Consider the following 57,363-nt stretch of genomic DNA (forward strand, 5'->3'; position numbering starts at 1 on the left):
TGGGCAAATTATCAATATTCCATTTATCTGCTGGTAATGACCTTTGTTTGTTGGCATCAGCTTGAATAAGACTGGCATCAACCGCAAAGCTTTCACCGCCAACCAAACCTTCATCTAAACAACGTTGAACAGTGCTTTCAAACAGATGTCGAAGAAGGTCGCTGTCTCTAAATCTGCCGTGGCGGTTCAATGAAAATGTAGAATGATCTGGAACTTTGCCATCCAAACCCAAACGGCAAAACCAACGATAGGCCAAGTTCAGATGTACTTCTTCGCATAGACGACGCTCTGAGCGAATACCAAAACAATAGCCAACAATGAGCATTCGTATCATCAAGGCTGGATCAATTGAGGGACGGCCCATTGAACTGTAAAATGGCCTCAATTTCTCGCGCAGATCATCCAAATGAAGAAACTGATCAATCTTCCGCAGTGAATGATCCTCGGGAACATGATCGTCTAAACAGAAATCATAGAACAACTGATCCGGTTCAGCTTGTAATCCCATCATCAACTCATTCTCCATATGAAAATCAATGAGCAAATTGAATCAGACCATCAAGGCAAACAAATGGCAGACTTTATCAACAATATCGGCCACAAGCAGACTTTCTCCATAATTAGCGAAATGGATACTATCCGGACGCACGTCCATAGTCGTCAATTAAATACCGAAAAATGTGTAATTTATATAACCGATAATGAAAACAATGCCCATAGCGAGTAATAGTAGGATTAAGGGCGCAATCAAACCGCCGAGTAATCCGAACTTCTCCAAGTACAGGATAAGTTTCTTTGCTATATGCTCAGAATTAACAGTTAGATCTGGAAGCTCCCGGTCTGGATTCTTAGCCACCGGATTCATAATATGAGCCAACAATGGAATACCAGTTATACAAACCAACGCCAGAACGGCGGCTATGTATATTGATGTTCCAATGATGTCGGTATCTGATGATCTAGCAAATAATATGTACCACCAAAATGCTAGGACTAGTAGACCTACTGTAATCAAAACTCCAATGCTGGCGAGCGGTTGGATTTCGATTTTGGCTTCGCAAGTCTCGCACTTATAACGAATGGATGAACTATAAATTTGGATATCACGCGAAACTGGGATCAGAGTTGGCTGGTCGCAATCCATACAGATTCGAACTTCTGGTTGTTTCATTTTTGCTCCAATAGAGATTGCGCCAAGGACTACTCCAGCCCGATTTTGCAAAATTTTCGGATATGCGCGACACCCGCAGCCGTACCTTTGGTTGGAAAACTGTACACCAATTCGCCATCTGTATTAAGTATGTCCAGTTTCAAAGCGCCTGCTAGCGCATCTATTTCAGATTTCCCGGCATGAATTGAACCCACCCAAACTTGATCTCGGGCTCCCCCATCTCGATATTGAGGTTCCCACAATTCACGTACAAGAACGCCTCCTCTTAAGGTGAAAAGAAACGATAATTTTGCAGTTGCGCCGTCAAGACCATTTAATCGAGGCAACGGCGGGCCATAAAATTTTGCACCCAATCTGTAATCTTGCCAATCATGTTCGTCGCAATAAAACTCCATTGCAAATTCATGTACTCGTACGCTCATGGAAGCAAACTCGGCTCCGTTTTCCTCGTAACCGGTATGCATTTGCCATTCTTGCGCATGCGCTCCAAATGAGCCGCCAACTATTGCCAACACAACTAATGAGACTTTAATTAGATTATGCATATTCATTAAACTCCAGTTTGTTCATACACAATCTGCTAAAATCCAAAGTCGGCACTTAGGAAACTAAGACATGTATCTTCATATTTTTGCCCAGGATACACTTCTAAAATGGTGATCAGAATACCATATGGGCTAACTTCACTTCCAAGAAGAATTTCTTGCACACCTGTTTCATCACGCAATGTTCTTACCCAGGTTTGCCCACCAAACGCGTCGTGTGATTTAATCTCAATTTTCTTAACACGTGAGTTTTCTGTGAACGTCTTGGACGTTCTATCATAGCCATTGGAGATGAGCAGTCGGTCAAAAGCTGGCGTCTGACCTTCGCCAGCATAGGACTGAAACGACAATTCTACACTCGCACCAATACCCTGACCGGGGTCTCCTTCACACCACGCCCCATCGGCCTGAGCCAGGTTTTCCGGACCATAAGTATACTCTTTTTGAGAAGAAAGCTGACTGTTCAAACAATATGTTGCGGACTTAGGTCCTTCAGCACGATTTTCATGGACATGGCAGATAATATCGCGGCTATCGTTGGGTTGCTGATTATCCGAAGCATCTGATGTTGAGTTAGTATCTGAATTGGATTTATCCGCTTTGATATTTTGCGAGTTATTTGTGTCTGTTGCCATCTCTGGCGCAAGTTCTGCGGCATCGGAGCCATCTAAACATAAAGTATTTGATGTTTTACCCTCAGCGGCAACTTCACCAGCGGCATCATATATAACTTGGCCGCTTGTGAGCGTCATCGCCTCCAATTCTAAACTATGACTTTCGCGAATAACCACTGAACCCTTATCCCAAAACTCAAGATCAAATTGCAGTAATCCACCCTCTCGATCAACAGTTCCAAGAGTGAAATTGACACCATAATTTCCTTCATGATGTTCATGAAGTAAGATAGTATTTCTCTTTGGATCATAACTGAAGTCAAGCAACCCGCCGTAATCGCATACGTAGTTCTGCGTTAATTTATCTATGGACTTTGATGCGGTACCAGCTTGGTCTTCCCTCACTTGTGAATTATTAACAAGTACACAATTTGCTCTAATCGTTGGACCATTGACAAAAATCTCCCCACCGTCACTATAGAAGTCTCGATTTGAATCTAGGCTCATTCCCGTGAGATCAAGACTATGTTCGTCTCGCATTACCACGACACCGTTTTTCCAAAATTCTAAACTAAAGTTTAAATGGTCATTCTCTTGGATGACATCACCAAGCGTGAAATTTGGTCGGTACCCCCCATTGTTGTGCTCTTGCAGCAAGACGGTATTTCTTTTCACATCATAATCAAAACTAATCCGTTCCCCCAGATCACTTTCACCATTATAATTGCAAAAATAACTCCTCTTTGAAGCAGTTTCAGTTTTTGTGGCTTTTTTAGCTAAATTAGTTTTCTTGACCTGCGACGGATCGATGGTCGATTTTGGCTTCTTCTGAGCTATCACTTTTTCTTCTGGCATCGACTTCAACCAATGCCTAGCCAATGCACGTTCCAAATTTATGCCGCCTGAGTTACTTGATTGCTCTAGCCTATCTTTGGCTTCAGATTTATCATCACTTAACAATGCCAACTGACCTAAATAAAAGTATGCAGCCGTAAAGTTCAAAACATGCTCTTCCTGATTTTTCCCTAGCTGTTTCGCTCTATTTAATAATTTGTTCGGCTCCCACCTGTTTAAAAACATAGCAAGGCTTTGAGCATGTATATCGCGTTCCTTTGAAAGCGTATTTAGATCGTTTCCAAGGTCATTCGCAACTTCCTGAAGAGACCGCTCATCCAAATTCCCGTTGGCAATTAATTTCGAGAGGGAGCAGCTGTATAACTCCTCGCTATCCTCTGCATCCAGACAGGAATTAAAATCTGCGCTTGCACCAAGTTTATCGCCTGATACGAACTTTGCCCAACCCCGAATTAAAAGAAATTTGGATTGGTTAAATCCGGCTCTAATTGCACTGTCAGATGCCTCCAACAATTTCGCCATATCGTCCAAAGCAATGTATGAATCCATTAGGGTCTGATAAGCATTAACCCTATGATTGCCGGTAACTTCACTGGCCACAAGTGCGCGTTTGCTCAATTCAACCGCTTCCCGATAAGCGCCTTTTCCCAAAGCTTCCTTTGCGGTTTCTAACGCTTTTATGCCAACAATAACTGCTGGCATTGGTTCCGATGGGGGCAATATTATTGTATAATCTGGTCGCAATTTGGCTTGCAGCGACAAAGGTTCCCACTGTGCCCTGGTAGAGATTTTAAAGACAGGGGTTAGGGATTTTTCTCTGGTGGTACGCGCAAAATATTTTAATGGCACTTCAACTGTAATGGGTTCATCGATTACATCAACACTTTCACTCTTCTTTGCCACCCACCCTTTTACGGGCACTACTTTTTCGTTGATTCTCGTGGTGACGTTCTCAACGGATACAACCTTGCTGGTAAGATGTTTTTCACCCTTGAACTCCACATGTAACCAATAGTCCAGCTTTTCCATACAATTACGAGAAAAATCGAAATTGAGTTTGAGAATTTCACCATGAATTTCATAGCTAAGGTTTTCAATTTTCTCGGAACCGGAACAGCGATTATCAAACAATTTGCCAAATTGCGGCGTTCCCCATCTGCCTTTTTCAGCCGCGACAAGACCATCTTGATAAAATTCATGACCGCTTGTTGCCTCAATGACGTTTTTTATGTTTTGAGTTGCATAATTTGCGTAAAGCGCGGCGATGTAAGGTGTGGAAAACGATGTCCCATCCAAAGTCTCTCCATCAAGATTGACTTGACCAGGGCCAAGGATGTGAGGCGAAATTTCCCCCAAATATGTACTTCCAATACTGGAAAAAACAGATGGTTCAATTCTACCGTTTTGGTTTAGCCCAAAAGACCCCACACTAATCAAAAATGGTGATTCATACTGAGTTTCTGTGCTAAGGCTCTGCCGGCCATTAAAGACACCTTTCCAAGTACCAATATTGTCTGCAAATAATGCAAAACTCAAATCGTCCGCGCCATAAACTCGAGTTGCTTTTACGCGCAGATGATAAAGACCGGTTTCGTCGGATTTATAATTCAGCACAATTGACGGTCGCTGATCAATCGCCGACTTCTGACTTGTAACAACTTTGCCATCTTTAAGTAATTGCAATTCAATATCTGATTTATTTTTTGGCCACTGTGTCCATGAAAGTTTGAAACGCGCAAAAAAGCCTTTCGGTAACAAAACCGGATTTTCTTCAAGCATTTCCTCGTTATCTGTAAATTCAATAAACCCGTTTTTATTTCTGTCATTAAATCGAAAGGAGTGGCTCTTGCCGCGATGATTTGCGGCGGCGAGGAACATTGTTATTTGATGCTTTTCTAGCTCTTTAAGCCATTTTTGATATTTGCTTGGGTCGTATGTACCCATGGCATTGAGCGTTCCTGAGCTCTTAGATGCGAAATAGCTTCCCTTTTTCCGCATAATATCTATAGCTTTGGCGGTTTCTTCTTCATTACGTGCTCTTAACAGCAAAAACTTTGCTTGCGGCATAATGGCATGGGCTACTTTGAAAACACTAAAACCGTGCGAGCTTTTAGCTTCCGATTCTTTTTCAAAATACTCAACGCGGCCTTTCATTTCCGGATGAGCCTCCATCCATTTATGTATGCCTTTGAACCCATTATCCATGATAGTGAAGTAAAATTCTTTGCCCGTGCTCATGGGTATTTTTGCAAGCTTTTCAGGAAACCCCAGAGCTAGTTTCCCTTCAAATGGACTAAGTGCTTTTGGTTCGTTATCGCGCTCATTGGTGGGAGGAGCCTGAGTTTCAGCCATCGCGGATGTGAGAAACCAGATCACCAGCGCGAACAATGTAACCACAGAAAAAGATGCTCTTATCAACGTCATAAAAAACTCGCTTACAAAATTATAAATATATTTTGTATTCTAAAACCAGCCCGATTCAGCATGCTATTCTGTTAGCAGGCAGAAACAAAAGCCACCACATTAGGCAGGGTCCAAGCAATAAGAAAGCCCCGATAAAGCGGCATTTGAACCCTTAAGAGAAAATGATCCAACATCAATGATCTCTAACTGATTTCCTCGCTGCAGCGCTGTAATGACTTCCCTTGAAGGAAATCCAAAGCTGCCGCATTTCTTACCGTCTGCAAAGCATTGGAAAGCCACATCATGATTTTTCCCATCAATTTTAAATATGATAATTGGCATCTCCCCAAGTGATAATTTGATTTCACTGGAAAGCGCAATTGATGGACCTCCGCCATTTCCACATTCTACTTCTAATCGAACAGTGTCATTTTCAATCGCGGCTTGGCCCTCAAACCCGATGCCAGCATCATATGTCCATTTTTTATCGACCTCTGCTCCGCTAGCGAGAGCGATGGTGCAAATGACTAGCACACCCAGTATAGTTAGTACGACCCGCTCCACAAACCAACGCATGATTTACTCCCCATTTTGTGCCAATTTGAAATGCTGTAAAAGTTTATCGGCAGATATCGCCCTGAAATTTTGTTCTTATGGCAGCAGATTTGTACTTAATTCCCTGCTGTGTGTGGAGATATATGTTCATATGTCGATTTGTTTCAAAATCATAACCTGCAAATGTCAGACACTGACCGCTTGACGTTGGCCGGTGAGAGACACCTTGGCAATTGCGATCATTAAGGCAAACTTGAGCACATTCGGCCAGACTACTTACTGTTACAGCTTGATTGGCCGTTAACTTTTTCCCGGTCTCCATATCTGTTTGAACGATCAAGCCTCTATAGAATGTGAAGCCGCCATACTCACCGAGCACGGTACCGTTGGACCAGCTGCAAGCAAATGATGCGTTTGCCGTCAGTAACGTCAACGCGAATACTGCAAAAAATTTTAACAAACTAATTCCTCTTTAATTTAGGGGCCGTTTCATCTTAACTTAACTCAGGAGCTAACATCGAGCAGGGCTTTGATCGATATTGGTCGTCGGTGAAATGTTTTGAATATGCATCGCAATATTAATTTGGCCAGGCAACGTAGCACGCGCTACCACCGCGACTTTTACAATAATGCATCGCTGAACGGTTTGCTTCTGCTTGTGAACTGGCGCTTTGAATTGTCCAACCACAGTGAGCGCCGCCTGGAACCATAGCAAAAGCTTGATAGCCAGCTCTACTTTGCGCTTCACGAAGACCTTTAACGCATTTTGGATTGCTGATCGAGGCTGCTTCAGTTGTAGTGACATTAGAGAAAGTGACAACATTGATTGCAAGTGCGAAAAAAGCAGTGAATAAGAGAAGTTTCTTCATGAATGTAACCTTTTTTGAAGTACTTGATTGATCTGAACATTATGAGCAGTGCTTATCTCTCAGTCCATTAGTACAGATGTACTAAGTGCAAGTGATTTGACTATGGACTATTCTTGACGATCATTCAGGATCATACGACATGAAATTATCCAAATTGATGACCACTGACTTTGCTATGGACCGTGCAAAATTGTTTGCCCGTGCGCCCGCTAAAATATTCTTCGGCCATATAGCCTCGGCATGTGTACTGATATATTTGGCGTGGGATGTTCTGCCCCTTTGGGTATTGATCTGTTGGGGTATTTGGGAAATATTTGGAACACCAATTCTTCTATATAAATTGGGTAAACAGATAGATGATTCCGATCGGGACGGTCTCGATCTGGATCGCTGGCAGAGCAACCTACATATTCTGTTTGCAATGGTCGGCATCAGTTGGGGGTTATTCGTATCGATCGGTTTGGATGTAGAAAACCCTGCACATCTCGCGATGCAAATGTCGATAGTCGCTGGCGCTTCCGCTGCCGCTGCGCGTTCACTTGGAATATTTAAATATTCGTTTTATTTTTATGAAATCCCATTTACTGGGTTTCTCGCGATCCGCATCTTTTTAATCGGCGGTGATTATATTTTGCTTGGCATGTTGGTTATTATCTTCATGGGTATGTTGTGCCGTTTGGCCAATGATACAAGTGAAGAATTGTCGGACTATTTGGCGACAAAGTCCGAAAATCTTGACCTTGCAAAAAAATACCAGCAAGCAGCAGCAGAAGCAGAAGAAGCAAACACTGCCAAGACTCAATTCCTTGCGCAGGCAAACCACGACCTTAGACAACCTATCCACGCTATTGGTCTGCTAACGGAATGTTTGAGAGATCAGTCTTTGGACAAGGAAGGCAATCGAATATTGGACACAATTGATACCTCGGTCGATAACCTGTCAAAACTCTTCAAGTCTCTTCTAAATATTACATCACTGGAATCGGGTGCTCTAGAACCAGAGATAAGTGTCTTCTCATTGGATGACGTGATCAAACAAACTGTCCGTCAAGCACAGCCCGAAGCTATGGAATATGGTTCTATCCTCAATTCCGTTCCCACCTCAGCATGGGTTAAAACGGATAAAGCACTCCTGACATCAATATTACAAAACCTTGTCTTCAACTCCGTAAAGTATGCGCGGGGCTCTAAGATACTAGTGGGTGCACGTGTAAATGATGGGCATGTGAGTATCCACGTTCTGGATCAGGGTGTTGGAATACCTGAAAGTCTGCAACCCAAAATATTCAATGAGTTTGTTCGTGCAAATCCATTAGGTCCCCAGCGCGTTGAAGGCCTGGGCCTTGGTCTGGCGATTGTTGCAAGAACGGCTGATCTACTCGGTTTGAATGTTCAACTAAAATCGGTTGAAGGCAAAGGGACCCACGTCGTAATTGACGGATTGGAATTAATTTTGAAAAAAATAGAAGTCGTTGCTGCGATAAAAAAATCCACTATACCGCCAGTAAATGACCAAACTGCATTGATTATCGATGATAATAAACAGGTTCTGGAAGGGTTGACGACACTTCTTCGCAAGTGGGGTTATGACGCAAAATCCCAAACACCTGATGAGAAAATTACACCTATCACCGCACCGGACATACTGTTGATAGATTTTCATCTTAATGAAGAGATTGACGGGATTGAATTTGCACAGAAAATATCTGCTGAATCTAACAAGGCTATTCCAACCGTCGTGATAAGCGGCACAATGACACCGGAAATTGAAGAACGAGCAAAACAACTTGGTTATTGGACTTTACTCAAGCCGGCCTCACCAATCAAACTAAGATCAACGCTTCTAGCTATGGTCGCGAAAACCGCCTAACTTGGCCATAAATGCATATCAAATTAGCCCGTTTTGCGCAGCTATCGCAACTGCGGCAGTTCGGGTTGAGACACCTAAATTTCTAAATAGCGCTGATACGTGTGCCCGGACCGTAAAAGGAGAAATATCCAAATCCCTTGCTATTTCTTTATTGGTTTTCCCCTGTCCCAATCCTACCAAAACATCCATGTGGCGCGGTGCGAGTTTGTCAATTGCCGAGTCAATATCTAGGTCATTCAACTGATCTTGAGAATCAATACAAATGACCAAATCACCCTCGATAATCTGATTGATAGCGTTTACCATTTCATCGGGAGAAACCGATTTTGAAATAAACCCATTTGCACCGGCATCCATAATTTCTTCCGCAGTCAATTTTTCATCGTTCATAGATATAACAATGATAGCTGTATTGGGGTACTTCTTTCGCAGTGCTGATACCGATTTAGCCCCTTCAAAACCGGGGAAAATTAAATCCAGTATTAATATCGTGGGAACTGGCGTTTGCTGGACTTCCGTCCACAAAGCGGCCGCATCTGCTACTTCTACGATGTTGCCCGGAACAATCCGCCGAATAATTCTGCTGATACCTTCTCGAAATAACGGATGATCGTCCGCCACAATTATTTTATCAGCCACTAAATTCCGCCCCCCACTGCAGATTGATAATCTGTAGTACCTCACCACGAAGCCAGAATAGAATTCGAAATGCGATTGTGCAAGCCCTAGGTTAGTACACATGTCCTAATGGCTAATGGGTGTCTTTTTGCTATATATAGAAGCAGAAAACAAATATCATTGGTCTATGAAAAACGAGCGACGGTGCGACATGGCGAAAACAGGGCAAGTAGAATAATAAATTATGCTTCAAATAATATGCAATTTAATTCTCCCAGGACTTGGGACTCTATTCATGAGGAAACCAATTATTGGGACCATCCAACTTCTGCTAATGTGTTTTGCAATTATCTTGGTACTAACCGTATTTCTCACATCTTTTGGTATCGCAATTTGGTTCATTGATTTGATGTGGGCGCTAGCCGTTGGCATCCTCTGGTACAAAGAAAGAGCCATTATTCCTCAGATAATATGCAATTTAATACTTCCCGGATTTGGTACTTTGTACATGGGGAAGCCAATTACTGGAATAATTCAACTTCTATTGATGGGTGTATCTATTATTATGGTATTAAATTTATCTCTCAATATTTTCAGTATTACGATTTGGGTCATTGATTTAGTTTGGGCGTTAATCATCGGTATTTCTCAATATAGAAGGAATAACTTGGGCGATGGATAAAACAGTATACGAAGCGCGAAAATGCACTTGCAGCGAACAAGCACAATTACTGCCAATCGAGCGGAAACTTGAGAGATATAACTCCGTGATTTGTTATGAATGTGACAGCTGCGCTAAGAAGGTTGAAATCACCCCGCTTGGTAGTATCGGTGTACTTATCACCGTTGGAACTTTCGCTATCGGTATCATTGCGTATTTGCAATTATCTGGTGTCGGGCAGCCGGATTTTATTGATTATATGATAGTATTGTTTTGCATAATTTGTATTGCGGGCGTCACTGTTCCTCAATTGCTAAAACACAATCGCTATCCCCTTATGCCTTCTAAAGACGCAATCGAGTTGCCTCCTGAAGAAAACAGCTCCAGACATATTCTGGCAAAACCTATTTCTTTCATAGAGGGGTTTGGATTTTTATTGGGACTAATTGCTCCCATCATATTTATAGCTTGTTTTCTCGGCTTAGCCGCATTGATCGGTTATATAAATTTCACCTATTTTCAGTAGATAGGACGCTAGAATTAAAAATAAGATTCGGATTTTCGAATGAAATTCATACTCCCAATTATTATTTTCATTTTATCCGGTTGTTCACCAACCTGGCAATCTTCTGATGTCGTTTCAACGCAAAATAGCGCCGCCAAGAGACAGATTATCTCTGCAAGTTCAACGAACACCAAAAGCCTAAACGGTGACGAGGTGTTTTTACTGGTTTATCGCGAAGGCGGCTTTGTGGGGTCTGCGACTGCTTGGCCTATTCAGTATAATGGAACAAAGGTGGGTTCACTAAAAAACGGGTCGTTTATAGCCATTAAGACCAATGCTGGCACCAAGAATTTTACACCTGAGTCCCACCTTGGAATTTATTCAGAAGGTGTTGAAGACTTCTCGATTAATACTCAAGCTGGCCGCACGTACTATCTTATGCATGGACCTGATTCAATCTACACATCTAAAGTCAAAATCAGGGAAGTTAATGCAGGCCAAGCAAGCGCTAAAGTCGCCAAATACAAGCTGGTAACGGTTATTAATGATTACAGCAAAACTTCTTCTAAATTTTCGAGCAAAGTACTTTCAATAAGCGGGAGGGCGTTTGTTGAAAGAGGAATTAAAACTTATCCTGCGACGCAGGGATTTCCTTTGCTTGTGGGAGATAAAATTAACGTAGAAGAGGGGTCCCAGGCAACTCTTGAGTTGGCCGGATCGGGCGTGATCAAAATAACAGAAAAAACTTCATTTCAAATCCCTGAAACAACCAAATCTACCGCCCCTCCCGGCATGGCGACAAAAGCTTGGGAGAAGATTAAAGAAATGATCCGTGGTGAAAGTTTCGAACTTAAAAAACCTACAGGCGGAGGTGGAGTACGAGGATAATAGGATTTCTATCCACCTCACGTTTTCTGAGAATATTCAATGTTAATTTGAGTTTATGTTCTCCTTTGGGCCACTTTCAACGATGCTTGTCATATAGTTTTAGCTCGGCTTTCGGCTCTTGAGCAGAACTCTCTTTTGGCGTTCGTGACTTCAATCTCGTACACAAATTCGGATATTTGCTTGCAAATTGAAACTCCGTTTTGGGGCAATTACTGCCCCAAAATGCGATTATGCGACCTTATGAACAGAGCTCTATTTAGCCGAGTTGCTAAACCTGATACGAAATACTTCTTTCTCTGCTGAAGAGGACGTCAGTAATGCTTCGTCAGCATCACCCCAGGGCCGAAGGATAAGGGATTTTTCCGCATAGGTTTGCTCCGGACTATCGCTAGCGAGAGGAAGTGCGAATATCGGATCAGATATCGAATTGCTATCTTCTGTGATTATGATGGCATAGTCGCTATCAGTGTTCAGTGTAATCACTTCATCCATCGATTCAAAAAGATGTCCTCCTGTAAGGAAATCCATAGCCGCGTCTCTTGCAGGTTGAATTGCCAGAAATTTGGGGTCGTTGTGAAGTGCTTTGCGCTTATCCGCTGATGGCCAACTGGCCAAACTACCTGTCTGCGGGTTGCCGCCTGCAAAATTTGTCGCAATCACACCAAAGCCAGCAAGAATCGAAAGCCCGTGTTTGGCCATAGTTGGTGCCATATATGGAAAATATTCGCCATACATCCATTCTTGTTTCTCGGGTTTCACAGTACCAAAGCCAAACTCAATGAGACTGTCGGCCGTCAGATTAAGCTCTTTTGTCATATTTGTTCTCCTTATTTTTTTAGGGCAATACCTAGTTGGGCGGCAGTTGGTTCAAAATTGCCGGTTCCTAGTGTTTATGGAGTTAGATCGGCCATCGTCAGCATCATAAAACGATGGTCGAAATCAGAATTTACGGGTAGTTTTTGCGAACTTCTGTGTAATTGTCCTTGTTCACAATCTTACCTGTTTCTGCGAAATATTTCAGACCAAACAAGTGTTTGAGCAGCGATTTGGCCATTTGCCCCTTCATCAGGTACTTCATGAAATCAGGAGAAAACGAATTGAATGAGATCATCTTGATCTCGGTTTTTTCATCTGCAATGGCTGTCAATTCGTAAATCGCTGACATCTCCTTCACAAAAGGGAGGTTATGCTCGGTAACGACTATTTTGAAGCTATCAGTACCATTCACTTCAGTAATTTTTTCATCCAGGAACAGTTTTTCACTAAACTCACAATGCCTTACGGCGTTTAATTCGCCTTTAGAACCCTCATTCAAATAGTTCGATTTAATCATTGTTGGATTGTGGATATGGATGTCTCCATACTGGTTAAAGAGCACATCCCAGGTTCTCTCCTTTGATGTATTTATGATCTCTTTAAATTCTGTGCGGTTCATTTTGCTCGCCATGCTTAGTGTCCAGTTCTTGTGTTGTGTTGAACTTAGTCCATTTAAAATGAATTGGAATTGCGGTATTTGGAGGTTTATGGTGCAATAATCGACCACCCCTATGGAGGACCTGCATGGCCGAACTGGATTGGAACGACATCAAGGTATTTCTGGCGCTGTTTCGAGGCCGTTCTGTTCGCGCAGCAGCGGGAGAGTTGTTGATGAGCCATTCAACGGTTTCAAGACACCTAACCGATTTGGAAACAAGTTTAGGCGCAGTGTTGTTCACCCGCTCGCGCGACGGCTTGCTGGCAACCGCAGTTGCCGAACAGGTTTTTACAAAGGCAGAACAGGTCGAAAGTGAGGTTCTTGACTTTCAACGTGAGGCAGAGAGCTTGGATACGGAACTTGCAGGCCAGGTTCGTGTGACATCGCCACCGTTGTTGTCCCAGTACATGTTGATGCCACACCTTGCCTCATTCACGCGAAAATATCCTGGAATTGAGATTTCGCTTAACACAAGTTATTCAATTGACGATCTGATGAGGGGCGCGGCTGACGTTGCGTTCCGGTTCCAGTTTAATCCAGATGATAGTTTGGTAGGTCGGCGGCTTCCTGATTTTGTGGAACGCGCATATGCATCACCGCAATATATCGCCAATCATTGGTTTGAAGACAATAAGACAAATGCAAACTGGATTGGGCGGGGTACAATCGATCCCGGCCACAGGTGGATCACGGAGGGGCCGTTCCCGGATGCGGAAGTGAAACACCAAATTTCTGATTTGCTGGATCAGGCAGAAGCGGCGAAAGAAGGTTTGGGGATGATCGTTTCTCCATGCTTTTTTGCCGACTCGTTAGATGGCTTGGTTCGTATTCCCGGAACTGGACCTGTCTCTACGCGGCCAGGATGGGTTTTGACCCATCCCGATTTGCGTTCTTCAGTTCGAGTGATGACCTTTGTTAGGTTTCTTGTAGCAGAAATGACCAAACAAGAAGCCCTAATTAAAGGTGATACGGTATAGGCAAGTTTTATTGCTTTGGGGCCAATAGCAGTCATTGAGACTAATGAGGTGTTTTATAATAGCTGGCAGTAAAACGTTCTGATCACACATCATTCTCAGGATCAGAAACGGGGTCAAGAACCAGAAGTAAACGTGTTTCGCCCGTGCCGTCAATCGGGGGAGATCGATGCAACAGGCCGGATGTTGGTGTTTCAGGCTTTGGCTTTCTATCTATGCACTCATCTGTAAATCTTGGTGACGGATCACCCGTGTACGCCCATAATTATGCAATCCGTCATAGATCGCATTAATAACTACGCGCATATTCTCAGTCACAGCATGCCGATGGGGATAGACCAGATAGATATTCTTCGGCTCGACTACATAGTCAGGTAACATCACTTCTAATGTTCCTTTCTGAATATAGTCGTTGGCTAAAACCCGCGGTAAACGGGCAAATCCAAGTCCATCAATTAAAGCATTCATCAGGTGCGAGGGGGTATCGACAACCAGTTTGGTTGCCAATTCAATCTCTGCGTCTTCACCGTCCTTCTGTACAGTGTGAAAACCATGTGCACGGTGATCAGCATATTGTACAAAAGCATGCTGCCCCATTTCTGAATGATCGGTTGGTCGACCGTTTCGATCTAGATATGACGGCGCTGCGACAAGCACGGTTTCGAACTGGCCGATTTTGCGCACGATAGCATCAGAATTGCCAATCTCGCCTGTGCGTAGTGCAAGATCATACCCCTCATCGACGATATCCACGAGCCGATCTTCAACTTTAACCATCAGCTGCAAATTTGGATAAGCTCCATGCAGTTTTTGCAACGCAATCCCAACAGGGTTTTCGGCCATGACCCTGCTGATACTAATGCGTATCTCACCTCCTGGTGTCGTTGACAGGGCAGAGATGTCTGCTCGCATTCGTCTGTGTGTGGTCACAAGTTCCGCCGCATGCCGCGAGATAATCCGGCCTGCCCGTGTCGCAGTGGTGCCAGTAGCGCTTCTCTGGAGCAAAGGAGTTCCAAAATCAGCCTCCAATGCAGCCATTTGTTGACTAATTGCCGGTTGGCTAATACCCCGAACTCGGGCAGCGGCACTAAGGGAGCCTTGATCCAGTACTTCTAGAAAACTCTCAAAATATCCAAGGCGATCCATATAATCCTCTAAGTATTACTTATGGGAGACATAAGATGAAACCTCCTATGCCGAGCTGATTTATTGGATATAGTATGAATCAACTAATTATTCCAGAAAAATCCATAGGAGATGCTTATGAACATTAATCGAAGAAACTTTCTTGGCATGGGGGGGACTGCTGCCCTTGCTGCGCCTTTTATCGTGCGTCCCAATCTGCTTTCTGCCCATGAGGTTGGTCTAGATGCAGGGGCGATACCCTCCTATGCTAAGCGTCGCGTTGGATCGGCAGAGATAACTGTTCTATTGGATGGCACCATTGATGTCGGGCAAGATTTAATTGTTGGGTTTGATCAAGATAAAGCGAATAAAACGCTAAAACAGCAGCATCTGCCTGCTTTTGAGAGTACACGACCACTACCGGTTCTTGGTCATGTCATTGACACCGGTGAGCGGAAGATTGCCATAGACACAGGCACGCTGCCTGGATTTTCACCCAAGACAGGAGGATACCATGCGGCACTAAAACAAGCAGGCATCGATGTGACTGAGATTGATACTGTTCTTTTAACCCACCTTCATCCTGATCATATTGGCGGGCTTAGTGCGGATAAAAAACGGTTGTTCCCAAATGCGGAAATTGTTGTCAATTCTACCGAATGGGATTTTTGGCATGGCTCAGCTGCAGATGGTCTGCCTAGTCAGGTTCAACCCTTCGTGCAGATCGCGCGTGATTTGACAGAGCCTTATAAAGACAGATTAAGAACTTTCGATAATGATGCAGAGGTATTGCCAGGCATTCAGGCCAAGTTCATGCCAGGACATACGCCTGGGCATGTTGGTTTCCATTTACATGATGCTGGTGAGGACCTGTTATTTTGGGGAGATCTGATTCATCTGCCGCGATTACAATTCAATAATCCCGAATGGCTGATTGCCTTTGATATGGACCCCGCGCAGACAGCTAAAACACGCGCCAGAATGTTAGATATGGCAGCAGCGGATAGAGTGCCGGTAACGGGTGCACATTTGGAGTTTCCTGGCTTTGGTTATGTGGATCAAACTGCAAATGGGTATGATTTTGTACCAGCAGCCTATGATTATTCACTATAATAAAATTGGTCACCCGATATTAAACGGGTGACCATAACCTAACAAGCGATTTTGTTTCTGAACCTTCTGCCTTTGAAGCCTTCCATTTCCAAGCGGTGTTAACATGCAATTCGTTCTCGAGAAGACCAATAGCAGTCATCGACACCAGTGAGATATTTTAATAGCTGGCAGTAAAACGTTCCAATCACACATCATTCTCAGGATCAGAAACGGGGTCGAGAACCAGAAGTAAACGTGTTTCGCCCGTGCCTTCAATCGGGGGAGATCGATGCAGCAGGCCGGATTCTGGTGTTTCAGGCCAAAGGGTTCCACGCAGCAGGATTGGTGCACCAGTGGGCACGTTGAAAATCTGCTGCGGCTCATCACCTTCTAACGAGGTTCCATATTGCGTTCCCTGGCCGCGATAGGTGCAGACCAGGCGGGCTGTGATCGCGTCTTTATGAAACTTTCTGCAGGCGTTGTCTGTCACCTTTTCCAGCCGCAAGCGCAAATATTCTGTCCCCATGAGCGCGGAGAAAAGTTGCGCCAAGGCATCGATGTCGTTGACCAGCATATCACACGTCGAACCTTCCGGGGTTCCGGCAATTTCGCACAATTGATGCACAGCATCGGCAATGCGGTTCTGCGGCAGTATCAGCCGGCCCTCCGGCAGGTTTTCTGGCGGAAGTTGGTCGATCCAGGTTTGGAAATCGGACTGAAACTTCCGTTTCCACAGGGTTGCCGCACAATTGTGCTCGCGAATAGCGATCAGGTCTTGCGGCTCCCTGGCAATGACCACGCCTTTGGCGTGTTCAATGATTTCTTCGCAAATAAAATTCATAGCGTTTGAGACCTATGCCGCTTGATCCGCGCGCCGCCAGGCGGGGAAGGGATCGGGATAGTTTTTAAGATCATCCAGTGAGGTCGCTTCCGAAACAGGCACCAGACAATCATCCAGACGGGCCTTGAGCGCTGGCCAATCAATGCCGGCACCAATGAAGACAATTTCCTGACGTCGATCGCCCCATGGCTCCTGCCAATGGGCTTTCATGTAAGCGACAGCGGTTTCATGGGTTGGCCTGTTGGCCTCTGGTACGGTTGCCCACCATTGGCCCAAAGGCGATACTGATGAAAGTGCGCCTGCGAGTGAAAACTCGGCAACCCATTCGTGGCGTGAAGCAATCCAGAAATGCCCCTTGGCGCGAATAACACCGGGCAATGAACCGTTTAGTAAGTTTCCGATCTTTTCTGGCACGAAAGGCTGCCGGGCACGATATACATAGGAGGCAACGCCATATTCTTCGGTTTCCGGCACGTGATCGGCAAAACCATAAAGCTCTTTCGCCCACATTGGATGTTCATGCGCCTTGTCAAAGTCAAACATTCCGGTATCGAGAATGGCCTTCGCATCCACATCGGAATGGTTGGTCTCAATAATCTTGGCATCGGCGTTCAAACTACGGATGATTTTGCGGGCCGCGTCCACGCGTTCCGGTCCAGCGTCGCTAATTTTGTTCAAAATAACAATATCCGCAAATTCGATCTGGTCAGTCAGCAAGTGTACCAGCGTGCGGTCATCTTCTTCACCAAGCGACTCGCCATGGTCTTTTAAGAAATCATGAGATGAGAAACCCTTGAGCAGATTAACCGCATCAACCACGGTCACCATCGTATCAAGGCGCGAAACATCCGAGAGGCTTTGGCCATTTTCATCGCGGAATTCAAATGTAGCCGCAACGGGCAGGGGCTCTGATATGCCGGTTGATTCAATGAGCAGATAGTCAAAACGACCCTCGGACGCTAATTTACGAACTTCATCCAACAGGTCATCTCGGAGTGTGCAGCAGATGCAGCCATTGGACATTTCCACAAGCGTTTCATCGGTCCGGCTTAGTTCTGTATCAGCACGGACAAGGTCGGCATCGATGTTCACTTCTGACATGTCATTGACAATAACCGCCACGCGGCGACCATCGCGATTGTTTAAAACGCGGTTGAGAAGCGTGGTTTTTCCAGCGCCGAGAAAACCAGACAAAACTGTGACGGGAAGGCGAGCATCAGACAAGGGGTATCTCCAATAAAACTATGTAATGTTATTACATAACTATGATGATTACCGGATAAATGCAACTGCCTTTGTTGTATGAACTAAAATTTCTGTTCATTGTTTTACGGGTTAACGGTTTTGATGCTTTAATTCGACAAATTTAAGTCAGATCTGAGTAGCTGCGGCGATCAGGCTTATCTGATATTGTCGCTAGTTTGCACAAAGCAGATAAAGATAACACTATCGGGTGGTGGCAGCCCTGCCTTGATCGATCAATCCAGTTTTAACCGTAAAGCAATGATTGCGACAATGAATATGACTATCCCGCCAACAATGAAAGGAACACCTACCGAAAACGTATCCACTAAAACTGCACCTAAAAATGGTGCCGATAGCAAAGCCGTCGTGTTTGCCGCCTCGCTCAACGCAGTGACCGATCCCATTCGTTCTTCTGGCACTGTGTTTTGTAGCACTATGCGCACCGGTACGACTGACATTGCAGTTGCAAAGCCCAACGTTAGAAAAAGACTGATTAAAAGTACAGTACTCATATCCGCATTGCTTGAATCAAATGTTCCAAGAATCAAGAGAATAATAGCAGACAAAGTTGCGCCAGCGGCAACCCAGTATTGCGGGTATTTCACATTAGGAAGTAAAGAAAAAAGCATTGATCCGCATACACCACCTATCCCAACCGCAGCAAGTGCATAACCCAAATGCTGCTGCTCAAAGTTCAAGTTACGGGTTAGAGGTGCAATGAAAGTGTCATAGATGAAGATGGCGAAATAGCTTATAGCCATCATGAAGAGGGCCGTTTTTATCACAGGGCTTTGCCGGACAATAGCCATTCCATTCTTGACACCCGTTAACACACTGTCTGAACTATTCTCATCTTGAAAAGACTTGCGTTCAATCTTGTTGAGGCGTAGCGCAAAAGCTGCGGCGGATGCTGAAATTATTGAATTGAGAATAAAGATCACATCGGGTGCGAACCATATCAAAAATGCACCTCCAGCACTTGGTGCAACAATTTTGGAGGCTTGATTAATGCCGTGGCTCAGGCCATTCGCGGAGGTTCTGTTTTCTTTTGTAGTCAGTGCCTGAATCGCGGCCTGTTTGGCGGGGGTAAAGAAACAGTCTACGGAGCTGCGCACTGTCACCAGCACGATCAGTGTAGTCCAATCTCCCGCAAAGAAAAATGTACCGGTGACGATCGCTCTGCCAAGATTGCTGTAAATCAGAACTGACTTGATAGACCAGCGATCTACAAACACACCCGCGAAAGGCCCTATTACCAAATATGGAGCACCTAGACCGACTGCCAAAGCTGCATAGGCAAAGCTAGGTGCATCCCATACGAACGCCAACAATGCTCCAATCGCCACAAAATCCAGCCAGTCAGAAAAATCTGCAGGTAGCTGTGCGATAAAGAGTTTTCTGAGTTCAATATTTTTAAGGGCTTGTGGATACATACCGAGAAACTGCCTTGAAATCGATCGAACTGCAATATTGATCTTAGTTGCAAAACGGCCGTTCAACATTTAAACTGTCAGGGATGGACGCGCTGTATCATAACACTGACATTGTTGAAGTCTATGATGCAATAAATACATCGCGCGAAGATTTTGATTTTTATATTGGGGAATTGCCAATTGCTCCAGCTACTGTCTTAGACGTCGGTTGCGGTACGGGTACATTTGCGCTTGATCTAGCACAGCGTGGATATATGGTCACTGCTATCGACCCCGCGCCTCAGATGGTCGCCAGAGCCGCGCAGAAAGATACTCATGGCTCAGTAGAGTGGGTTACGGGTCTCGTTTCTGATTTGGTTAGCAACAGTAAATTTGATGTTGCAATTATGACTGGTCATGCCTTTCAATGTCTTCTAGATGATACCCAGGTTTTTACGCTTTTTAATGCAGTCGAGAAACGCCTACGCATTGGTGGGGCATTCTGGTTAGAAACGCGCAATCCTGCGGCCAAAAGCTGGCTTCGTTGGACACCCGAACATGCCACTCGACCGATTGCTCTAGGAGGAGACCGATCGGTTCAAGTGGTTCACGAGCTTCTGGAGGTTAAAGACGATTTAGTGACTTTTAAGGAAAGATATAGTTTTAATGATCAGCTCGGAACATTGACCTCTCAAAGCACTTTACGTTTTATGGAATTTGATGAACTAAAATGCATAGCGACTAAGTACGGGTTAAAATTATTGGAGGTCTTCGGGAATTGGCAACGAGAACCGTTGGTAGCTGACAGTCCCGAAATAATCATTCGATTGATGAAAGATGCATAGCAGATATTTAAGTGCATTGTAGCGCTTTGCGCTTGAATGAATGATCTATTTTAGATCAAACCGAAAACTAACTTAGAGTATGCCCAGACAATTCCCAGCAAAATTGGTTGATGTAGTAGATATGTGATGAGGCTGTGTCGCCCTAGGAATGCGAGTAACCGTATGGCAAAATTATTGTTATTCCACTGCTTGACCGTACTAAAAAAATCACGATCAACAATGTATTTTGCAAATGCCATTCCAAGCAGAAATGGCGCAAACTATGGCAATATTGGTACATAATCATTGGATATTGGGATGTTGGCATTTAAACCTACCCACCAGAGCAAAGGGGCATCGAAAAACTCTGATCTCAAGTAAAACGGTGCGATAATGACCGCAATTGCCGTTAAAACCAAGATAATCGCGGGTAAACGCAGAAAAAACAGGCCAATAACGCTTGCGGTTGCAATAGAATGCAATATGCCAAAAAATATCGGTGCCTGTGGCATGGCTTGATAGGTTGCAATTGAGATAATCGCAGCAGCGCCTGCGACCATTGCGAAGCGTTTTATAAATGACCGAATACGAATGGCTTTCCCATGTCCCAGGACAAGGCTAAATCCTGCCAGAAACAAAAAGCTTGTTGCAATGGAGCGCGCGAAGCTTTTCCATTCGATTGTAAGCGTAAGACCACGTTCTACGAAGCCAAAAAACTCCAAATCCCATGTGAAATGAAAGACCGCCATTGCGATAATGGCGATGCCACGCGCAAAATCAAGCGCCAATATGCGGGATCTTATTTTGCCAGATTCCACAGGTTGGTGCGCTTGCATATCACTCACGCTCAGCTTTCCAGCCATAAAGCCAGTCTAAATCGCGGCATAGGCTTTCAGGTGATTTTAATGATAATACCATATTGCGAGCTGCACGAATTGGCCCTCTCGCATGATAGGCGATGCGGTTGGTCATGGCCCGGGTTCGAACTTTGTCCACGCGTGCCTTACGTCGCATTTCATATTGTTGAAGACCCTGAGAGACCGCCTGTCCTGAATTGCAGATAAGATTTGCCAACACATAGGCATCTTCAATTGCCATAGCAGCTCCTTGCGCCATAAAAGGCGACATAGCGTGAGCGGCATCGCCGATAAGGGCTATATTCGCGCCATTTGTCCAGGCGCCCTCGGCAACATGATTAATTGTCCAACAGCCGAGATGATCGGAAGATTTAAGCATTCTTACCGTTGCAGGGTTAAGTGACATGGACAAAAGCATAGCATCAAAATCGGGTGTAACATGCGGGTCGCCCAGATGCTCGGTAACAAAGACAATGTTACTTTGTTCATATTGGTCCGATGGATAAAGCGCGATATGCCCGTCACCATTCATCATTAGCATAATGTTGCTGCTGTTATTGATGTTGGTTGGCATGTGCGTGCGCGCTTTGGTATCGGTCATGAACCGCCATGCAACATAGCCAGTATAATCTACACCAGCCCCATTGGGTAGAATGCTGCGGGTATCAGACCAAACGCCATCAGCACCAATAACCAAATCAGGCTTTTGTTCTAGACGTTGCTCAATATCTGTCTGAAGTGACTCGATGTTTGCAAAATTTAGCTCAGATGACAGTCGCAATTCGCAATTCGGCATATCTCGTACGGCATTTAGCAGTTCACGTTGCAAATCAGTGCGTCGCATGAGTGCATAAGGTGCATGCCATTCATCTCGACTCAGTCTTGCTATTGGCAATGTTTTTATTGGTTTAAGCGATACACCATCTGTCATGCAGATTGATTGCGGTTCAATCCAGTGTTTTTGCAACGCTGGCAATAGGCCAAGATCAGTAAGAATATGCGTTGCATTGGGGGAAAGCTGAAGGCTTGCGCCAACTTCGCCTAGTTCATCCGCCTTTTCAAAGATGACGACTTTTGCGCCAAATTTAGCAAAGGCGATAGCTGTACATAGTCCTGCAATACCCGCACCAATTATAGCCACTAAAGGCGTGTTTGGACGGGGTGGAATATTGTCAGTTGATGACATTTTTCAAGGCTTTGTGTTGTGCCGCAGCGGGTTAGGCGTTTTCTCGGTCTTCCCATAAGCAGCCAAAAGGTGCTGTGTCTTCATGGCCCAAGTTTGAGCGGTATCTGTATAAAGTTGAGCAGTATGGACACACAATTTCAGTATCATCACCCATTTCTAAATATTCATGGGGGTGATCAAAAGGTGGCTTTGCGCCCACGCACATAAATTTTTTCGTACCGATATCGATAGACGGGTAACCTGCACTGTTGTGGAAATAAGGCATTTTATGGCCAGCCATGCTATCAAGCTCCTGCTTTTATCTATATTTCGAGTCATCTTTAACGCTTTAAACAGTAAATGTGTAGAACTTTCAGCCATGCTGCGACAGTTTTGTTGCTAAATAAACAGATCAGGTGATGTGAAGATGGTTTATAAACCCCAAGAGATGTTAAATTTTGCAAGTAGCAATCCGGAAGGTCCAGAGAGTAAGGACATCCAAATCGCCTATTTTGATGTTGGCCCGCGTGAAGGTGTACCTGTATTTCTCATTCATGGCTTTGCGTCATCGGCTCATGTCAATTGGGTGTTCACAGGCTGGGTGAAAACACTGACTGACGCGGGTTATCGGGTCATTGCTCTTGATCATAGAGGGCACGGTGCCAGCGAAAAGCCACATGAGCCAGAGTTTTATACGCCCAGTCTTATGGCGAGAGATGCAACAAATCTGCTTGATCATTTGAATATCGCAGATGCGCATTTTATTGGCTATTCAATGGGCGCGCGCGTATCTGCGTTCGTTGCAAAAAGTGAGCCGCAATATGTTCGTTCGCTGACTTTTGGCGGATTAGGTATCGGCTTGGTAGAAGGTGTGGGCGATTGGGACCCGATAGCCGATGCCTTACTTGCACCTTCGCTTGATGAGGTGACCCATGAGCGTGGGCGCATGTTTCGCGCATTTGCCGATCAAACTAAGAGCGATCGTTATGCACTTGCAGCATGTATCGCATCCAATCGGGTGTTGGTGACGGAGGCTGAAGCTTCGCAGATGGCGATGCCAACGCTTATTGTGGTCGGAACCGAGGATGATATTGCCGGTTCACCAGAAGAGTTGGAAGCACTTATGCCGAATGCGACTGCGATTGATGTGCCGGGCAGGGATCATATGTTGACGGTAGGTGATAAAGTATTCAAAGCGGCTGTTTTGGATCAACTATCGCAGTTTTGATGCACATTTCCTTAATTGAAAATAAAACAAAATCAGATCAAATGTTTGCAAAATCCAGTTTCTGACATATTTATAGGACTAGTGAATATTTAGTTCGCGATGCAAATAGGCAAAGATGCCATTGGTAAGGACGAAAAAATGACCAATCAAGTTGGCAAGCTTCATCAGGGTAAAGTCGACTCTATGGACCCGATTTGGGACACAATTCGCAAAGAAGCGGAAGAAGTTGTCGCAAATGATCCTGTTTTGACGACATTTATCTATACAAATATTCTTAATCAGCCTTCATTGGAAGCTGCTGTTATCCATCGCATTTGCGAACGACTTGATCACCAGGATTTGAATTCAAGCATTTTGCAGCAGAATTTTCATGAAATGCGCAAGGCAGATCCAGATTGGGCGACGACTTTGCGTGTCGATATTCAGGCTGTTTATGACCGCGACCCGGCATGCAGCCGCTTTTTACAGCCGCTGTTATATTTCAAAGGCTTTCACGCTGTACAAACGCATCGTTTGGCAAGCTGGATGTGGAATAACGGACGAGAAGATTTTGCTCTCTATTTGCAATCGCGTTCTTCAGCAATATTCCAAACGGATATCGATCCTGCTGCGAAAATGGGCAAGGGGATATTCTTCGATCATGCAACCGGAATTGTCATTGGTCGCACAGCAACAATAGGCGATAATGTGTCTATTCTGCAAAATGTGACGCTTGGCGGAACTGGTAAAGAAGAAGGCGACCGTCACCCTAAAATTGGTTGCGGTGTTTTGATCGGTTCTGGTGCAAAAGTACTTGGCAATATAAAGGTTGGTGATTGCTCACGCATTGCCGCAGGTTCTGTTGTGCTTAAGGAGGTACCGCCAAAAACAACTGTCGCTGGTGTGCCAGCGCGTATTGTGGGTGAGGCGGGTTGCCAGGAGCCTTCTCGCGCCATGGATCAAATTATTAATCCTGCAACGCAAGCTGAAGTTGGCGACAGTGATAAAAATGATTAATCACGGGCTCTGTTTCTAAATAACGTTGATGTAGGTCAATTTAGACTTTGAATGTAGCTCATCTCGTGGCAATAAGCTGCCACGAATCTTAAATGGAGAATACTCGTGAATCCTGACGAAATTAAAAAGCTCGACGATTACTTAAAACGCGTTCTAAACCCCACCATCGAAGTGCGTGCTCGCCCTAAGAAAGACGATTCTGCTGAGGTATATGTAGGGGACGAATTTATTGGCGTGATCTATCTCGATGATGAAGATGGCGATCGTTCATTTAACTTCTCAATGGCGATTCTCGACGTTGATCTTTAGATCATGTTTAAAAGTCGGGGCGAAACGCCCCGATTCTTAGGCACAAGAATGACTATTTCCCTTAGTTTTCCACACCATTAAACATAATTAAATTTTTTAAATAGTTTAATCGATTTAGTGCTGGCGCCATCTTAAAATATATGGATAGAAGACGGCAAGCTCGGATCTTCATCGTAAATCTGTATATGTAACAGTCAGTAAGATCTTGTAAAACTGCACAAATGTGCTCACGAGATGGAGAATAAATATCATGGCGGATACCGATTTGGATCTTGACCGCGTTTTATCAATTGAGATTGCACGCGTGACAGAGCGCGCTGCGGTAGCTGCTGCAAAGCTTCGTGGCCGTGGTGACGAAAAAGCTGCTGACCAAGTGGCAGTCGATGCCATGCGTACAGAATTGAACAAGCTGGATATCAACGGCACAATCGTTATCGGAGAAGGCGAACGCGACGAAGCGCCAATGCTTTATATCGGCGAAGAGGTTGGCACTAAAAATGGCCCACATCTGGATATTGCACTTGACCCGCTTGAAGGCACAACGATCTGCGCTAAAAATATGCCTAATTCATTGGCTGTGATTGCGTTTGCCAACAAAGGCAACCTTTTATATGCACCCGATGTTTATATGGATAAGATTGCGATTGGTCCGGGTTATCCTGAGGGCACAGTTTCAATTGATGCAACACCAGCAGAAAATCTTGCAGCTGTCGCAAAAGCCAAAGGCGTTGAAATTGGTCAGGTTTGCGCGTGTATTTTGGATCGTCCACGGCATGCAAAACTCATTGCCGAAGTTCGCGAATGTGGTGCTGCGGTTCGTCTGATTGGTGATGGTGATGTTGCAGGCGTGATTTACACAACAGATTCAGACGAAACAGGCATTGATATTTATATGGGTACTGGCGGCGCACCAGAAGGTGTGCTGGCGGCAGCTGCACTTCGTTGTACTGGTGGTCAGATGCAGGGGCGCTTGCTGTTTAAAAACCAAGATCAAATTGATCGTGCAGCAACCATGGGTGTTAAAGATCCAAACAAAGTCTACCAGCTTGAAGAACTTGCCAGTGGTGATGTCATGTTTGCCGCAACGGGCGTGACTGATGGCGATATGCTTGATGGCGTTCGCTTTAGGGGTGAATCTATTTCAACCCATACATTTGTAATGCGCTCTTCAACAGGCACAGTTCGCGAAATTAAAGCGACACACCGCCTGGGTGGAGATAAGTTCGCCTAAAGAACAGCAAATCAATTTGTTGCATTTACCAACAGGCCTCATTATCAATGAGGCCTGTTTTGTTTCGAAAATTGATATGCAATGTCCGATGATGCTTTCCTAAATGTAGAACAATCGCTTCTGGGCCAGAAATGGGTCGCACGGCTTGATGCGCGTGGGCAAAATACGGCACTTAATATCGCACAAACTACTGATATCCCGGAAATTATTGCGCGAATTATGGCCGCTCGCAATGTTGCAGCAGAAGAGGCGAGTAATTTTCTGTCGCCATCCATCCGTGATTTGATGCCAGATCCATCTACCATGACTGATTGTGATACTGGTGCTGAGCGATTGGTACAGGCGATTGGTTTGGGCGAGCGAGTTGCTATTTTCGGGGATTATGATGTGGATGGGGCCTGTTCATCGGCACTTTTATCCAAGTTTCTCACACACTTTAATGTGCCAAACGAGATTTATATACCTGATCGGATCTTTGAGGGTTATGGTCCAAACCCAAATGCCATTGAGGAACTTATTAACAAGGGTGCGCAGCTCATAGTCACTGTTGATTGCGGTTCCACAAGCTTTGAAGCTTTAGAGAAGGCCAAAGAACTCAATTGCGATGTGGTGATTATCGATCATCATCAAGTCAATGACGAGCTGCCGCCATCCGTAGCGCTGGTTAATCCCAATCGACAGGATGATTTATCTGGTCTTGGGCATTTATGTGCAGCAGGTGTCGTATTTATGGTGCTTGTTGCCACGCAAAGGCTACTGCGCCAAAGAAAACATGATAAGGCGGCGTCATTTGATCTTCTGGCACAACTTGATATCGTAGCATTGGCAACTGTTTGCGATGTTGTGCCGCTCAAAACTCTAAACCGCGCATATGTGGTTAAAGGACTGATTGCAGCGCGCAAAATGCATAATCCCGGCATTGCTGCGCTTATGCGTATTGTTGGCATAGATGGTCCGCTCACGCCTTATCATTTAGGTTTTTTAATCGGCCCGCGCATTAATGCAGGCGGGCGGATCGGTGATGCAGCGCTTGGTAGCCGCTTACTCACGCTTGATGATCCTGAAGAAGCAGACGAAATTGCCCAACACTTGGATAGTCTTAACAAAGAGCGCCAAGCCATGGAAGCTAAAATGCTAGAACAGGCGGAAGCCGAAGTGATGGCGGAAATGGCATCGGGCGAGGGGCCATCGATAATCATCTCGGCAAATGATGGCTGGCACCCCGGCATTGTGGGCCTTGTGGCGGCGAGGCTTAAAGAACGCGAACATCGCCCTGCTTTTGCCATCGCATTTGATGCAAATGGCAAAGGATCTGGTTCAGGCCGCTCAATTCCGGGTTTTGATGTAGGCAAAATGGTGCGTCAGGCTGTTGATGATGGCCTGCTTGAAAAAGGTGGTGGCCACGCTATGGCTGCGGGCCTGACTGTTCAAAAAGAAAAACTTGGTGAATTGCGCACGTATTTTGAGGAATATGCCGCCAAAAATTCTGGTGATGTTGAAGAGGTTCGTTCGCTCAAGATCGACGGTGCGTTGGCTGCCTCAGGGATGACACCCGATCTGGTCGATCTTATCGAGCGAGCGGGACCATATGGTTCAGGTCATTCACAACCCATATTTGTCTTGCCCGCTCATCAACTGAGCGAGGTTCGAATTGTCGGCGCAAACCATGTGAAACTAACATTTCGTGGTGTAGATGGTGGTAAAATAGACGGCATTGCCTTCCGCGCTGCAGATAATGATATGGGTAAATTCTTACTCAATAATCGCGGCCAAAACTTCCATGTTGCAGGCTCAATTTCTGTAGACTATTGGCGCGGCGTAAAGCGGGTGCAAATTCGTGTTCTTGATGCAGCTTTGGCGAGTTAGTTTCAAAGTCTTGAGAATTGAACGCTTATTTAGAACAGGCATCCTTAAATAACACATTGAAGCTCTATTATCGAAATGTCTGATACAAAATGACCATTGAACAACTCCTAGCCTTTTCCCTTTTTGCCTTCGTTTCCTCCATCACACCGGGGCCAAACAATTTAATGTTGCTGACATCAGGCGTTAACTATGGTGTAAAGCGCACGATACCGCATGCTCTGGGCATAGGCTCCGGTTTTTTTGTGCTTTTGTTCTGTACGGGGCTTGGTTTGATCAAATTGTTTGATCTCTATCCAGTGTCATACACAGTTTTAAAAGTTTTATGTGTGATCTATATGTTTTGGTTGGCTTGGAAAATTTTGCAATCTGGCAGACCTCAGACGGGAGATGAAGCTGCAAAACCTATCACCTTTATGGAAGCTGCGCTATTTCAATGGGTAAATCCCAAAGCATGGGCAATGGCAATCACGGCATTCAGCGTATATGCACCAAGTCTGGATTTTTGGATTGTTATTCTTGTTTCTGTGGTTTTCGTTATCGTCAACGTACCATCTGTTGGCACCTGGGTTATCCTTGGCGTTAACTTCCGCCGTTTTCTATCTACCGATCAACGATTAAAAATATTCAATATTATTATGGCGCTGTTATTGATTGCATCACTCTGGCCAATTTTGGCGTAAGGTGATGGCATGATTGGAGATGGTAATGAGATACCTCTGTCCGGCGGCAATGTGAATTCATCTGTTGTAAGGGTTGGCGATACAGTACGGCGTAAGACCAGTTGGCATAGTCCAATCGTGCATCGATTTTTAAAACACCTTGAAGTTCAAGGTTTTGAGTACTCTCCGCGGTTTTTGGGTATTGATGAAAAGAAACGGGAAATTCTGTCGTTCATGCCAGGTTCGTCGGAATTTCCAAAAGACATGTGGAAGAATGATAAGATTCTTATTGCATCGGCCAAGATGTTGCGAAAATTTCACGACGCATCTGAATCTTTTGGCGAACTGGAATCAGCAGATTGGGCATTTACTCCTCAAGGCGACACGCCAAATGAAGTTATCTGTCATAATGATTTTGCGCCGTATAACTTGATTTTTGATGGTAATGGCACACCGACAGCAATTATCGATTTTGACCTAAGCGGACCCGCGCCCCGATTGCGTGACCTGGCCTATCTAACATATTGGATGGTGCCACTCTCATTTCAGTCCAATGATATGGGTAGTTTAAGCACAAGCGATCTTGCTATGGGCAGTCAACGCTTGAAAATCATTTGTGCAGCATATGGGACAGATGATTACCTTGGTTTGTTGGATATGCTTGCAAATGTGCTTATTCATATGGGTGATTATAAAGCTACGGTTAAAATACTCGGTGAAAAGGCTGCTAACAATTTAAAAAACGGCGGCCATATGGTCCATTGGCAAAAAGAAGCGGAAGCCTTCAAACAAATGCTTCCTAAATTGCGCGCAAACTTCTAAAAGCGCACAAAAGGTCTTCGTTGGCCGCGCGCTTACAGATTAAATAAAGGTGTCATTATGCAATTCGCAACTATCAACGGTGTTTCACTTCATTATCAGGTTATCGGTGCTCCTGAAGACAAGCCGACAATGGTGTTCGTAAATTCGCTTGGTTCTGATTTCCGTATATGGCGTGATGTGATTGTTCGTTTGGTTGGTGAAGTTGCAATCATCACGTATGATAAACGTGGGCATGGTCTTTCTGACTTGGGGGAAAGTCAAACAATGGATGACCATGTGGCAGATCTGGAAGGTCTGCTCGATCATTTGGGTGTACAACATCCAATCATCTGCGGTCTTTCTGTAGGTGGGCTAATTGCGCAAAGCCTTTACCACAAGCGCAAAGATCTTGCTGGCGCATTGATACTTTGTAATACCGGTACGCACATAGGTTCCGATGAGATTTGGAACATGCGTATTGAAACGGTTCAAACCAAAGGTCTGTCGCACATTGCCAATGAAGTAATGTCAAAATGGTTTACTCGCGAATTTCGTGAGGAGAACCCGGCTGAAACTAATGGATATATCAATATGCTGACCCGCACACCGGTTCAGGGCTACATCGGCACTTGTGCTGCAATTCGTGATTCTGACTTATCCACTCTTGCAGAAGATATTTCCATCCCAACAATTTGCATTGCAGGTGATCAGGATGAGTCCACACCACCAGAATTGATGAAGCAGATGGCAAAAACCATTCCTGATGCATTTTATGAAGAGATCAAAGATTGCGGACATATCCCTACTGTGCAGCAACCGGAGTATCTGACAGAAGTCATCAAGTCTTTCATGGGTAAATTATCGAGAACGGAAGACTAGGTCAAGAAATGTTCAAAAGGCCAGTTACCGAGATTAAAAGTCTCATTAATTGTTTCAAGTCATATTTTTGAATTAAAATGCCAATTCTGTGTGTTCATACAGTCTTGCAGCAATTGACATTGCGTATTTTGGGTCTATGAGAGTGGTATTGCACCCTAAAATATGATTGGAATGTGGAATGGCCAAGTCGCTCCACGGAAAAGAGACCCAAGCGGTCCTTCGCGAGATACGATTACTTTTTGGCATACCTGATTGGGTATCGACAGTAACGTGGTCCACCGTGCGCGATGATATATTTGCTGCTATCACGGGTGCAACAATTGTTTTGCCGCAAGGTATCGCTTTTGCGGCCATTGCGGGCCTTCCGCCAGAGTATGGATTCTATACGGCAATGATCACGCCGATCATCGCTGCATTGTTTGGCTCTTCCTGGCATACCGTATCTGGTCCAACAACAGCGATTTCAGCGCTAGTGTTTGCGGCTCTTGCTGGCGGACATACACCGGGCAGTCCTGAATTTATTCAAGCCGTGATATTACTGACATTTCTGGTGGGTATATTCCAGCTCATATTAGGTATAGCTCATTTGGGAGCCTTGGTCGACTTTGTCTCTCACTCGGTTATGACCGGCTTCATCACGGGCGCTGCGCTGTTAATTGGGCTTAGTCAGGTTAGGCATGCTATCGGCCTTGATTTACCGCGGCCTGAAGAACTCGGCGAGTTTATGATACAACTCTGGGAGCGATGGCCGGAAGCCGATCTTAATAGCCTTATTATAGCATTTTCCGCGCTGTCTGTCGGAATAATATCTAAGAAGCTCATGCCGAAGATGCCAAACTATCTCGTGGCGTTAGGCGCTGGCACAGGTGTATACTACCTTCTCGGTTGGACCGATTTGGATGTAAAAACTGTAGGTGTTATTCCTTCCGTTGTTCCAAGCTTTTCGATGCCTGCATTCAGCTTTGGTGAAATGCGAGATCTTGCCTCGCCTGCCTTTGCGGTAGCTGTTGTTGGCTTGCTTGAAGCTATGTCCATTTCTCGCGCAATAGGTCTGCGTTCGGGGCAAGATATCGATGCGAACCGAGAATTCACGGGGCAGGGCTTATCAAATATAACAGGTAGCTTTTTCAACTGTTATCCGGGGTCTGCATCACTTACCCGTAGTGGGATAAATTATGAAGCAGGTGCGAAAACACCTCTATCAGCTGTCTTTGCAGCGATTTTCCTGCTTATCATCTTGTTGTTTGTTGCAAAGTGGTTTGCCTTTGTTCCCATTCCTGCGATGGCTGGCGTTATCATCCTTGTGGCGTGGAAGCTTGTTGATGTCAAAGAGATTAGGCACCTTTTCGCAACCAGTAAAACAGAAGTCTGGATTGCTGGTGTTACATTCGCAGCTTCATTGATGTTCGATCTTGAGTTTGCGATTTATGCTGGTGTTCTTCTTTCTTTGGCTCTTTTCCTAAATAAGTCATCTCGCCCGCGGATCGCTGTTGGTGCTCCTGACCCAACAACCAAAACACGTAAGTTTACAAATGCAGAACGTGCAAACCTTCCTGAGTGTCCACAATTGGTGATGGCACGGGTCGATGGTCCATTATATTTCGGTTCCGTCGAATTTGTTCGCCGTAAATTTCGCCATATCGAGCATGAAAGACCTGAACAAAAGCATATGATGCTTATTGTGAAGGGGATTGGTGAAGTTGATCTACCAGGTGGCGAATTGCTTATCGAAGAAGCACAACGCCGCCACAAGCGCGGCGGTTCGTTCCACCTTCAAACAACAACGCCACGCACAATCAGCAAACTTGGACGATTTAAGGTTATGGAAGCGCTCACCAAGCACCATATCCATCTGAGTAAGGGGGAAGCGATCGCGGAGATCGTTCCGATGTTGGATGACGATATTTGTGCGAACTGTACAGCGCGGATTTTCCATGAATGTGCAGGTCGCCCGAATAATAATCGCGATAAGAAGCCTGATCATGTGCAAGCGATGGATATGCTTTCATCTACCGGAGATAATATTGGCGACTCAACGCTCGTTGTAAATGCCAAGATGCAATCTCAATCTGAAAAAGATGATCTCTAAATCGTATCTTTGTAGTCTTTTTGTGTTCTGAATCGAACTAGTTTCAATTCTGCTGATTTTTCAGTTAATTATTTTCAGTAAATCCTTTGAAAAATATGTGGTTTTTCCGCATTCGCAATTGATTTGGCGTATGCTCAAAAATAGTTTCATATAAATGTCACTTTTTTTTCAAAAAATGCAAAAAACACCTTGCTTGAATCAATTCCTCTTACTATAAGGCGCGTGTGTGCTCCCATCGTCTAGCGGTCTAGGACGCTGCCCTTTCACGGCGGAAACACGGGTTCGAGTCCCGTTGGGAGTACCAATTTTTTCTCAAGTAAATCATCTTGTTGTAGGCGTTACTTAAAGTAACGCTATAGGGTATTGCGCGCATTATTTTAGTCGGTACGGATATAGGGGCGTATTGCTAAAATGTAACCTGATAGAGCTTTTATGGAGATGCGCTTCGCGCGACCAGCTATAGCGATCTTGAGATCATATAGATGGTAATGGCAACTAGAACAACGATAGCGGTCTTTATGATGCCGCTGAGGAACATTGTAGGGTTTTTGATGACCTTGAGCACCAGCCATATAACAGCGCTTGCTATAAGTATTCCGCCAGCTAATTGTAACATGAAATGCTCCCACACTTATATATCCTCACATCAAATGGTGTGAGGACCAAGTATTGTCAAGTTAGAATATTACTTACGACGCTTGCGGCAGCGCCAATTCCAGTCGCGTGCCGAGCCAATATCGATATGGACAGATTGGGTATGGCAATAGGTTCCTACACCACCACGCTCGGGGAGCGCACGCACATATTTAGCAAGATCCCACTTGGAAACGCCTTTGACCTGCACGTCTGCCGCTTCGCATGTTGTATGTTTAGAGCCAGATGCTCCACCTATACGCTTATTACTCTTGGGAGAGCGATAGCCTGATGTCACAACGACGGGACGTTTGTAGTAACGTTCCACTTTTTTCAAAAGTCGGACGAGTTCAGGCTTTAGGCAGGCGACGTCAACACGTTCAGTTTGGCGCTGTAATGCTAAGGGCGACAATCTCGCAAGACCACCAATGGCTGCAGAAGCCAGTTTAACGGTTTTTTCAGGTACACCATCTTCGTCGGTTCCTGATTTTAGACCAAAGAGAGATGCAAAGACGTTTGATTTCTTCTTAGTTTTTGTTTTTGTAGGGAGCGGGGTAGCTGCTGCACTTGCAACCTCTTTCGCTTCGGTAATTTGTTTCTTTGCAGGTTCTTCAGGTGTTAAAGATGCAACTTCTTGACCCTGCGCAGGCTGAATTTGTGCATTATCTACCGGAACCGCCTTATTGGGTTCTTTGGTTTTAAAAAGACGAGAGAAGAATGAGCTTTGTTTCTGTATATTTTTATTTGAAGCAACCACAGATGTCTGACTTCCAGCCGGCTTTGCACCTGCAGTTACGTTGTTTGATGCTGTGCTTGTTTGCTGAATTAGTGATGTACGCGATCCGCTAGCGCTTCCCACAATTCCGCCTGCCAATATTTGAGCAGGTGTATTCGTTTGGTCTTGAGAAGTTGCCGGGTTGCCATTGGCAGCCGGACCACTATAGGCCGCTACAATATTCTCATTCCTATCGTAAGGAACTGGAACACCGCCTTCTTGAATGTCACTAGAAGCTAGTTCTGAACCTGTTTGATCATCAATAGAGTCAGAAGAACTTTGTTGCGCAAGTTGAAGGTCCGCATCCGTAGGCAGAAAGCTTGTTTCTGTCGACACGCAACCAGATACAAAAAGTCCCACTGCAACAGGCACAGCTAGCTTTGTCATAAAAGACAAAGTCTGACGAGTTGTATGCTTTTTTATGCGCAATTGTTTCCCCTCAACATCAGCGTAATACGTTTTTAACCGAGAAGGCACGTGATATAAAGTCTAGTTTTAAGAATTATTACCCACTCCACCTCGTTTGTGACTTAAATATGGCAATAAATTGTCGAATTCATAAACAGTCCCTATTTTCAGCCAAATCATAAAGAAAAATGCTTTTCCAAGGTGATCTTATACAAATTATCACCTTAAGCTTTCGCGAAAGTTGACCGATATTTGCAGATATATGCGATTCTGATTTCTCTATTAGTTCTAAATGCTAGGTTTTGGTATTAATTGACCCATGACACAAAAATGAAATATTGATGGTTCATGTTTATAGGATTTAGGTTTCAAAACTGGGGAACTTTGAGATAAAATCGCCTAAAAGACTTGCCTAATAACCCTTCATCGATGCTAATGTATCAATAGAATCAATTTTAACGATTTGAATGTACAGTGTGGGGCACCTAAATATGGTGGAGAAATCGTCAACTGGCAATGATGTTGAGGTAAATGCAGTTACCGGCGATCCTGTTGATTTAATTGAGATTACCGGTGTTGTAAAATGGTTTGACGTAGCTAAGGGATTTGGCTTTATTGTGCCAGATAACGGCATGGGGGATGTTTTGCTTCATGTGAGCTGCTTGCGTCGAGACGGGTACCAAACAATTATGGAAGGTACCCGGATTGTTTGCGAGGTCCATAAGCGAGACCGTGGTTATCAGACATTTCGCATTATCTCCATGGATACGTCTACTGCTGTTCATCCATCTCAACTTCCTCCTGTCAAAACACATGTTCAAGTCACCCCAACAAGTGGTTTGGAACGCGCGTTGGTCAAGTGGTTTAACCGTACAAAAGGTTTTGGTTTTTTAACCAGAGGTGAGGGCACAGAGGATATTTTCATACATATGGAAACGCTCCGCAGGTATGGATTGACTGAGCTTCGTCCGGGGCAGACTGTACTTGTGCGCTTTGGGGAAGGTGACAAAGGACTTATGGTTGCTGAAATTCATCCAGATATCGGCGCACCAATTAGTCAGTCACATTAGAGACAAAAATATGGTTGATCTTTATTTTGCAAGGGGCATGAAATATCGTGCCCCTTTTATTTTATTGCTTGTTCTTTTTTTCACCTCACCGATTTCTTTTGCACAAGAGTACGATGATGAGCTGCTAAAAATTATAGGTGGCACTCATGAGCATTCATTTCGAGTCGAAGTTGTGGATACACCCGAGAAACGAGCGACGGGTCTCATGCATCGCGAGGTAATGCCGATAGATGCAGGGATGCTTTTTTGCTTTGATCAAACACAACCAGTGTTTATGTGGATGAAAAATACGATACTTTCGTTGGACATGATTTTCATTCGCGAAGATGGAACCATCGCAAAAATAACCGAAAATACAGTGCCGTTTTCTGAAGCGATTATTTCTTCCGAAGAGGATGTTCGCTTTGTTTTAGAGCTTAATGCGGGGGCTGTATCCACATTTGGCATAAAAAGTGAAAATAGAGTCGTCCATTCGACGATTTTGAGTTGCACATCGTGATTTAACGTTGTAGAGGCATCTCCGTCGAGTAAATTGGCAGAGTGATTTGTCAAGTGTCGGAGCGTAGCGCAGCCTGGTAGCGCATCTGGTTTGGGACCAGAGGGTCGGAGGTTCGAATCCTCTCGCTCCGACCATTCGATGAATTCCTCAATTTGCTTAGAACTAATTTTACCACTTCTAATCAAATGGATTTGGGTATCTCAAATTGTGGTTCTATTATAAATCTGGCTTGATCTTTTCTTAAGAATCCCGCATTAAGTTCAAGCGAAATTGCAACGCATATTTCGATGTTTAAGTTAGACGAAGGAATTGGTAAATGGCAACTGGTCAGCATTCTGCCGTACGGTCAGCAAAGATTTACAAGCCAGCAAAAAATGCCATGCAATCTGGTAAAGCTCGCACGTTTAAATGGGTGTTGGAGTTTGATACGATCCGCCCTCGTACAATCGATCCGATTATGGGTTATACATCGGTGTCGGATACGCAAACGCAAGTTCGTCTTACTTTTGAGAGTGCAGACGAAGCTATTGCCTATGCTGAACGCAACAATATTGAATATAGATTGCTAAAGCCAAAAATGGCGAAGCGAAGAACCATGTCATATACTGATAATTTCAAGCATGACCGTTCGCAGCCTTGGACGCATTAATCGCCCATGTTTAAAAATGGTCCCATAGCTCAACTGGATAGAGCACCTGCCTTCTAAGCAGGGGGTTGCAGGTTCGAGTCCTGCTGGGATCGCCATTTCTCCAAAGGACTATGATTTTATTTAGAAAATCACGCCTAAAAAGGTGAATTGTCATATTATTTGGATCTTATATTTGCGAATCGTAGTATGCATGTAAACTGTACTATGGGGTGAGCAATGCAAAATTCGGTTCCAACATTTTTGCCGGACTTAGATTTAGCCATCAATCGTTTGGATTTTTACCGGCTATTTAAGGCGTTATGCGTTCAATTTGATTTCGAATTGCTAATGCTTGTTGATATGAATAACTGGCCAGATGAGCGACACATAGAGGCGCTTATGGTCGTTATAAACTCAGATGAGCGCTCGGAACTTGATCTGGATACTATTTCGATCGATCAAGACAATGCAATTTTCAACAGCTTGAGAAATTCAATGTTAAGTTCAAAGTGGGTAGGTGAGCAACTTGTATCCGATTTTGATTTTTGCGGTAATTTAGATGAGATGACGGCTTTTTCAGCGCCGATGCACACCCCACATGGACGACATTTTGGATTTTGTGTTCTGTCAAAAACCGATAAGATGCAAAATTATGCAATTGAGACCATAAAACACAGCCTAGATTTGGTGTTTGATCGATTTTTTCAGAAGATTATTTTGCCAGTAACATTGCCTGTTATTTCCTCCAGAGAATTAGAGGTGATAAGGTGGAGCTCTGAGGGCAAAACATCCGTTGAAATTGCTATAATTTTAGGTTTATCAGAACACACTATAAACTCTTACACGACCAAGATTTTACAGAAACTACACGTGGTAAATAGAGCTCAAATGGTTGCAAAGGCAATTCGAATGGGTTTGATTCAGTAGTTTTGTAATTCATATCTTCTGAGGAAGAGATTATATGGCGAAGGAAGTTTTGGATATGAGGGAAAATAGAGAAATTGAAATTCTGTTTGTCGATGATAATCCAGATGAATTTGTTCTGATGGAGTGGCTATGCTCACGTGCATCCTCGTATAAAACAAACCTGATATGTGTTTCTAGTATCGAGGAAGCATGTGATGTTATTGAGAAGCGGAAAATAGATATGATCCTGCTTGATAACAAATTGCACAAGAATGATGATTTCCGAACGAGTGTACCAGTTCTAAGATCGAAGAGTTTTATTGGTCCAATTGGTATCGTGTCTTCAAGTATAGAGCCAGAGTATTTTCAGGAATTTGAGCAGTATGGCGCTGATTTTCGTATAGGAAAAAGTGAATTAGACCGCAATGCTCTTGGCTTTATTATAGACGAATTTGCTGGCAAGAAGTATCAATTGCCTGACGATTGATACTTCTCGGGTCGCTTATGCTTACGCTGTCAAAATAGGCAATTATTATGAAATCATCGTTCAGTGGTCTTGGCGATTCTCTTTTTGACATCTCTCCCAGCATGATTTTTATCATTGAAGATAATGCGGTTATAGCTTCTGCCAATCCGTTTGCGCTCAAAGAACTCGGGTTTCAGAAGAAAAGTTTGGTGGGTAAAGAGCTAACTGTTTTATTTGATATCCCAGATGCTGAAGAGATTAAGTCAGCTACAGAAATTTTGAATTGGCTGGTATCCCAATATAAAGCCAACAATTTTGTAGAAGTCAAAATGAACGACGGGCGCTCTTTTAGGTCGCGTGTAAGCATTGGTGAGCTGAGTGAATGTGCGGATGGATGCTTCCGTCGGATAATTTGCATCCACGATAGCGGTGAACTGGATAGCGCAATAACAGAGCAGGGTCGGTATAAACATTTACTAGATACGGCTCTTGGCGCAATTCCTGATGGGTTTGCTGTTTACGACGAAGATGACCGTCTTCAGATTTTCAACAAAGCTTATGCAGAAGTTTACAGTCGTTCGGAACCTGTTCTCAAACTGGGTGAAAAGTTTGAAAACATATTGCGTTATGGGCTTAATGCCGGGCAGTATTTGGAAGCGGGAAACACCAAAGAATCTCGCGATGCATGGCTCAAAGACCGCTTAAAAATGCATAATAATCCGACAGGACCAGTTATCCAAAATGTTGGTGATCGTTGGCTTCGCGTTGAGGAGCGGAAACTAGAAGACGGCCGCATCGTAGGTATTCGTGCTGATATCACTCAGTTAGTTGAAGCTAAAACGGCTGCTGAAATGCTTGGTAATGTTTTAGATGAAATGGCTGCGCCTGTGGTTTTCATCAACTTGGAAACTATGAAATTTGAGTATGCCAATAAAGCCGCGCTCAATAAGTTGCTCTATACAATAGAGGAATTTGTTAATTTGGGCCCCAACGATATCAACACATCTTTATCTCGAGACGCGATAGACGAATACATTCTGCGAGCAGTAGATAATCCTGGCACTGTGGTATCCTTACGCTCTTTACATCTCCGAAAAGATGGGAGCACATATCCGTGTGTTGTTAGCACAGTCTTTGAAACATCTGGCCACTCAAAGCGCTTAATTTCATTTATACGAGATGAGACAGAAGAAGCCAGAATGCGAGATGAGCTGGAGGTTCAACGCGCAGAACTTGAAACGGTTGTTTACAACTTACCATGTTTTATAACGCACTCCAAACCCGACACGACGCTTTTATTTGCGAACGAAGAATATGCCCGGTTTTATGGTCACGAGTTGAGTCAGATGATCGGTAAGAAGTTTGTTGACTTTGATCAGGGAACCAATCGATCGGAGCTTTACAACGGAATTAATGCGCTAACGGTTGAATCTCCGGTTTTTACCAGAGAAGAGCAAGGCAAGCATGAAGATGGAGGTAGATATACGATACTTTGGACAAACAGGATGCTTTTTAAAGGAGGGTCTCCTTACGCCATTGTGTCGGTTGGGCGAGATATAACCGAAATCAAAAAAACAGAACTTAAAATCGAAAAACAAGCTCATCAGTTAGAGTTACGCAACAAGGCACTCGAACAGTTCGCTGGAATTGTTTCCCATGATTTAAGGTCACCTCTCCGGCATATTCGAATGTTTGGAGAAATGTTGATTGAAGATTATGAACATGACAAGTTTGATAATCTTTCGCAATATATCGGGAAAATGCGAGAGGGTGTTCTGCGTATGGAGCGATTGATCGCAAGCTTGCTTGAATTTTCACAAGTCGCATACAAGCAAGTGAAGCGATCTAGCTTTTTACTCAGTGCTGCCGTTGACGAGGCGTGTGAGAATTTAGCGGATTCAATTACAGAACGTAATGCGCTTGTTTGTATAGATGGTGGCGATGTTGATCTTCATCTGGATTATGTTTTGTTTGTCCGGTTGTTAGAGAACTTAATTGACAACGGAATTAAATATTTTGATGGAGAGGGTGTGCCAGAAATACATATAGAGGGCGCACACAACATAGATTCTGCCATCATCACCGTTACTGATAATGGCATTGGAATTCCTGCCGAGCATAGTGAGAGAATATTTAATGTTTTCCAGCGTCTTCATGTGGATGAGACAGTTTACAAAGGAACCGGCATTGGTCTGGCGTTGGCGAAAAGAATTATTGAGGGTCATAACGGTGTGATTGTACTTGATCAGGAGTTTGTCAATGGAACTAAGTTCGTAATTTCATTCCCGACCAATATTTAGATTATTCTCAATACTGTTTTCGTTGGTGTGAGTGACGCTAATTAACTTCCATAAGGAACTGGCAATGCAGAAAAGAATTATTGTATTTGAAGATGATATTTCTGATTTTACATTCTTAAAAAATGCGTTTTCCAAAATTGATAAAACAATGGAGTTGGTTCGAGTTTCGCATCTTGATGATCTTGCCGTAGACATAAGTAGGAATGGAATATCTTGTCTTCTTCTGGATCTGAAAATGCCGCAGGTGGATGGGTTTAAACTTTTGAAGAAGATTAAATCCAATGATCAATTAAAACTAATACCGGTTATTGTTTTTTCCTCCTCAAGTAACCCAAAAGATATAGAATATTCTTATAAATTGGGTGCCAATGCTTATATTGTTAAGCCATCGACATTGCATGGCTATAAGACGTTCGCAACTAAGTTCTACCAGTTCTGGATGGATCTGGTTATCTTACCAGATGGATTTAATTGACAGTAGTATGCTTAGAATGAATGACACAAAGTATGGTTGGTAGCCGCTTTTATCCGTTGATTTTGACATAATTAATTGCAATGTCCTTTTAAGAATTTTCTTTATGGGTTATTACAAATCTTTATATTTCGATCTAAGCTGTTAGGATCTGTGATTACTGAGTATTCGTATGAGTTTCTCGGGGGCAAGCTGGGGAATGTTGTGATGAGAATCGGTGTTAAATATATTGTATTGGCCATCGCAATGATCGGCTTATCTCTTAACAATTCCAATGCTGCAACATTGGATGAAGTTAAGGATAAGGGATATTTGCAGTGCGGCGTAAATCAAGATTTGCCCGGTTTTTCAATGAAGAATTCTGATGATCAGTGGCAAGGTTTGGATGTTGATTTCTGCAAGGGCTTGGCTGCCGCGATATTTGGGCAAGATTTTGAAGTCAAATTTGTGCCTCTAACGGCATCTAATCGTCTTGAAGCGCTTAGCCGTGGTGATGTGGATGTGCTGGCAGGCAACATGACCTGGACAACCGAGCGCGACACGCAACTTGGACTGAATTTTATTGGTATAAATTATTATGATGGCCAGGGGTTTATGACCCGAGCTGATATGAAGATTAACTCCGTTCTTCAACTTAGTGGTGCTTCTATATGTGCCATCTCTGGCACGACGACTGAGTTAAATATTGCAGACTATTTTAAGGAAAATAATCTGGAATACAATCTGGAACTGTTTGAGAAAACGGCAGATGCAATCGCAGCTTATGATGCAGGTCGGTGTGATGTTTACTCAACAGATGTTACCGCACTTTACGTACGGCGGCTGGATCTCTCAAATCCAGAAGAGCATATTATAATACCTGAGATAATTTCAAAAGAACCATTGGGACCCGTGGTACGTGAGGGGGATGATCAGTGGTTTAACATTGCACGTTGGTCCTTTATGGCTGTTTTAAATGCTGAAGAGCTTGGTGTTACCTCGGTTAATGTCGATGATATGATGACAAGCAACAATCCGATAGTTCAGCGACTGCTAGGTGTTACGGAGGATTTTGGAGAGCAGCTTGGATTGCAAAATGATTGGGCAGCACAGATAATCCGAGCAGTCGGTAATTATGGCGAACAGTATGAGCGTAATCTGGGTTCAGAATCACCGCTTGGTATTTCCCGTGGCCTAAACGCTCTTTGGATAGATGGCGGTCTCATGTATGGAGCACCTATTCGTTAGTTACTTTCCTTTAAACAGCCATTTATTTCTCTTTAAAAAGATCACCCATGGCCACGTTGCGCGCAGCTGAGAAGTATTGACGTCTTACAAAAACAAATAATATCAGTGTTGTTGTTATGATCAGAAATTTTGGACCAATAAACCAACCCAAGTAGCCCACTGATAGGAATATGCCCCGCATCCCTGCGGTAAAATGACGAGCTGCAAGTATATTCATTTCACCTCCTTTTCGAGCATAATTATCTGCAATTTCACCATTGTCATCATCACGCTTTGCTGGAATAGCTCCTAGTAGAATGCCGCAGTAATTGAATAGTCTATAGCTCCAGCCAAATTTGAAAAAAGAGTAACCAAGAACAAATATCAATCCAAGTAGTTTGAATTCGATGACAAGAATATCTGCATCTTGCGTTAGTGGTATTTCAGAGAAAACGGATGTGACTTGATCGGCAGCACCTAACGCTGCGACACAACCACCTATAGCCAGAATAGTTGCAGAGGCGAAAAAGCCTACACCACTTTGTAATCCTGCCACAATGCTTGTATCGATCATGCGTAGTTCACGATGACTTGCGGTTACAAACCAGTTTTTTCGATGTTTATCCATAGCATCAGAAAGACTCGGTCTTTTTGAAAACAGCCCATATCGGAGAAATATGGAAAATCCGAACCAACAAAATATAAAATAAGTTGCTGCGATAATGTCGAGTGTTGTCATACCATATTAGCCTTTTTAGGGAATCGAGCTATGCAGAGAGAACATACCACATAATCAACATTTGGTTCGCAATTGTGGTTGTGGATAACTCGGTTAACTTCAAAAAAACATAACTCATTGAAAAAATGGAGTAAAAATAGAATGTGCTGTGTGTTTACGGTTGAAGTTTTGTTGGTAAGACACCAAAAAAGAGAGTGTCGCAAAACTGTAATTTTTGCATTGCAATAATAATAATAGACCTTTAAAAGACGCGCCAGTGAGTGCATGATGCACAAAATTGTAAGTGGAGTTATCATGGAAGAATCCGCACAGAAATGCACCTGGGGAATTACAGCTAAAGCTGTTATCGCCTTTTCTGTAATAATGTTATGTGGGTATATGCTTGGTGGCTTCTAAGTCGCATTAAATTTAGAAAACAGCGTCAAATCTTACGATTTGGCGCTGTTTTCGTTTCTGCCTCCGATTCTTTGTAAATTGGCGCTATACCGAATCAAAAGAACACTGATAATATCTCCGTCATGATTTATAAGGTTCACAACCCATGTTTTTGTCCGTTTCTGATATTTTTAAAATTGGCATAGGTCCATCGAGTTCGCATACGATGGGGCCAATGACAGCTGCCAACCGTTTTCTGGATGAGATTTTAACCGGTGATTGGGTTAGGCCATCTGGAAGTGAGATCAAGTCAATAAAAGTTAGCCTGCACGGGTCACTGGCCTTTACAGGTGTAGGACATGGAACGGATAGAGCTGTTTTCTTGGGCCTTATGGGCTTTGCACCTGACAAGATCGATCCCGATGAAATTGATGAAAAGCTTGAGGAACTAAAGATAATCAAGCAAGTCCAGCCCAAAGGGCACCCGGCATATGGTTTTGATCCAAAACAGGATCTAGAATTTGATCGCAAGACACCGCTTGGTGGTCATGCAAATGGAATGATCATGTCTGGCTTCGATCAAGATGATCGATTATTGCTCAAGCGGATTTACTATTCGATAGGTGGTGGTTTTGTTGTTACAGATACAGAGCTTGAGGCTGTGAAGGCTCAGAAAACACCACAAGTTCAGCGCAATGTGCCTTACCCCTTTTCAACAGCAGACGAAATGTTGGCTATGGCGAAAAAGTCTGGTCTATCAATTGCAGAAATGAAACGCGCGAATGAAGAGAAATTGGCTGGTAAGGATGCACTAAATGCTGAATTAGATAATATTTGGCAGGCAATGAATTCATGTATCGAGCGTGGTTTAAGGCGTAAAGGCATCATGCCAGGTGGACTAAATGTTGCCCGTCGCGCCAGCAAGATCCACGAACAACTGCAAAAAGAATGGAAACAGAATAACTCAAACCCGATGTTGTCTAACGACTGGCTATCTGTTTATGCAATGGCAGTAAATGAGGAAAATGCAAGTGGCGGGCGGGTGGTCACAGCACCAACAAACGGTGCGGCAGGAGTTATACCAGCGGTTATGGCGTATATGAGGGAGTTTTTGGAAGGGGCAGATACGGAACGTTCCATTCATGATTTTCTTTTAACAGCTGCTGCTGTGGGTGGATTGATTAAGACCAATGCATCGATTTCCGGTGCAGAAGTTGGTTGTCAGGGCGAGGTCGGGTCAGCCTCTTCAATGGCTGCTGCTGGGCTTGCAGCTATTATGGGCGGAACACCCGAACAGATTGAAAATGCCGCTGAAATCGCGCTTGAGCATCATTTGGGCATGACATGTGACCCGATTGCAGGTCTGGTGCAAGTACCTTGTATTGAACGTAACGGTGTCGGGGCAGTAAAAGCCGCAATGGCAGCATCTCTTGCCATGCGCGGCGATGGGCAGCATTTTGTTTCATTAGATAATTGTATTGAAACAATGCGGCAAACTGGTCACGACATGAATGCTAGATATAAAGAAACATCCCAGGGCGGCTTGGCTGTCAATGTTGTAGAATGTTGATCTAGTTGCTTATCTATTGTGGAGTGCTAATCACTTTCATACCTGAATGCTTGACCTAGGTAGAACAAATGCACATTTATGAGTTATGTCACTTAACCTCATAAAATTATGTGTCGGTATTGAAAGCGCTGAGCAGCTGCAGGAACTCATGGTTGGGCGAAAAGCTGCGCATGAGGCCGCCGGAACAACTTATGAGCCCATACACACAACCCGCATGTTACCCAAGCGCCGCGATGAATTACTTGATGGCGGTTCGCTTTATTGGGTTATGAAAGGGCAAGTTCGTGCACGCCAGAAGCTGGTTGACATTCGACCATTTACCGACGGCGAGGGGATATCACGCTGTGATCTCGTTTTATCAACAGATCTAGTGTTTACACAATGGCAGCCGCGACGTGCATTTCAAGGGTGGCGATATTTGAAGGTGGAAGATGCGCCTGCTGATTTGGATCATGGGCAGGGCGCTGATACTTTACCGCTTGAGGTTCAGCGCGAACTCGCTGAACTCGGACTTCTATAGATCATAGATCGCGGGTTTTAAAGGCAGTTAGATTGATATTGGTGTCTCATCAAACCTTAAGCCGAAGAGATGAAAATCCGTTTGGATTCTGACTTTTTAGAGAGATTACCGAACGTGGTTGTGACATCCGCCATGCGCGCGCGCCATGAGTTAAAAGCATACCAACAAGATCTTGTGTCTTTTGTTCATTTTTGTGTTCAAGACTTTTATGGGCAAGCCATGCCGCGGCGGTATAAAGTGGATTATTAGGATTTATCCGCGTGTCTTTTTTTGTGGTGTCCCGTTTGGGAAAGTGTAATTTAGTCGACATTTTCATCCTCGTAATACGCAATACAAATTGAGGGCCACATAATAAGCGTGGTTAGATTTCCTCGAGGAGGTTTACATTGCTGATGCCCAGCAACTAATACCTTTTTTCTTTAGTGACTTACAGGTCGATACAGCGTGGTCCTGACCATTAAAACCACCGAAACGTGCGCGATAATATTGTTGTCCGTCTTTCACAAATGCCATTGTGTAAGCTTCTGTACCTGAAAGCGTGCTGCCACCTTTCTTCTTGATATTTGCAAGAAGACCAAGCGCATCATTCTGACTTTGCGCCGCGCCCACTTGCACCGACCAGCCTTTTGGCAGCTTTGTTGAAGCTGTTTTGATGCTATCAACACCCGGACTTGCAACAGGCAAAGGAGCTTTCGGCGCTGTTATGCTCGGTTTTGGAGCTGCTGATGCAACAACAACGGGTTGAGCACTATAAGATGTAATTACAGGCACAGGTACATTTTTAGGAGAAACAGATGCAGTTTTGACCGACGGCACCAATCCTTTTAAACGTGTCTTTGCGTAAAAACCACCTTTGCCAGAGCGCGATGCTTTGCGCAAATACTGGCTAATCAGCTTTTGCATTTGCGCGTTACGGCTTGCACCGGATTTTCCACCCATAACAACCGCAACAATTGAACGACCGTTGGCGCGAACCGATGATGTGAGGTTAAAACCGGATGCACGTGTGTAGCCTGTTTTAATGCCATCAACACCTTTAACGCGCCCCAGCAATCTATTGTGATTACCATAATTGGCTTTGCCATATCTAAATGAGCGCGTTGAAAAATACTTGTAATATTGTGGATAGTGCTCACGCAGAGCAATACCCAGGCGTGCCATGTCACGTGCAGTTGTTACTTGGCGTTTATTTGGAAGGCCGTGCGCATTTCTGAATGTAGTGCTCGACATTTTAAGAGATCGTGCTTTTGCAGTCATAAGACGGCCGAAATTGGCTTCCGACCCACCAAGAAACTCGCCCACCGCCGTTGCGGCGTCATTGGCAGATTTTGTTACAAGCGCATAAATGACCTGTTCGATGGTAATTGTTTGCCCGGCCTTTAAACCCAATTTCGAAGGTTCTTCAGCGGCTGCATTTTTTGAAACGCGAATGCGAGTAGATTTTTTGACCTTGCCGGTCTCAAGCGCCTCAAAAATGAGATACAATGTCATCATCTTTGTAAGTGATGCCGGATATCGCTTGGAATCAGCCTTATATTTATAAAGAGTGCGACCCGTCTTCGCGTCAATCACAATACCTGCATATTTGGGGTTGGCACTTGCACCAGAGGTAAATGTAACTCCCAAACCAATAGCAAAAAGAAGAGTGATAATTTTAGAAGAGATGAACTTTGTAAAATTTTGTTTGATGGCTGCACTCGTCACGATAAAATCCAATTACGCAAAAACTATTTAACTTACAATTCTACGCCCCCACGCAGTCTTGCCTCAAATATAGGGCATCATAGTTACCAAGAAGTTTATCATTAAAACTTGTTTCAAATTATTTTGTTGCGCTGCACAAAAAACTATTGACATTATGTTGCGGTGCACATAAATAGGATGCAGAAACATTAAATGAAGGATTCTCCCAATGTTCAATATCGCAGACATGACTAAAATGAACCAAGACGTTTTGAATGCTGTTACTGCTTCTTCAGAAACTGCAAACAAAGCTCTTCAACAAATTGCTTCTGAAGCAACTGATTTTTCAAAAAAATCATACGAAGAAGGTACTGCTGTTGCAGAAAAACTAGCAGCTGTTAAATCTTTCGACAAAGCTTTTGAAATTCAAAGCGAGTATGCAAAATCTTCTTACGAAGCATTTGTTGCACAATCTACTAAAGTTAGCGAAATGTACCAAAATCTTGCAAAAGACGCTTTCAAAACTTTTGAAGCACCTAAAACGACTGCTAAAGCAAAAGCTTAATCCTCCTAAGCTAGATTGCTTCGGCCTTAGGGCCGTTATATCTGACCTCGAGCTTCCTCCCAAGCTCGGGGTTTTTTGCTGTTTTTGGGTTGTTTTTCGGTCATTTTTTTAAAATAATTGTCTGGAAAGAATTATTTTTGCTGGTCATGATCCCTCAAGGGCTTAAAATACACGAAACGAATACATAGCTAATGCAAAGAGACGTTTAAGGCATCTCAACTTAAAGGGCATAAAAAACAATATGAAGTTTGTTAAATCGGAAGTGATGATGATGGCGGATAAAGAGCCAAAAGATGGTTCGCCTGATAATGATTTTTCGACGGTTACAGCCGAAAAACCAAAGGCGAAGAAACCGAACCTTTATCGTGTGCTATTATTAAATGATGACTATACACCGATGGAATTTGTTATTTTTGTGCTTGAAAACTTTTTTCAAAAGGACCGCGATGCGGCAACACGTATCATGTTGCATGTACATAATCACGGTGCTGGAGAATGTGGTGTCTTTACATATGAAGTTGCAGAATCCAAAGTTACACAGGTCATGGACCTTGCACAGGAGAATCAACATCCCTTGCAGTGTGTGATGGAAAAGAAATAAGGAAGAAATCGTGCCTACATTTTCCAACAGTCTTGAGCAATCGCTTCACAGAGCGCTAACTTTAGCTAATGATCGACGTCATGAATATGCAACACTAGAGCATCTACTATTGGCGCTATGTGAGGATGATGATGCGGCCGCTGTTATGCGTGCGTGCAATGTAGATCTTGATCATCTGAAACGGATCGTGACAGAATACGTAGACAAGGATCTATCTAATCTGGTTGCAGATTATGGTGAAGATTCAAAGCCAACGACTGGATTCCAGCGCGTCATCCAGCGGGCGGTTATCCATGTGCAATCTTCTGGTCGGGATGAAGTGACAGGGGCTAACGTGCTTGTTGCAATTTTTGCAGAGCGCGAAAGCCATGCTGCATATTTTCTCCAAGAACAGGAAATGACACGCTTTGACGCAGTTAATTATATTTCGCATGGTATTGGTAAACGCCCGGGTTCAGGGAGTGATAACTCAATTCGCGGCGCTGATTTGCCAGATACGAGCAGTTCCAGCTCTTCAGAAGGAGAGCAGGGAGAAGAGGGTGCCTCCGGTAAAAAACAGGATGCCCTAAGTGCATATTGTGTAGATCTCAATGCAAAAGCTGAAGCGGGCAAAGTTGATCCATTGATTGGGCGAAGTCAAGAAGTTGACCGGACAATTCAGATTCTTTGCCGCCGCTCAAAGAACAATCCGCTTTATGTTGGTGATCCAGGTGTGGGTAAAACAGCCATTGCTGAAGGTTTGGCAAAGCGCATCATTGAAGAAGATGTGCCTGAGGTTCTTCATGGTTCAATCATTTATTCGCTTGATATGGGTGCGCTACTTGCCGGCACTCGCTACCGTGGTGATTTTGAAGAGCGTTTAAAACAGGTTATGAAAGAGCTCGAGGACAAACCTGAAGCAATTTTGTTCATCGATGAAATTCATACAATTATCGGTGCTGGTGCAACATCAGGTGGCGCAATGGATGCGTCCAACTTGTTAAAACCAGCTCTCGCCTCAGGTAATATTCGGTGCATTGGTTCAACAACTTATAAGGAATATCGCCAATTCTTTGAGAAGGATCGTGCTTTGGTGCGTCGTTTCCAAAAGATCGACGTTAACGAGCCAACAGTTGATGAAACGATAGATATCTTGAAGGGTTTAAAGTCACGCTTTGAAGATTATCACAAGATCAAATACACTGATGATGCAATCAAGGCGGCTGTTGAGCTATCAGCTCGTTACATTACAGATCGTAAATTGCCGGACAAGGCAATTGACGTAATCGATGAATCTGGTGCGGCGCAAATGCTTGTACCAGAGGAAAAACGCGCAAAACGTCTGACTGAGAATCAAATAGAAGCAACCGTTGCCACAATGGCGCGGATACCAGCTAAAACGGTTTCTAAAGACGACAAGCAAGTATTGGCAACTCTTGATAAAGAATTGCGCAGTGTTGTTTATGGTCAGGATAATGCGATTGAGCAGCTAACGGCAGCCATTCGTCTTGCCCGTGCAGGTCTTCGTGAACCAGATAAGCCAATTGGTTCCTATTTGTTCTCTGGCCCGACTGGTGTTGGTAAAACAGAGGTTGCCAAACAGCTGGCGTCTTCGCTCGGTGTAGAACTGCTGCGCTTTGATATGTCAGAATATATGGAGCGTCATACGGTTTCGCGTCTTCTCGGTGCGCCTCCGGGATATGTTGGCTTTGACCAGGGTGGCTTGTTGACCGATGGTGTGGATCAGCATCCGCACTGTGTATTGTTGCTTGATGAGATCGAAAAAGGGCATCCCGATATCTACAATATCTTGTTGCAGGTTATGGATCATGGGTCTCTGACTGATCACAACGGCAAACAAGTGAATTTCCGCAATGTTGTTTTGATTATGACAACAAATGCGGGGGCATCGGAAGCGGCAAAAACAGCTATCGGGTTTGGGTCTTCCAAGCGCGAGGGTGATGATGAAGAAGCCATCAACCGCTTATTTACACCTGAATTTCGTAATCGCTTGGACGCAATTATTCCATTTGGCATCCTTCCTACAAAGGTTATCCATCAGGTTGTGCAGAAATTTGTTATGCAGCTCGAGGCTCAGCTTGAAGAGCGCAATGTCACATTTGAACTTTCCGATCCTGCCGTTTCATGGCTGGCTAAGAAGGGGTACGACGAGCGCATGGGCGCGCGACCTCTATCGCGCGTGATTCAGGAGCATATCAAGAAGCCGCTTGCCAATGAATTACTGTTTGGAAAATTGACCAAAGGCGGCGTTGTTAAAGTTGGCGTTCAAAAGGGTAAAAATGGTAAGGACGAGCTCGTTCTTGTATCTATTCCTGCGACAACACGTGCTAAGCCCAAGAAAGAAGCTGTTCCAACGAAGAAACCTGCGGCACGTAAGACAGTGGCGAAATCAACGACGAAGACTGCCAAACCATCGTCATCTCCTGGCGATGGACCAAAGCCAAAAGCTCGTGCGAGTAAGGCAAAGACCGCTATAGCTACAAAAGCGGAAGTAAAAGATACAGCTGCTGCAAAGCCAAAACGCAGATCACCAACTTCAGTTCCGAAGGTTCCACGCAAGAAGTAGATCGCAGAAAAGTTAACACGCCCCGAAACACCGAGTTTTGGGGCGTGTTTCATTGCGGGTATTTATTATATGTGATAGAGACGCTCTTTGCTCAAAGGAGTGTTTACTATGTCATTTGATCTCATCGCACTCAATCAATTAACATCGTTACAAATTAGTCAGATTTTAGATCATTCACATATACTTCAAGATGAATGGACCAGTGGAAATTTAAGCGAACATCTGCGTGGAAAACGGATTGGCTTAATTGTAGATGATACAGGTTGGAGAAACACAAGCGCATTGCAATTGGGCGCTACCAGCATGGGCGCTACTTGCGTACAAATTCCGATTACTTTTTCAGGTAGAGAGGAGTTGGCGGATTTAGCGGAATATCTTTCAAATTGGTATGATCTTCTAGCAATTAGAACGCCAGATTACACGAAATTACTGACTTTCGTTGATGTTTGCCCCAAACCAGTTCTAAATCTTAGGACTCAAAATAATCATCCATGCGAGACGCTTGGTGATTTGGCATATGTTTTAAGTAAACGGGGTTCAATCAAAGGTCTGAACGTTGTTTGTGTTGGACCAGCCAATAATATCATTCATTCGTGGGCGGAAGCCGCGATGGTATTGCCGTTAAAGTTCACGCAAATCTTTGCACCAGAATATTTCATTGATCAAAAATTTTACGATCATGAGAACATTCAATGCGTCGATAATATAAATGCAATCCAATATGCAGACATTATCATTACAGACTCTTGGCCAAAAAATGCCAACCTTAATCAATTTGATAGGTATCAAGTCACCGATGAAGCTCTGAACTCAACGTCCGGTGATTGTCTATTTATTCCATGTCCACCAGTTGCGCGAGGGCAAGAGGTTTCAGTTGAGGCTATGAATCATGAGAAATGCGTTTGTTTTCCTGCAAAGGAATATCTACTTCATGTGCAAAATGCCTGTATGCAACTTATGTTATGAGAGTGAGGTGCAAGAGAAGAAATCTATTTCTGTTTTCGTGTGACTCGGTTACTTTGACCTGATGTCAAATGTGATTCAGCAAACAAAATCGTTTTGGTTCCTAAAAGGTATGCGTGTTTTATTCACACTGCCTGCATTAACGCTTGCCTGCGCGATCATCGGTTTTGCTGGTTTTGCGATTGAAGTTGGCATTCCCATGCCCGAGGTTGTCGCGATGAATTTTTTCATCTGGGCGCTACCTGCAAAACTAATCATGGTGTCTTCTATTTTGAGCGGCACATCTATTGCCGCGACGTTTATTGCTGTCACGCTTTCGTCTATACGTTTCATGCCCATGACCGCGTCGATTGTGCCAGAGATGCGGACAAAAGATACACGAACTTGGATTTTGCTTATACTATCGCATTTTGTCGCTATAACAGGTTGGCTTTATGCATTTGAAAATTTCAAGAATGTGCCTCGTGAGAACAGAACTGTATATTTTGCAGGCATTGGAGGTTCGCTTTTTATATTTAATACGCTTTTAGTTGCGATTGGTTACCCGCTTATAGAAACCTTTCCACCCTATGCATTGGCTGCGCTCTTTCTATTAACCCCTATCTATTTCTTACTCTCACTTTGGCGCTCAGCTCGAAATTACTCAATCTATCTTGCAATGGGGTTTGGGATTGTTTTAGGCCCAATCTTTAGTCAGTTTTTTCCGCAGATTGATATTTTACTTGGAGGATTTGTTGGTGGATCTCTTGCGACACTAATTTATGCAGTAGTTGAACATCGACGTGTGCAGGTATGAGCTATTACGCCCTAGACGCCTGGTGGTGGCCATTTGTTTTCATACTAATTGCAGGTTGGTTGGCAACCGATATATGGCGTTGGCTCGGCGTGATAGTGGGTAATCGTTTGCAAGAGGGCAGTCTTGCATTGACATGGGTGCGTGCTATGGCAACGTCACTTATCGCAGGCATTATTGCTAAATTGATCTTGCAGCCAACTGGCTCCCTTGCCGATTTTGATATTTATTTGCGTGTTCTCGCAGTTGCCACTGGGTTTTTAATGTTTCTAATGGCAGGAAAACGCATCGCAGTCGGCATCTTAGTCGCGTTGCTTGTGTTACTTGTTGGAGATTGGGGTTTGAATTTTCGAATTCTGACTCGACTTTGGTGAGTTATAGATCAAAGTGCGGCGCGAATTTTATCCGCATTTTTCTTAAGTACGTCCATATCTTCCATCTCGCTCGTATGTGAGCGTATTGCAACGCCCTCGTAGGTAGGAATGATATGAAAATGAATATGAAACACAACTTGACCGGCAGTTGTTTCATTGTTTTGTCGTATAAGGATGCCGTCAGCATTAAATGCTTCTTTGACCGCAATCGCAAGTTTTTGCGATGTTTTGATTACATGAGCCAGTGCATCTGGTGATACATCAAGAATGTTTCGGGCTGCTTCTTTTGATATAATCAAGCAATGGCCATTGCTCTGCGGCATCACGTCCATCAATGCATAAGAATGATCATCCTCATAAAGCTTTTCACTTGGAATTTCGCCACGTAAAATTTTGGCAAATATATTTTGATCATCATAGGTCATCGTCAGCTCCTTAGTTCGCCTCATTCTTAGCTTTAAACGGGCCGCGCGTCTTCAAAATCTCACCAATTTCCCCAACCTCTTGTCGTTCGTGGTCAAGGTAATCTGCAACAGCATCTCGAAACCCTTCATGCGGGATATAAATAGAAGAATAGGTTGTAACGGGTAGATACCCTCTTGCCAGTTTGTGTTGACCCTGCGCTCCAGCCTCAACGCGCGAAAGTCCGTGCTTTATTGCGTAATCAATTGCCTGATGGTAACAAACCTCAAAATGCAGAAATGGGTGGTCTTCAACGCACCCCCAATGGCGACCATAGAGGCAATCAGACCCGATAAAGTTTATCGCACCCGCAATATAGCGCCCATCGCGCTTTGCCATGATAAGCAAGATGTCTTCGGGCATTGTTTTTGTGATTAACGAGAAGAATTCTCGTGTCAGGTAAGGTCGTCCCCATTTGCGCGATGATGTATCCATATAAAATTGGAAAAAAATGTTCCAAATGTCCTCGGTGAGTTGATCTCCGGTGAGCCATTCAATCGAGATATCATTATCCAGCGCGCTGCGGCGTTCTTTTTTAAGATTTTTGCGTTTGCGGGATGTCAGTGTTTCCAAGAAGGCATCATAATTTGCATAATTATCGTTGATGAAATGGAATTGCTGGTCTGTACGCAGCAGAAATCCCACATTTGCCAGATTTCTGGCATGATCTTCCGGCATGAATGTGATGTGGGCTGATGAAAACCCGTACTTGTCGTTAATTTGGCAAAGTGCTGAGGCCAATGCCAATTGTCCAGATTTGTGTTCGACATCTGACGCCAATAGAAGGCGAGGGCCGGTTACCGGAGTAAAAGGTACGGAGCATTGAAATTTCGGGTAATACTGCCCACCCGAACGTTCCCATGCGTCGGCAAATGCATGATCAAACACATATTCACCCTGACTATGAGATTTTATATAGGCGGGAAGTGCGCCCAGAATTTCACCTTTTGGCCCTGATAACACCAAATGCTGCGGCATCCATCCAGTTTCACGCGAAACTGAGCCTGAGCGTTCGAGAGCTGATAAAAAATTGTGAGAAATAAACGGGTTATATTCAGCGTTGGATTCTATTTTTGAACTAGACGGCATGGTCCTAGATGCGCCAACAAATCGGTCCCAGTCCTGTTTTGAGACGTCATCTATGCTGCCAATTGTTTGGACTGTCAAAGGTGTATCAGCAGTGGTCATAAATGAGCTCGATTGGTGTTTATCCAGTTGCAGTGCACCTCAATATAGGCGTTCACACGTCTGGATTAAATCCTTCAAATGTAATTTGGTCAGCATAAATATCCGAATGTGCTTTTTGATCGCTATTTCGAACTGTCCAAGAGATGATGGGCATATTCCTCTTACGTTGCGCCTGAATGAATGGATTAGGTAGATCTTTGATCTCGTAAGAGATGAAATCCAAGCCTAAACCTAATGCCTCTTCATGGGTAAAGAATGTTTCGGGTTCTTGGCCTTCTGCCGTTAAGCCAACCGGGTAGGGGCACTTGAGAGCGTGTAAGTCTTGCAATATATGATGATCAAATGACATCAGAGCGACTTTGCCTTTATATCCGTCTAAAGCATCTAGAGCTGCACCAGCAAATCCATCATCGTCGTTCTCTCGGCCTTTGAACTCGATGACAAGAGGTACTTGACAATTAATCATGCGCAAAGCTTCAGAAAGTGTCGGAATATGATCATCGGAGCCACCAACGCGAAGGGCGCCGAGTTCGGATGCCGTTTTAGCTCTTACATCACCATTTAGGCCGCAAAGCCGGTCTAATTTGTAATCATGAAAAACCATCGGAATGCCATCTGCGGAGAATTGCAGATCACATTCGATGGTATAATTGCCTGAAATCGCACGTTCAAATGATGTCAGGGTGTTTTCAAACACACCTTCATTTTCATTGTGAAGACCACGATGGGCAATAGGGCGAGCCGTTAGCCAACCATGAGACATTATTCAAACTCAATAATGGCATCAATTTCAACAGAGGCATTAAAGGGTAGAGAAGACATACCAACAGCGGCACGCGCATGTTTACCGGCATCGGCCAAAATTTCAGCAAGAAGGTTTGATGCGCCATTTATAACGAGGTGCTGTTCATAAAAATCCGGCGTGGAAGAGACAAAGCCACTAATTTTGACGACTTGTTTAATGCGCGATAAATCGCCAAGGGCAGCTTTTGCCTGCGCCAAAATATTAATTGCACAGGTTTCGGCAGCAGCGACCCCTTGTTCAACAGTCACGCTATGTCCCAGCTGGCCTTTTGCAGTAAAAGCACCATCAATCATTGGAAGTTGGCCGGAAATGAACAGTTGATTGCCAGAAATTGTATATGGCAGGTAGTTTGCAGCTGGTGCTGCGGCCTCTGGTAACGTAATATTCTTGTCGGCAAGGCGAGATTCAATGCTATCGGACATTCATTTGCTCCATTTGTGACAGATGGTAGATTCTGCTTTGTTAGTCAGGACGATTCGCGTCTGATTTAGAAAGTACCTGTTCAAAGCACGCATTTGAAGATAAACATACCGAAAATTTGGGAGTGAGAGTAAAAAATTGTTTTTAACGTTTCAGCCTGTATCCTTGTTAAAAATAAGCGGCGCGACTTTTTTGGCATGTGGTTTGTTCACTCAAGCGGCATCTGCCATTCAGTTAATTCCCCATAGGGTCGTTTATGAACTCAAGCTCAAAAATGCTTCAGAACGATCTGGCGTTACAGCACTTGCGGGGCGAATGGTATATGAGTTTACTGGCTCGGAATGTGATGGATATACTGTCAATTTTCGGTCTGTCAGTGAGATTTATGCTGGTGATACAGCGCGAATTTCTGATCAACAGGCCAGCTTTTATGAAAGTGCTGAAGACGAAAGCTTCAGTTTTATGAACCGTTCATATCTTGACGAGAAGCTTGATACCGAAGTCAGCGGTAGAGCGAACACAGAAGACGACGAGTTGGTTGTAAGTTATAAAAAGCCAGATCAAGATAATATTCATTTGCCAAAATCTCAATTTCCGACAGCTAATTTGATTGATTTGATTGAGCGCGCCAAGTCCGGCGAACGGATCTATGAGGCACGTATTTTTGACGGGTCTGATGGTGGTAATAAATCACTGATTACGACAACTATCATTGGAGAGTTTGAAGAGCCTGATAGTCTCGATGATGATGAAATCAAAATCATCGGCGAAGAGGGCGAAGCTGGCTACTGGCCTGTTTCGATTTCTTATTTTGAGGAAGGTGAAAATGGCGACACACTTCCAGTCTATCGCTTTGCTTTTAAACTCCACGAGAATGGCGTTAGTCGTGATCTAACGCTTGATCATGGATATCTCGTTATCGATGGTAAGGTTTCAGATTTTGAAATTCTAGATGAGGACGAGCCCTGTCGATAGTCTAAGGTTTTAGTTTTTCAATAAACCGGTCAACTTGTATTTCATCTGTGGCCCAAGATGTAAGAAGTCGCACTTGCGAACGTTCGTCATCAATCTTTTGCCAGATGTAAAAATCAAATGACTCACCTAAATAATTAATCACGCCGTTAGGTAAAATTGCCATTAGCATGTTGGCTTCGCATTCTGCGGCCATTTCAAATCCTGCGGCCTTGATGCCGTCGGCCATCTTTTTTGCGAGTCTGTTGGCATGGTTTGCGAGATTGAAATATAGATTATCGGAGAATAATTGCTTGAATTGTATGCCCAGCGCACTGCCTTTGGCTAGGAGTGCCCCGCGTTGCTTAACGTGTATTTCAAAATCTTCTGCCAGCGCCTTATTGGGTATCACAATGGCTTCGCCGAACAATGCGCCGCATTTCGTGCCGCCAATCCAGAAGATATCGGTCAGCTCCGTTAAATCTGCCAATGTGAGATTGCTGTAATCAGATGCGAGTGCTGCTCCCAATCGCGCACCGTCAACCATTAGATAGAGCTCGTTAGCGCGGCACACCTTCGATAGAGCCGTGATCTCGTCTTTATTATAGACTGTTCCAATCTCCGTCGCATTTGAAATATAGACCATGCGTGGGCGTGTCACATGCGGAAAATGATTATGGCTATCCAGCACGTTTTGAAGGCTTTCTGCAGTCAATTTGCCATCTACAGCGTCCGTCGTAATAACTTTATGGCCAGTCGCTTCAATTGATCCGGCTTCATTGGTTTCTATATGGCCGCTTGCAG

60 protein-coding genes, 3 tRNA genes and 1 pseudogene (1 of these 64 only partly in view) are annotated in these 57,363 nt (G+C 44.1%); 36 read left to right on the forward strand and 28 right to left on the reverse strand.

Going from position 1 to position 57,363, the window contains the following annotated elements:
- The 7 genes from AB2J24_RS10080 to AB2J24_RS10110 form a co-directional block, all read right to left on the reverse strand.
- A partial coding sequence (locus AB2J24_RS10080; RefSeq protein ID WP_367385388.1) for a transposase occupies positions 1-511 on the reverse strand: 511 nt, incomplete at its 3' end.
- A gap of 153 nt (positions 512-664) precedes the next feature.
- Entirely contained in the window at positions 665-1,171 is a 507-nt protein-coding gene (locus AB2J24_RS10085) for a hypothetical protein (protein ID WP_367385389.1), read from the reverse strand.
- 29 nt (positions 1,172-1,200) lie between these two features.
- Entirely contained in the window at positions 1,201-1,716 is a 516-nt protein-coding gene (locus AB2J24_RS10090; protein ID WP_367385390.1) for a hypothetical protein, read from the reverse strand.
- A 35-nt stretch (positions 1,717-1,751) separates the two neighbouring features.
- Positions 1,752-5,609: an NADase-type glycan-binding domain-containing protein gene (locus AB2J24_RS10095; protein ID WP_367385391.1), complete on the reverse strand. Its 3,858-nt coding sequence runs from the start codon at positions 5,607-5,609 to the stop codon at positions 1,752-1,754.
- Positions 5,610-5,708: 99 nt separating this feature from the next.
- Entirely contained in the window at positions 5,709-6,164 is a 456-nt protein-coding gene (locus tag AB2J24_RS10100; RefSeq protein ID WP_367385392.1) for a hypothetical protein, read from the reverse strand.
- Positions 6,165-6,207: 43 nt separating this feature from the next.
- On the reverse strand, positions 6,208-6,603 hold the full coding sequence (locus AB2J24_RS10105; protein ID WP_367385393.1) for a PAN domain-containing protein: 396 nt from the start codon (positions 6,601-6,603) through the stop codon (positions 6,208-6,210).
- 118 nt (positions 6,604-6,721) lie between these two features.
- The gene (locus tag AB2J24_RS10110) at positions 6,722-7,012 is read right to left on the reverse strand and encodes a hypothetical protein (protein WP_367385394.1); all 291 of its coding nucleotides are present in this window, start codon (positions 7,010-7,012) and stop codon (positions 6,722-6,724) included.
- A gap of 139 nt (positions 7,013-7,151) precedes the next feature.
- Here AB2J24_RS10110 and AB2J24_RS10115 point away from each other — a divergent pair, with 139 nt between their 5' ends.
- On the forward strand, positions 7,152-8,882 hold the full coding sequence (locus AB2J24_RS10115) for a hybrid sensor histidine kinase/response regulator (RefSeq protein WP_367385395.1): 1,731 nt from the start codon (positions 7,152-7,154) through the stop codon (positions 8,880-8,882).
- An 18-nt stretch (positions 8,883-8,900) separates the two neighbouring features.
- Here the strand turns inward: AB2J24_RS10115 and AB2J24_RS10120 are convergent, their stop codons facing one another.
- Positions 8,901-9,521, reverse strand: a complete 621-nt coding sequence (locus AB2J24_RS10120; protein WP_367385396.1) for a response regulator — start codon at positions 9,519-9,521, stop codon at positions 8,901-8,903.
- A gap of 274 nt (positions 9,522-9,795) precedes the next feature.
- Here AB2J24_RS10120 and AB2J24_RS10125 point away from each other — a divergent pair, with 274 nt between their 5' ends.
- Genes AB2J24_RS10125 through AB2J24_RS10135 form a run of 3 tightly spaced genes read left to right on the forward strand, consistent with a single transcriptional unit; the run spans position 9,796 to position 11,554 of the window.
- Positions 9,796-10,182, forward strand: coding sequence for a hypothetical protein (locus tag AB2J24_RS10125; RefSeq protein ID WP_367385397.1), 387 nt, complete (start codon positions 9,796-9,798; stop codon positions 10,180-10,182).
- Complete coding sequence (locus AB2J24_RS10130) at positions 10,175-10,687, forward strand: hypothetical protein (RefSeq protein ID WP_367385398.1); 513 nt, start codon at positions 10,175-10,177, stop codon at positions 10,685-10,687. The genes AB2J24_RS10125 and AB2J24_RS10130 overlap by 8 nt, the downstream gene beginning before the upstream one ends.
- Positions 10,688-10,726: 39 nt before the next feature.
- On the forward strand, positions 10,727-11,554 hold the full coding sequence (locus AB2J24_RS10135; protein WP_367385399.1) for a DUF2846 domain-containing protein: 828 nt from the start codon (positions 10,727-10,729) through the stop codon (positions 11,552-11,554).
- A gap of 252 nt (positions 11,555-11,806) precedes the next feature.
- Here AB2J24_RS10135 and AB2J24_RS10140 read toward each other — a convergent pair whose 3' ends face one another.
- Positions 11,807-12,370, reverse strand: coding sequence for a hypothetical protein (locus AB2J24_RS10140; RefSeq protein ID WP_367385400.1), 564 nt, complete (start codon positions 12,368-12,370; stop codon positions 11,807-11,809).
- A 130-nt stretch (positions 12,371-12,500) separates the two neighbouring features.
- Positions 12,501-12,989, reverse strand: coding sequence for a hypothetical protein (locus AB2J24_RS10145; RefSeq protein ID WP_367385401.1), 489 nt, complete (start codon positions 12,987-12,989; stop codon positions 12,501-12,503).
- A 125-nt stretch (positions 12,990-13,114) separates the two neighbouring features.
- On the opposite strand from AB2J24_RS10145, the gene AB2J24_RS10150 reads away from it, so the two are divergent.
- Positions 13,115-14,005, forward strand: a complete 891-nt coding sequence (locus tag AB2J24_RS10150; protein WP_367385402.1) for a LysR family transcriptional regulator — start codon at positions 13,115-13,117, stop codon at positions 14,003-14,005.
- Positions 14,006-14,087: 82 nt separating this feature from the next.
- On the opposite strand, the gene AB2J24_RS10155 is transcribed toward AB2J24_RS10150, so the two are convergent.
- On the reverse strand, positions 14,088-14,219 hold the full coding sequence (locus AB2J24_RS10155) for a DUF1826 domain-containing protein (RefSeq protein ID WP_367385548.1): 132 nt from the start codon (positions 14,217-14,219) through the stop codon (positions 14,088-14,090).
- Entirely contained in the window at positions 14,216-15,148 is a 933-nt protein-coding gene (locus AB2J24_RS10160) for a LysR family transcriptional regulator (protein ID WP_367385403.1), read from the reverse strand. Before AB2J24_RS10160 ends, AB2J24_RS10155 begins: the two co-directional genes overlap by 4 nt.
- A 117-nt stretch (positions 15,149-15,265) precedes the next feature.
- Between AB2J24_RS10160 and AB2J24_RS10165 the strand changes: the two genes are divergently transcribed.
- On the forward strand, positions 15,266-16,240 hold the full coding sequence (locus tag AB2J24_RS10165; protein ID WP_367385404.1) for an MBL fold metallo-hydrolase: 975 nt from the start codon (positions 15,266-15,268) through the stop codon (positions 16,238-16,240).
- A 184-nt stretch (positions 16,241-16,424) separates the two neighbouring features.
- Here AB2J24_RS10165 and AB2J24_RS10170 read toward each other — a convergent pair whose 3' ends face one another.
- The 3 genes from AB2J24_RS10170 to AB2J24_RS10180 form a co-directional block, all read right to left on the reverse strand.
- Positions 16,425-17,060, reverse strand: coding sequence for a DUF1826 domain-containing protein (locus tag AB2J24_RS10170; protein WP_367385405.1), 636 nt, complete (start codon positions 17,058-17,060; stop codon positions 16,425-16,427).
- A 12-nt stretch (positions 17,061-17,072) separates the two neighbouring features.
- Positions 17,073-18,284, reverse strand: coding sequence for a GTP-binding protein (locus tag AB2J24_RS10175; RefSeq protein ID WP_367385406.1), 1,212 nt, complete (start codon positions 18,282-18,284; stop codon positions 17,073-17,075).
- A gap of 254 nt (positions 18,285-18,538) precedes the next feature.
- Positions 18,539-19,738: an MFS transporter gene (locus AB2J24_RS10180; protein WP_367385407.1), complete on the reverse strand. Its 1,200-nt coding sequence runs from the start codon at positions 19,736-19,738 to the stop codon at positions 18,539-18,541.
- A gap of 47 nt (positions 19,739-19,785) precedes the next feature.
- On the opposite strand from AB2J24_RS10180, the gene AB2J24_RS10185 reads away from it, so the two are divergent.
- Positions 19,786-20,562, forward strand: a complete 777-nt coding sequence (locus AB2J24_RS10185; protein WP_367385408.1) for a class I SAM-dependent methyltransferase — start codon at positions 19,786-19,788, stop codon at positions 20,560-20,562.
- 50 nt (positions 20,563-20,612) lie between these two features.
- Here AB2J24_RS10185 and AB2J24_RS10190 read toward each other — a convergent pair.
- From AB2J24_RS10190 to AB2J24_RS10200, 3 genes and pseudogenes are all read right to left on the reverse strand, one after another.
- Positions 20,613-21,404: pseudogene (locus AB2J24_RS10190) on the reverse strand (heparan-alpha-glucosaminide N-acetyltransferase).
- Positions 21,379-22,584 carry an FAD-dependent oxidoreductase gene (locus AB2J24_RS10195; RefSeq protein WP_367385409.1) on the reverse strand — a complete coding sequence of 402 codons (1,206 nt, stop codon included), beginning with the start codon at positions 22,582-22,584 and terminating at the stop codon, positions 21,379-21,381. Before AB2J24_RS10195 ends, AB2J24_RS10190 begins: the two are co-directional and overlap by 26 nt.
- Positions 22,585-22,615: 31 nt before the next feature.
- Complete coding sequence (locus AB2J24_RS10200; RefSeq protein WP_162653761.1) at positions 22,616-22,864, reverse strand: zinc-finger domain-containing protein; 249 nt, start codon at positions 22,862-22,864, stop codon at positions 22,616-22,618.
- A gap of 147 nt (positions 22,865-23,011) precedes the next feature.
- Here AB2J24_RS10200 and AB2J24_RS10205 point away from each other — a divergent pair, with 147 nt between their 5' ends.
- From AB2J24_RS10205 to AB2J24_RS10250, 10 genes are all read left to right on the forward strand, one after another.
- Positions 23,012-23,791 carry an alpha/beta fold hydrolase gene (locus tag AB2J24_RS10205; RefSeq protein ID WP_162654418.1) on the forward strand — a complete coding sequence of 260 codons (780 nt, stop codon included), beginning with the start codon at positions 23,012-23,014 and terminating at the stop codon, positions 23,789-23,791.
- Between the two features lie 138 nt (positions 23,792-23,929).
- On the forward strand, positions 23,930-24,787 hold the full coding sequence (cysE, locus tag AB2J24_RS10210) for a serine O-acetyltransferase (RefSeq protein ID WP_367385410.1): 858 nt from the start codon (positions 23,930-23,932) through the stop codon (positions 24,785-24,787).
- A 105-nt stretch (positions 24,788-24,892) separates the two neighbouring features.
- Positions 24,893-25,096: a DUF3126 family protein gene (locus AB2J24_RS10215; RefSeq protein WP_367385411.1), complete on the forward strand. Its 204-nt coding sequence runs from the start codon at positions 24,893-24,895 to the stop codon at positions 25,094-25,096.
- A gap of 250 nt (positions 25,097-25,346) precedes the next feature.
- Complete coding sequence (gene glpX / locus AB2J24_RS10220) at positions 25,347-26,327, forward strand: class II fructose-bisphosphatase (RefSeq protein WP_162653764.1); 981 nt, start codon at positions 25,347-25,349, stop codon at positions 26,325-26,327.
- A gap of 81 nt (positions 26,328-26,408) precedes the next feature.
- Positions 26,409-28,193, forward strand: a complete 1,785-nt coding sequence (gene recJ, locus AB2J24_RS10225; RefSeq protein WP_367385412.1) for a single-stranded-DNA-specific exonuclease RecJ — start codon at positions 26,409-26,411, stop codon at positions 28,191-28,193.
- An 89-nt stretch (positions 28,194-28,282) separates the two neighbouring features.
- Entirely contained in the window at positions 28,283-28,873 is a 591-nt protein-coding gene (locus tag AB2J24_RS10230; RefSeq protein ID WP_162653767.1) for a LysE family translocator, read from the forward strand.
- A 9-nt stretch (positions 28,874-28,882) separates the two neighbouring features.
- Positions 28,883-29,674, forward strand: coding sequence for an aminoglycoside phosphotransferase family protein (locus AB2J24_RS10235; protein WP_367385413.1), 792 nt, complete (start codon positions 28,883-28,885; stop codon positions 29,672-29,674).
- Positions 29,675-29,731: 57 nt separating this feature from the next.
- Entirely contained in the window at positions 29,732-30,532 is an 801-nt protein-coding gene (pcaD, locus tag AB2J24_RS10240; RefSeq protein WP_367385414.1) for a 3-oxoadipate enol-lactonase, read from the forward strand.
- A gap of 178 nt (positions 30,533-30,710) precedes the next feature.
- Entirely contained in the window at positions 30,711-32,621 is a 1,911-nt protein-coding gene (locus AB2J24_RS10245; RefSeq protein ID WP_367385415.1) for a SulP family inorganic anion transporter, read from the forward strand.
- A 228-nt stretch (positions 32,622-32,849) separates the two neighbouring features.
- A tRNA-Glu gene (locus AB2J24_RS10250) sits at positions 32,850-32,925 on the forward strand.
- Positions 32,926-33,078: 153 nt separating this feature from the next.
- Here AB2J24_RS10250 and AB2J24_RS10255 read toward each other — a convergent pair.
- Positions 33,079-33,237 (reverse strand): hypothetical protein, encoded by a 159-nt coding sequence (locus AB2J24_RS10255; protein ID WP_162653774.1) that lies wholly within the window; start codon positions 33,235-33,237, stop codon positions 33,079-33,081.
- 69 nt (positions 33,238-33,306) lie between these two features.
- Positions 33,307-34,458: a YcbK family protein gene (locus AB2J24_RS10260; protein WP_367385416.1), complete on the reverse strand. Its 1,152-nt coding sequence runs from the start codon at positions 34,456-34,458 to the stop codon at positions 33,307-33,309.
- A gap of 470 nt (positions 34,459-34,928) precedes the next feature.
- Here AB2J24_RS10260 and AB2J24_RS10265 point away from each other — a divergent pair, with 470 nt between their 5' ends.
- The 10 genes from AB2J24_RS10265 (at position 34,929) to AB2J24_RS10310 (ending at position 42,005) form a co-directional block, all read left to right on the forward strand.
- A complete protein-coding gene (locus tag AB2J24_RS10265; protein ID WP_162653777.1) occupies positions 34,929-35,507 on the forward strand; it encodes a cold-shock protein in 579 nt (192 codons plus the stop codon).
- A gap of 10 nt (positions 35,508-35,517) precedes the next feature.
- Positions 35,518-36,006 carry a DUF192 domain-containing protein gene (locus tag AB2J24_RS10270; protein WP_367385417.1) on the forward strand — a complete coding sequence of 163 codons (489 nt, stop codon included), beginning with the start codon at positions 35,518-35,520 and terminating at the stop codon, positions 36,004-36,006.
- Between the two features lie 57 nt (positions 36,007-36,063).
- Positions 36,064-36,140, forward strand: a tRNA-Pro gene (locus AB2J24_RS10275).
- 182 nt (positions 36,141-36,322) lie between these two features.
- Entirely contained in the window at positions 36,323-36,655 is a 333-nt protein-coding gene (locus tag AB2J24_RS10280; protein WP_162653779.1) for an ETC complex I subunit, read from the forward strand.
- Positions 36,656-36,673: 18 nt separating this feature from the next.
- Positions 36,674-36,750 (forward strand) — tRNA-Arg (locus tag AB2J24_RS10285).
- Positions 36,751-36,871: 121 nt separating this feature from the next.
- Entirely contained in the window at positions 36,872-37,561 is a 690-nt protein-coding gene (locus AB2J24_RS10290; protein WP_162653781.1) for a response regulator transcription factor, read from the forward strand.
- A gap of 34 nt (positions 37,562-37,595) precedes the next feature.
- On the forward strand, positions 37,596-38,027 hold the full coding sequence (locus tag AB2J24_RS10295; RefSeq protein WP_162653782.1) for a response regulator: 432 nt from the start codon (positions 37,596-37,598) through the stop codon (positions 38,025-38,027).
- A 47-nt stretch (positions 38,028-38,074) separates the two neighbouring features.
- On the forward strand, positions 38,075-40,306 hold the full coding sequence (locus AB2J24_RS10300; protein WP_367385418.1) for a PAS domain S-box protein: 2,232 nt from the start codon (positions 38,075-38,077) through the stop codon (positions 40,304-40,306).
- A gap of 64 nt (positions 40,307-40,370) precedes the next feature.
- Positions 40,371-40,781 (forward strand): response regulator, encoded by a 411-nt coding sequence (locus AB2J24_RS10305; protein ID WP_367385419.1) that lies wholly within the window; start codon positions 40,371-40,373, stop codon positions 40,779-40,781.
- A 204-nt stretch (positions 40,782-40,985) separates the two neighbouring features.
- Complete coding sequence (locus tag AB2J24_RS10310) at positions 40,986-42,005, forward strand: amino acid ABC transporter substrate-binding protein (protein WP_162653787.1); 1,020 nt, start codon at positions 40,986-40,988, stop codon at positions 42,003-42,005.
- Between the two features lie 22 nt (positions 42,006-42,027).
- On the opposite strand, the gene AB2J24_RS10315 is transcribed toward AB2J24_RS10310, so the two are convergent.
- Positions 42,028-42,723, reverse strand: a complete 696-nt coding sequence (locus AB2J24_RS10315; protein WP_367385420.1) for a DUF599 domain-containing protein — start codon at positions 42,721-42,723, stop codon at positions 42,028-42,030.
- 541 nt (positions 42,724-43,264) lie between these two features.
- On the opposite strand from AB2J24_RS10315, the gene AB2J24_RS10320 reads away from it, so the two are divergent.
- Entirely contained in the window at positions 43,265-44,668 is a 1,404-nt protein-coding gene (locus tag AB2J24_RS10320) for an L-serine ammonia-lyase (RefSeq protein ID WP_162653790.1), read from the forward strand.
- Between the two features lie 85 nt (positions 44,669-44,753).
- A complete protein-coding gene (locus tag AB2J24_RS10325) occupies positions 44,754-45,188 on the forward strand; it encodes a DUF1489 family protein (RefSeq protein ID WP_162653792.1) in 435 nt (144 codons plus the stop codon).
- A gap of 49 nt (positions 45,189-45,237) precedes the next feature.
- Here the strand turns inward: AB2J24_RS10325 and AB2J24_RS10330 are convergent, their stop codons facing one another.
- Positions 45,238-45,498 carry a hypothetical protein gene (locus tag AB2J24_RS10330; RefSeq protein WP_244627936.1) on the reverse strand — a complete coding sequence of 87 codons (261 nt, stop codon included), beginning with the start codon at positions 45,496-45,498 and terminating at the stop codon, positions 45,238-45,240.
- Positions 45,499-45,569: 71 nt separating this feature from the next.
- Positions 45,570-46,892 carry a serine hydrolase gene (locus tag AB2J24_RS10335; protein ID WP_367385421.1) on the reverse strand — a complete coding sequence of 441 codons (1,323 nt, stop codon included), beginning with the start codon at positions 46,890-46,892 and terminating at the stop codon, positions 45,570-45,572.
- Positions 46,893-47,100: 208 nt separating this feature from the next.
- Between AB2J24_RS10335 and AB2J24_RS10340 the strand changes: the two genes are divergently transcribed.
- The 6 genes from AB2J24_RS10340 to AB2J24_RS10365 all read left to right on the forward strand — a co-directional run bounded on the left by AB2J24_RS10340 (position 47,101) and on the right by AB2J24_RS10365 (position 52,733).
- A complete protein-coding gene (locus AB2J24_RS10340) occupies positions 47,101-47,436 on the forward strand; it encodes a phasin family protein (RefSeq protein WP_162653796.1) in 336 nt (111 codons plus the stop codon).
- 271 nt (positions 47,437-47,707) lie between these two features.
- Complete coding sequence (gene clpS / locus AB2J24_RS10345; RefSeq protein WP_420883647.1) at positions 47,708-48,037, forward strand: ATP-dependent Clp protease adapter ClpS; 330 nt, start codon at positions 47,708-47,710, stop codon at positions 48,035-48,037.
- A 10-nt stretch (positions 48,038-48,047) separates the two neighbouring features.
- Positions 48,048-50,603, forward strand: a complete 2,556-nt coding sequence (gene clpA / locus AB2J24_RS10350) for an ATP-dependent Clp protease ATP-binding subunit ClpA (RefSeq protein WP_367385423.1) — start codon at positions 48,048-48,050, stop codon at positions 50,601-50,603.
- Between the two features lie 108 nt (positions 50,604-50,711).
- A complete protein-coding gene (locus AB2J24_RS10355) occupies positions 50,712-51,569 on the forward strand; it encodes an ornithine carbamoyltransferase (RefSeq protein WP_367385424.1) in 858 nt (285 codons plus the stop codon).
- 61 nt (positions 51,570-51,630) lie between these two features.
- Positions 51,631-52,362: an AzlC family ABC transporter permease gene (locus tag AB2J24_RS10360; protein ID WP_367385425.1), complete on the forward strand. Its 732-nt coding sequence runs from the start codon at positions 51,631-51,633 to the stop codon at positions 52,360-52,362.
- The gene (locus AB2J24_RS10365) at positions 52,359-52,733 is read left to right on the forward strand and encodes an AzlD domain-containing protein (RefSeq protein WP_367385426.1); all 375 of its coding nucleotides are present in this window, start codon (positions 52,359-52,361) and stop codon (positions 52,731-52,733) included. The genes AB2J24_RS10360 and AB2J24_RS10365 overlap by 4 nt, the downstream gene beginning before the upstream one ends.
- A gap of 8 nt (positions 52,734-52,741) precedes the next feature.
- Here the strand turns inward: AB2J24_RS10365 and AB2J24_RS10370 are convergent, their stop codons facing one another.
- The 4 genes from AB2J24_RS10370 to AB2J24_RS10385 are packed head-to-tail and all read right to left on the reverse strand — an operon-like array spanning position 52,742 to position 55,610.
- Positions 52,742-53,164, reverse strand: coding sequence for an HIT family protein (locus AB2J24_RS10370; protein WP_162654425.1), 423 nt, complete (start codon positions 53,162-53,164; stop codon positions 52,742-52,744).
- A 4-nt stretch (positions 53,165-53,168) separates the two neighbouring features.
- The gene (locus AB2J24_RS10375; protein WP_367385427.1) at positions 53,169-54,383 is read right to left on the reverse strand and encodes a GNAT family N-acetyltransferase; all 1,215 of its coding nucleotides are present in this window, start codon (positions 54,381-54,383) and stop codon (positions 53,169-53,171) included.
- A 52-nt stretch (positions 54,384-54,435) separates the two neighbouring features.
- Entirely contained in the window at positions 54,436-55,149 is a 714-nt protein-coding gene (locus tag AB2J24_RS10380; protein WP_420883648.1) for a glycerophosphodiester phosphodiesterase, read from the reverse strand.
- Positions 55,146-55,610 carry a RidA family protein gene (locus AB2J24_RS10385; protein ID WP_162653810.1) on the reverse strand — a complete coding sequence of 155 codons (465 nt, stop codon included), beginning with the start codon at positions 55,608-55,610 and terminating at the stop codon, positions 55,146-55,148. Before AB2J24_RS10385 ends, AB2J24_RS10380 begins: the two co-directional genes overlap by 4 nt.
- A 202-nt stretch (positions 55,611-55,812) precedes the next feature.
- Here AB2J24_RS10385 and AB2J24_RS10390 point away from each other — a divergent pair, with 202 nt between their 5' ends.
- Positions 55,813-56,583 carry a cell envelope integrity EipB family protein gene (locus AB2J24_RS10390; protein ID WP_162653812.1) on the forward strand — a complete coding sequence of 257 codons (771 nt, stop codon included), beginning with the start codon at positions 55,813-55,815 and terminating at the stop codon, positions 56,581-56,583.
- A gap of 1 nt (position 56,584) precedes the next feature.
- Here AB2J24_RS10390 and AB2J24_RS10395 read toward each other — a convergent pair whose 3' ends face one another.
- Positions 56,585-57,363, reverse strand: the 3' portion of a protein-coding gene (locus tag AB2J24_RS10395; RefSeq protein WP_367385429.1) for a threonine aldolase family protein. Its footprint extends 247 nt past the window's final position; 779 of the gene's 1,026 nt are visible here — the last part of the coding sequence; its start codon lies off the right edge, out of view; it ends in the stop codon at positions 56,585-56,587.

Source organism: Lentilitoribacter sp. EG35, from assembly GCF_040784015.1.
GTDB lineage: Bacteria > Pseudomonadota > Alphaproteobacteria > Rhizobiales > Rhizobiaceae > Lentilitoribacter.

What these genes read in the sequence shown, in the direction of transcription:
- AB2J24_RS10085 (WP_367385389.1), bottom strand. Translation starts at nt 1,171, where the DNA reads ATGAAACAACCAGAAGTTCGAATCTGTATGGATTGCGACCAGCCAACT.
- AB2J24_RS10090 (WP_367385390.1), bottom strand. Translation starts at nt 1,716, where the DNA reads ATGCATAATCTAATTAAAGTCTCATTAGTTGTGTTGGCAATAGTTGGC.
- AB2J24_RS10095 (WP_367385391.1), bottom strand. Translation starts at nt 5,609, where the DNA reads ATGACGTTGATAAGAGCATCTTTTTCTGTGGTTACATTGTTCGCGCTG.
- AB2J24_RS10100 (WP_367385392.1), bottom strand. Translation starts at nt 6,164, where the DNA reads ATGCGTTGGTTTGTGGAGCGGGTCGTACTAACTATACTGGGTGTGCTA.
- AB2J24_RS10110 (WP_367385394.1), bottom strand. Translation starts at nt 7,012, where the DNA reads ATGAAGAAACTTCTCTTATTCACTGCTTTTTTCGCACTTGCAATCAAT.
- AB2J24_RS10115 (WP_367385395.1), top strand. Translation starts at nt 7,152, where the DNA reads ATGAAATTATCCAAATTGATGACCACTGACTTTGCTATGGACCGTGCA.
- AB2J24_RS10125 (WP_367385397.1), top strand. Translation starts at nt 9,796, where the DNA reads ATGAGGAAACCAATTATTGGGACCATCCAACTTCTGCTAATGTGTTTT.
- AB2J24_RS10130 (WP_367385398.1), top strand. Translation starts at nt 10,175, where the DNA reads ATGGATAAAACAGTATACGAAGCGCGAAAATGCACTTGCAGCGAACAA.
- AB2J24_RS10135 (WP_367385399.1), top strand. Translation starts at nt 10,727, where the DNA reads ATGAAATTCATACTCCCAATTATTATTTTCATTTTATCCGGTTGTTCA.
- AB2J24_RS10140 (WP_367385400.1), bottom strand. Translation starts at nt 12,370, where the DNA reads ATGACAAAAGAGCTTAATCTGACGGCCGACAGTCTCATTGAGTTTGGC.
- AB2J24_RS10145 (WP_367385401.1), bottom strand. Translation starts at nt 12,989, where the DNA reads ATGAACCGCACAGAATTTAAAGAGATCATAAATACATCAAAGGAGAGA.
- AB2J24_RS10150 (WP_367385402.1), top strand. Translation starts at nt 13,115, where the DNA reads ATGGCCGAACTGGATTGGAACGACATCAAGGTATTTCTGGCGCTGTTT.
- AB2J24_RS10160 (WP_367385403.1), bottom strand. Translation starts at nt 15,148, where the DNA reads ATGGATCGCCTTGGATATTTTGAGAGTTTTCTAGAAGTACTGGATCAA.
- AB2J24_RS10165 (WP_367385404.1), top strand. Translation starts at nt 15,266, where the DNA reads ATGAACATTAATCGAAGAAACTTTCTTGGCATGGGGGGGACTGCTGCC.
- AB2J24_RS10170 (WP_367385405.1), bottom strand. Translation starts at nt 17,060, where the DNA reads ATGAATTTTATTTGCGAAGAAATCATTGAACACGCCAAAGGCGTGGTC.
- AB2J24_RS10180 (WP_367385407.1), bottom strand. Translation starts at nt 19,738, where the DNA reads ATGTATCCACAAGCCCTTAAAAATATTGAACTCAGAAAACTCTTTATC.
- AB2J24_RS10195 (WP_367385409.1), bottom strand. Translation starts at nt 22,584, where the DNA reads ATGTCATCAACTGACAATATTCCACCCCGTCCAAACACGCCTTTAGTG.
- AB2J24_RS10200 (WP_162653761.1), bottom strand. Translation starts at nt 22,864, where the DNA reads ATGGCTGGCCATAAAATGCCTTATTTCCACAACAGTGCAGGTTACCCG.
- AB2J24_RS10205 (WP_162654418.1), top strand. Translation starts at nt 23,012, where the DNA reads ATGTTAAATTTTGCAAGTAGCAATCCGGAAGGTCCAGAGAGTAAGGAC.
- cysE (WP_367385410.1), top strand. Translation starts at nt 23,930, where the DNA reads ATGACCAATCAAGTTGGCAAGCTTCATCAGGGTAAAGTCGACTCTATG.
- glpX (WP_162653764.1), top strand. Translation starts at nt 25,347, where the DNA reads ATGGCGGATACCGATTTGGATCTTGACCGCGTTTTATCAATTGAGATT.
- recJ (WP_367385412.1), top strand. Translation starts at nt 26,409, where the DNA reads ATGTCCGATGATGCTTTCCTAAATGTAGAACAATCGCTTCTGGGCCAG.
- AB2J24_RS10230 (WP_162653767.1), top strand. Translation starts at nt 28,283, where the DNA reads ATGACCATTGAACAACTCCTAGCCTTTTCCCTTTTTGCCTTCGTTTCC.
- AB2J24_RS10235 (WP_367385413.1), top strand. Translation starts at nt 28,883, where the DNA reads ATGATTGGAGATGGTAATGAGATACCTCTGTCCGGCGGCAATGTGAAT.
- pcaD (WP_367385414.1), top strand. Translation starts at nt 29,732, where the DNA reads ATGCAATTCGCAACTATCAACGGTGTTTCACTTCATTATCAGGTTATC.
- AB2J24_RS10245 (WP_367385415.1), top strand. Translation starts at nt 30,711, where the DNA reads ATGGCCAAGTCGCTCCACGGAAAAGAGACCCAAGCGGTCCTTCGCGAG.
- AB2J24_RS10255 (WP_162653774.1), bottom strand. Translation starts at nt 33,237, where the DNA reads ATGTTACAATTAGCTGGCGGAATACTTATAGCAAGCGCTGTTATATGG.
- AB2J24_RS10265 (WP_162653777.1), top strand. Translation starts at nt 34,929, where the DNA reads ATGGTGGAGAAATCGTCAACTGGCAATGATGTTGAGGTAAATGCAGTT.
- AB2J24_RS10270 (WP_367385417.1), top strand. Translation starts at nt 35,518, where the DNA reads ATGGTTGATCTTTATTTTGCAAGGGGCATGAAATATCGTGCCCCTTTT.
- AB2J24_RS10280 (WP_162653779.1), top strand. Translation starts at nt 36,323, where the DNA reads ATGGCAACTGGTCAGCATTCTGCCGTACGGTCAGCAAAGATTTACAAG.
- AB2J24_RS10290 (WP_162653781.1), top strand. Translation starts at nt 36,872, where the DNA reads ATGCAAAATTCGGTTCCAACATTTTTGCCGGACTTAGATTTAGCCATC.
- AB2J24_RS10295 (WP_162653782.1), top strand. Translation starts at nt 37,596, where the DNA reads ATGGCGAAGGAAGTTTTGGATATGAGGGAAAATAGAGAAATTGAAATT.
- AB2J24_RS10300 (WP_367385418.1), top strand. Translation starts at nt 38,075, where the DNA reads ATGAAATCATCGTTCAGTGGTCTTGGCGATTCTCTTTTTGACATCTCT.
- AB2J24_RS10305 (WP_367385419.1), top strand. Translation starts at nt 40,371, where the DNA reads ATGCAGAAAAGAATTATTGTATTTGAAGATGATATTTCTGATTTTACA.
- AB2J24_RS10310 (WP_162653787.1), top strand. Translation starts at nt 40,986, where the DNA reads ATGAGAATCGGTGTTAAATATATTGTATTGGCCATCGCAATGATCGGC.
- AB2J24_RS10315 (WP_367385420.1), bottom strand. Translation starts at nt 42,723, where the DNA reads ATGACAACACTCGACATTATCGCAGCAACTTATTTTATATTTTGTTGG.
- AB2J24_RS10320 (WP_162653790.1), top strand. Translation starts at nt 43,265, where the DNA reads ATGTTTTTGTCCGTTTCTGATATTTTTAAAATTGGCATAGGTCCATCG.
- AB2J24_RS10325 (WP_162653792.1), top strand. Translation starts at nt 44,754, where the DNA reads ATGTCACTTAACCTCATAAAATTATGTGTCGGTATTGAAAGCGCTGAG.
- AB2J24_RS10330 (WP_244627936.1), bottom strand. Translation starts at nt 45,498, where the DNA reads ATGTCGACTAAATTACACTTTCCCAAACGGGACACCACAAAAAAAGAC.
- AB2J24_RS10340 (WP_162653796.1), top strand. Translation starts at nt 47,101, where the DNA reads ATGTTCAATATCGCAGACATGACTAAAATGAACCAAGACGTTTTGAAT.
- clpS (WP_420883647.1), top strand. Translation starts at nt 47,708, where the DNA reads ATGGCGGATAAAGAGCCAAAAGATGGTTCGCCTGATAATGATTTTTCG.
- AB2J24_RS10355 (WP_367385424.1), top strand. Translation starts at nt 50,712, where the DNA reads ATGTCATTTGATCTCATCGCACTCAATCAATTAACATCGTTACAAATT.
- AB2J24_RS10360 (WP_367385425.1), top strand. Translation starts at nt 51,631, where the DNA reads ATGTCAAATGTGATTCAGCAAACAAAATCGTTTTGGTTCCTAAAAGGT.
- AB2J24_RS10365 (WP_367385426.1), top strand. Translation starts at nt 52,359, where the DNA reads ATGAGCTATTACGCCCTAGACGCCTGGTGGTGGCCATTTGTTTTCATA.
- AB2J24_RS10375 (WP_367385427.1), bottom strand. Translation starts at nt 54,383, where the DNA reads ATGACCACTGCTGATACACCTTTGACAGTCCAAACAATTGGCAGCATA.
- AB2J24_RS10385 (WP_162653810.1), bottom strand. Translation starts at nt 55,610, where the DNA reads ATGTCCGATAGCATTGAATCTCGCCTTGCCGACAAGAATATTACGTTA.